Genomic DNA, 57,671 nt, shown 5'->3' on the forward strand with positions numbered 1-57,671 from the left:
TATCCGGTATTAGCATTCGTTTCCGAATGTTATCCCGGTCTTACAGGCAGGTTACCTACGTGTTACTCACCCGTCCGCCGCTAACCTTACCCCGAGGGGTAAAGTCCGCTCGACTTGCATGTATTAGGCACGCCGCCAGCGTTCGTCCTGAGCCAGGATCAAACTCTCCATAAAAGAAAGATTGTTTAGCTCATTTCTTACGTTGACATATATCGCTCATTGTTCAGTTTTCAAGGAACAAGTTTGTTTCGTTTTCTTGCTTGTCCGATCGTTTCTCGCGACCGGAATTAGAATATACCATAGCCCCTTTTGATATTGCAACTGTTTTTTCAAAAAAACTTTTCAAACCATCTCTAATGCGCAAACAGTATGATCTGCTTGCATCCTTACAGGTCAGGCTTTCTATATAGAAGAATCAAATATATGATCGAGCCGATGAAGCCTGCGGAAGCCGCGATCACCCACGCTATTCCCCCGGCGGTATTGCCTTTATTCAGCTCGATCGTTTCATCGGGCGCGTTCGTTGTTTTGTGAGACAATAAATAGGTCAATTCCTCTCCCGCGGTGTCCGCTCTTTCGGATGGCGAGCAAGTCGGATGCGTCCACTTTCCGCTTTCGTTATCCAAATACAGCAGATACAATTCCTCGTCCGGCGCATTCGTTAACAAGTCGCTCCAATTATCCATAAGAGAAATCGCTCCTGGTTGCATGCCTTTAAAACTTTGCATGACTTGAAAATCCACTCGCTGACCATTCCGTTCCGACTGGACTTGCTTCACGTAGCCGAGCACGACGGCATCATATTTCGCATATGACTCTTCTATATTCGTCGGCTGCACGCATTTTAACGCATAAACAGATGTCGGGCCTATCACCGTCAAACACCAGGTCAGAATCGCCGCCGCGATACATCGCGCCATCCATTTCATCGCATTCACCTTCCTTTGCCGTACTCCCTGGAACAATAGATCGCGGACAGCCACTTGCAAATTCCCGCTTTCTCTAAGCTTAGTTCCCATTTACACCTATGTAAAGATGTGGTACTGTTATTTCTATAGTTGTAGAAATAACCACTACGGCAAGGGTGAGCCCAATGATCGACGACCACGCCAACATCCAGCAAGCGGTCAAAATTTATAAAGCGCTCGGCGAACCAACCCGGCTAAAAATCGCGCTCCTGCTTATGGAAGAGCAGAATTTGTGCTGTTCCGCGATCAACGGCAAGCTGGAATCCGTCGCGGGTTCGACGCTGTCCCATCATTTGAAGCAGCTGACGGAGGCGGGCATCCTGACGCTCCGCAAAGACGGCACGTATATCTATTATAGCGTCAACCGCGAAATCGCAGAAAAATACGCTCCATATCTTTTGGAGTAATTTTTTCGCTCGTTATTTCTATAAATTTAGAAATATAGAATTATTGGGACATGGAGAGGAGCAGTCGTAATGTCGAATGCTTGGAAGATCTATATGTTGGCGGCGGTTAGTTTTCTCGTCGGTACCTCGGAGTACATTATTGCCGGTATCCTGGACCGGGTCGCTTCCGACATTGGCGTATCGGTCGGAGCCGCGGGTCAGTTAATTACCGTATTCTCGCTCGCTTATGCGTTCGGCACGCCGGTCTTAATGGCCGTCACGGCTAAGGTCGAACGCAGAAAACTGCTATTCTACGCGCTGGCCGTATTCGTCATCGGCAATGCGATGGCCGTCGTTCTGCCGGGATTCGGATTCCTTGTCGCTTCGCGCATCATCCTTGCCGCCAGCACCGGCGTATTCGTCGTCACGGCGCTCACCGTCGCCGCTAAACTCGCGCCGCCCGACCGTCAAGGAAGCGCGATCGCCACCCTGGTCATGGGCTTCAGCACTTCGCTCATCATCGGCGTTCCGGTGGGCAGAGTTATCGCCGCCAGCTATGACTGGCGTTTGATTTTCGGCGGCATCGGACTACTGGGCTTGCTCGCGATTCTCGCGATTGCTTATGCCATCCCCAAAACGGAGGGCGATGCGCCGATCCCCCTTCGCGATCAGCTGAAGCTGCTCAGGCAGCCCCGCATCGCGGTCGCGCTCTCGATCACGTTCTTCTGGATTGCCGGTTATGCGATCGCCTACACGTACATTTCGCCGTTCCTGCTCGACGTAACGGGCATGAGCGAAAATTGGGTTAGCGCGGGCCTGTTCGCGTTCGGCATCGCCAGCCTCATCGGCTCGAAGCTCGGCGGATGGAGCACCGACCGCCTCGGAGTCCCGCCTACGCTTATCGGGGGCATGCTGCTGCATGCGGTAATGCTAGTCGCCCTCTCGCTCGCCGCCCATTCGCCTGCGCTCGTGTTCCCACTTCTCATGCTGTGGTCGTTCTCGGCATGGTCTTCGGGTCCCACGCAGCAGTACTATCTTCTGACGCTTGCCCCCGAGGCTTCCGGCATCATGCTTAGTCTGAACACCTCGGTGCTTCAGCTCGCCATGGCAGCCGGCGCCGGCATCGGCGGGATCGTCACGCAGGATGGCTCGCTGCTGTCCGTGACGTGGATCGGGGCCGCCATGGTCACGATCGCCGCCGGGACGGCCGCCCTATCGCTCGGTCTCGCGCGCAGCCGCAAAATCGCCGCCGCAGAGCAACTTCGCAGAAATAGCGCTTGATAGAAACTCCGGCTTCGGGCAAACGAGCACCTAAGATTGACACTTACTCAAGCATGGCGTAAAAAGCCGACTCACGAGTGCCGCGAACGCGCGATACTCGTGAGTTTTTTGCGTTCATGACGCAGGAAGACGGCATGATGTTCGCTTCCGTCGACTCCGGACAGGTATACTCAAGTTATATTAGAACAGACAAAGGAGGCCCACCCATGGTTGAACGGTACGAATCGGCTCTGACGGAGATGCTCCGCAATTGGAAGACCATGTCGTCGGCCGAGGAAGAGGAAGCCGAAGAAGCGGCGGAACGATTCGAAGCGTCTTTTTACCGATTCATTGAAGCCTTCCGGGAATGGACCGAAGAACTGAATCCGCCGCCGGGGACGATCGACGAGCTACTGGAACTACCTACCGTCCAATCGCTGGCGGAGCGTCTCCCCGCCCCTCTTCTCCTAAACTTCGAGACGGAAGCCGAGCTAATCGCGGAGCGTCGAATGCGCGAGAAAGAGGAGAACTATGATTAACGCCGTTGAGCTGAGAAACGTCCTGATTCCGTATGCCGAGAAGGAGCTGGCCGATGAAGAATCGTTGGAGCGCTGGCTGCGCGCCCTGCTCGTCCAACTGGGGCAGCACCGCGATCGCCAGCCTTCGTTCGAAGATCTCGCTTCATCCATTCGCCGTTGTCTCGAAACGGAGCCTCACCCCTATGAGCCCGGATGGGAGCTCGGCAAACCGCCCGCTAAAGAAGACGCGCGCGGCGATTATGAGGATGCCGAACGAATCCTGCATTTTCAAATCTCGGATTTGCGCAAAATGGAACAGGCCGAACAGCGCCACCGCGAGCATTTTCTCGGCACCACTTCCCGCATGACGCATCTATGGAACAACCTTGATCCCGCTTCCTATATCGCAGGCGCCGCATCCGGTCTGGCCGCCGAATATGGGATCGAACCGGACTGCGGATGGGCCGGCATAGCCCGTTTTCTTGAATTGGGCCGAATTTACGAAGCATAAGTCGGCATGCGGAGCCGGAGGATAGGGAGCGATGAACGAAGGTGCCGCCTCGCGAACGGGCGCTACATATGGTTTCCCGCGAGCGCCCCGAAAAGCATCGGTCTCGCGCGTTTCCTTAGGCCAATCTCCCACACAAGGGAGCGGCATAAAGCAATTGGATATTTTTGTTGACAACGCCGAAATCGCGTTTTATATTTTATTTATTAGTCAATAAATGAATGGAAGGACAGCGTAGATGACATCCAAGGAAGAAGTTTCGCAGAACCGAAAACAGCAGATCCTGGAGGCCGCCGTTTCGCTGTTTGCCGAGTTGGGGTACTACAAGACGACCACGGCCGAAGTCGCCCGCCGCGTCGGGGTCACGCAGCCTTATGTCTTTCACTTCTTCAAAACGAAGGAAGAGCTGTATCTGGCCGTGCTGGATCAGGCCTCACGGCGGGTCCTCGAAACTTTCTCCACGGCCGAGGCCCCGCCGGAGCAGCTGGAGGAGGCTATGGGCGAAGCGTTCGCCCGTCTGCTTGAGAGCCATCGCAACGAAATTTTGCTCGTCATGACGTCCTTCGCCGCTCCGGAACCGTCGATTCGGGAATACACCCGAGGGGGCTTCGATGCGGTATACGAACGCGTTAAGGCCCGTTTCGAGGAAGCCGGCCTGCCGGATCCCAGCCGGAAGGCCAGCGAATTCATCGGGCAAGGCATGGTTATCGCGCTCGCCGAAACGCTGCAGCTTCCGAAACTTCTCATCTGGCACGAGCACAAAACGTGCGAGTAACGCCGCGCGGCATTCCCCGAAAAGGCAATGGCACGGTCCGTTGGCAAAATGCTTCGTTTCGAACTTGAAACGCAAACCAATTTGCTTGCGACCGCGAATTGCCTTCTTTTTCGGACTTCCATTTATTTATCAATAAATAATTAGAGGAGTGAGGTAAACATGTTTACGGGAGCAAGAATTCGCCTGCTGGCGGTGACGTGCGCAGCTTTGTTCATGGCCATGTTGGATAATTTGGTGCTTGGCGTCGCGCTGCCCTCCATTCAACAGTCATTCGAGGCAAGCCTCAGCGATCTGCAATGGTTCATGAACGCTTATACGCTGGCGTTCGCCGTCCTTCTCATCCCCTTCAGCATGTTCGGCGAGCGGTTCGGCCGCAAGAAAATGTTTCTCGTCGGCGTCGTGCTCTTCACGCTCGGCTCCGCCCTCTCCGGGCTTAGCGAAAACGCCATATCGCTCATCCTCTCCCGCGCGCTGCAAGGAATCGGCGGCGCCGCCATCGTGCCGCTCAGCTTGACGCTCGTGAACGCCGCATTCCCCGCGAACATGCGCGCGGCCGCGCTCGGCATCTGGTCCGGGATTTCCGGACTCGGGCTATCCGTCGGACCGCTCGTCGGGGGACTGATCGTCGAAGGCGCCCCTTGGCAGCTCATCTTCTGGATTAACGTTCCGGTCGGGGCGCTAGCCTTCGCGCTCGGCATGTTCTGGCTTCGAGAGTCGAAGGGCGAGCGCAAGCCGGTCGACGTGCCGGGTATTCTGCTTCTCGGCGTCGGACTGTTCGGCATCATATTCGGTCTCGAGAAAGGCAACGAAGAAGGTTGGGGCTCCGCGCTCGTCGTCGGCTCTATTGCGGGCGGTCTGCTGCTCCTCGTTCTGTTCTATTTCTTGCAGCGCAATAAACAGCACCCCTTCGTCCGCTTCAGCCTGTTCCGCAGCGGCAAGTACGCCGCGTATATCTTCGCCGGGTTCTGGATGAACGCGGGCATCTTCGGCGCCATCTTCCTGCTGACGCTGTTCCTTCAGCAAGGGCAGCAGTATTCCGCGCTCGAAGCCGGCGTCCGTACGATGGCATGGACCGGATGCACAATGTTAACCGCTCCGCTAGCCGGCTTCGCTGTCGGCCGATTCGGCAATCGGACGCTCCTCGCCTCTGGATTGATTCTCCAAGGACTCGCGCTTGGCGGCTTCAGCGCGCTGATTCTAAACTTCGGCGTTGATTTCCCGTTCGGCTACCAAGCGCCCTTCATGATGCTCGGCGGAATCGGCATGGGTCTTAGCTTCACGCCGCTCGCCCACGGCGTGCTCTCCTCCGTGCCGGAAACTTCTTCGGGCGAGGCTAGCGGCGTCAGCAACGCGACCCGCGAGCTGGGCGGCGTCTTCGGCATCGCGATCGGCGGCCTCATCTTCCAAAGCGGCGGCGCGATCCGCTCCGCCTCCGATTTCGGCGACCATATCGTGCCCGCCCTGCTGAGCAGCGCCGGCATGATTGCCCTTGGCTTGATCAGCGTGCTGCTGTTCGCCCGATCGCGCGCCGCAAAGGCGGCAAACACCGCTCCGGTGCAGCCGGCGGGGGAAGCTTCCTGAGCAGGGTGCAAGCGAGCTGAGGCTTAGGGGCAGTTCGGCACACCCCGCGCGGATCGCGCATCGGGACGAGGTGCCAATAAACTTAAACACGAACAGGCTGGCGGAGATTCTCCGCCAGCCTGTTTCTTCATCGCCAACCAGATTAAATCAACGGAAAATGGCAGGCTACCTGTCTGTCGCCCTCGACCGTGCGCAGCAGCGGCTCTTCCGAACGGCAACGGTCCTGCACGTAAGGGCAGCGCGTATGGAAACGGCAGCCCGATGGCGGATTCGCCGGGGACGGCACGTCGCCCTCGAGAATGATCCGCTCCTTCTTGATGCCCGGCGTCGGAATTGCGGACAGCAGCACTTTTGTGTACGGATGCAGCGGCTTGGCGAACAGATCGTCCGTCGGCGAGACCTCGACCATTTTGCCTAGGTACATGACGCCGACCCGGGTAGAGATATGGCGAACGACGTTCAAGCCGTGCGCGATAAATAGATACGTCAATCCGAGTTCCTTCTGCAGCTTCATCATTAAATTAAGCACCTGCGACTGCACGGACACGTCCAGCGCGGATACCGCCTCGTCGGCGACGATGAACTTCGGCTCGAGCGCAAGCGCCCTGGCAATGCCGATCCGCTGGCGCTGACCGCCGGAGAATTCATGCGGATACCGGTTGCGCCGGCTCGCGTCGAGACCGACCAGCTCCATTAATTGCACCACGCGCTCGTCGATCTCGGCGCCACTCATCCGACGGTGCAGTTTAAGCGGCTCGCCGATCAGGTCGCTGACGAGAAATCGCGGATTGAGCGAGCCCATCGGATCTTGAAAAATGATCTGCATCTCCTGACGTAGCCGCTGCATCTCCCTTGCGTTCGCCGAGTGGATGTTCTGCCCTTGAAAAATAACTTCGCCGTCCGTCGCGCTCTTGAGGTTCAACATGACCCGGCCGAGCGTCGACTTGCCGCACCCCGATTCGCCGACGAGCCCGAACGTCTCTCCCTCCCGGATGCCGAACGAAATATCGTCCACCGCTTTGACGTTGCCCACGACCCGGCTGAGCAAGCCGCTGCGGATCGGGAAGTATTTCTTCACGTGGCGCGCTTCCACCAAATACGTATCTGTCGCTGTCGCGCTCATCGGTCAAGCCCCCTCTTTCGGAAGTTCTTCCAGCCAGCACGCCGCGCGCTGCCCGTTCTTACCCGGCATGAGCGGCGGCTCCTCCCGGAGGCAGCGGTCCATGACATGCGGGCAGCGGGGATTGAACCTGCAGCCGGTCGGCAAGTCGTTGATGCTCGGGATGGTGCCTTTAATCGTATACAGTTCGCCGCCCCGCTCGCCGTCGAGACCCGGGATGGAACGGAGCAAGCCTACGGTGTACGGATGGCTTGGGTTGTGGAATACCTGGTCGACCGTGCCTTCCTCCACGATCGCTCCCGCGTACATGACCGCGATGCGGTCGGCGATCTCCGCCGCCACGCCCATATCGTGCGTAATGAGCAGGATCGACGTCTTCAGCTCGCGCTTGAGCTTCGCCAGCAGGTCGAGAATTTGCGCCTGCACCGTCACGTCGAGCGCGGTCGTCGGCTCGTCGGCGATGATGAGCTCCGGATCGCAGGCGAGCGCCATCGCGATGACGACGCGCTGGCACATGCCGCCGGACATTTCGTGCGGATATTGGTGCGCCCGCATCTCCGGACTCGGGATGCCGACCAGCCGCAGCATATCGACGGCCTTCGCCCACGCCTGCTTCTCGCCTAGCTTCTTATGGGTACGCAAACTCTCCGCGATCTGCTCGCCCACCTTGAACACCGGATTCAGCGCGGACATCGGGTCTTGGAAAATCATCGCCATCTTGCTGCCGCGGATGCGCATCATATCCTGTTGCTTCTTGCCGGCGATGTTCTCGCCCTTGAACAATACTTCGCCGCTCTCGATAAAACCGCCCGCGTAATCGATCAGCCGCATGATCGCAAGCGACGTGACGCTCTTCCCGCTGCCGGACTCCCCGACGATGCAGAGCGTCTGTCCCTGGGCAAGCGACAAGGACACGCGGTCGGTCGCCTTGACGAACCCGTTCTCGGTCTCAAATCCAGCCGTCAGGTTGCGTACTTCCAGTAGGTTTTGCGTCATTTGCCGAGCCTCCTCCGGGGTTTGACGGTCTTCTTGCGCGGATCGAGCGCATCCCGCAAGCCATCGCCGATAAAGTTGACGGACAAGACGACGATCAAGATACACATGCCGGGATAGACCGCCTGAAGCGGATCGACGAGCATGAATTCCTGCGCGTTCGAGAGCATGAGGCCCCAGCTCGTATCCGGCATCTGCACGCCGAGTCCGAGATAGGACAAGGCCGATTCGCTCAGGATCGCGCCGCCGACCATGAGCGTCGCGTTGACGATGATCGGCGCGGTCGCGTTGCGCAGCAGATGGCGGATAATAATGCCCCAGTTCGAGACGCCGATCGCGCGCGCCGCCTCCACGTACTGCATCTCGCGCAGCTGCAGGAACGTGCCGCGCACGAGCCTGGCGACGCCCATCCAGCCGGTAAGCGCGAGAATGAGGATCATATAATAGAATTCCGCCTTGAATATCGCCAGCACGAGAATGTTCAGAAACAGCAGCGGAATCGCGTTCATCACGTCGACGAAACGCATGAAGATTGTATCGATCCAGCCGCCGAAATAACCGGATACCGCGCCGATGAACGTACCGATAATGACCGTGCCGATCGCGACGCTGAAGCCGACGAGCAGCGAGATCCGGCCGCTGTACAGCAGGCGGGACAAAATATCGCGGCCGAGTTCGTCCGTGCCGAGCCAATACCCTTCGCTGCCGGCCGGCAAGTTAGGCAGCATCATATCGCCTCTCGCCGGGTCATGCGGCGCGATCCAAGGCGCCAGGAGCGATATGACGATAAAAAACGCCAGAACAACCAAGCCCGTCATCGCGAACGGATTACGGGAAAACTTCTTCCATCCCGTCGCCCACAATCCCGGAGGCCGTTTCGATGGAGCCGTCGCGCGGCCCGTGCCGGTAACCGGTGCAGCCGTGTCGCTCATGCGCCAGCGCCTCCTTTCCGTCCGAGCTTCACCCTCGGGTCGACGATCGCATACAGGAGATCCGCGATTAGGTTACCGATAATAACGAAGACCGCGATAATGAGCGTGATGGCCATCAGCACGGAATATTCCCGCTGCGTCGCCATCTGAAGGAACAGCCTTCCCATCCCCGGCCAGTTGAAGACGCTCTCGGTCAACGCCGCGCCGGCGACGAGGATCGGCAGATCCAGACCGAGGATCGTAATGATCGGGATGAGCGCATTGCGGAGCGCATGGCGGAATACAACTTTCCGTTCGCCGAGACCTTTGGCCCGCGCGGTGCGGATGTAATCCTGATCCAGCACCTCGAGCATGCTGGAGCGCGAATATTTGACGTAGCCGGCCAAGAAGCCGAGCGTCAACACCGTGACCGGAAGAATCAAGTGCAGCACCAGGTCGCCGAGATCGCCTTCCTTGCCCATCGAATACATATCCGACAGCGGCAGCAGGTCCCATTTCAGCGCGAACAGCTCCTGCAAAATAATCCCAAACCAGAAGGTGGGCATCGCGAATCCGATGTATGCGATAAAAGAAGCGAGTTGATCCGAAAAACCATATTCCCGCGTACTGTTGTAAATCCCCCATGGGATCGCAATGACGAGCGCCAGAAACCACGCCGAACCCATCAGAATCATCGTATTGCCCAGCGTCGGCCACACCAGGTCTCCCACCGGCAAGTTATTCTTGAACGTATAGCCGAAATCGCCCTGCGTCAAATCGCCAAGCCAGCGGAAATATTGCACCGGCAGCGGATCGTTCAGCCCCATGTTCTCCGCCTGCTGCTCCATGACTTCGGGCGATAGGTTGGGACTCAGAAATATGGTCTTCGGACCGCCGGGCGCCGCATGAATAAGAAGGAACGTCACGATCGTGATCAGCAGCAGGACAAGCACCGACTGGAGCGTACGGCGAATCAGATATTCGGTCATTATGCTTCCCCCTTCGTCAAATACAAAGGGGAAGGGCCTACTGGACACCTTCCCCCTGGTCAAATCATGCTGATGGAAATATGGCTTGCGTTATGGCGCAACCCACCATTTGTTCACGTGGAAGAAGTATCCGTAGCCAAGCGTCGACTCCGGCTTATCTTCCTCGGCGTACTTGATCTTCTTGTTCTGCGCTTCAGGCAAACCGTATTGGTACAGGAAGACGTACGGCAGGTCCGTGGAAATTTCTTTGCCGACTTCGCCGTAAATTTCCTTGCGCTTGCTCTGGTCGGCCGTCAACGTGCCGTCGATCCACAGTTGGTCGAGTTTCTCATTCTTGTACCAGCCGGTGTTCTGGCCCGTCGGCGGGAAGTACTTGGACGAGAAGATGCTCTCGTTGCTGGCCGGATCCGGATTGGAGAGCGACCACGACAGAAGAATCGCCTCGTATTTGCCCGGCGTGACGTTCTGATCGATCCACGCCGCGAAGTCGATGCCTTTCGGCTTCACTTCGATGCCAACGTCCGCCAAGTTCTGCTGAATAACGGCCGCGACTTGCTCGCGGCGGCTGTTGCCCGCGTTGTACTGCAGCTCGAAGGAGAAGCGCTGGCCGTCTTTCGCGAGGATGCCATCCTTGCCCGCAACCCAGCCGTCTTCGGCCAAGAGCGCCTTCGCCTTCTCGACGTCGTACGAATACGTTGTCGCCTTGTCGCCCGGATCCGACCACGAGCCCGGCAGGAACGGCGCGTTCAGCGGCGTGCCCGTGCCTTTGAGGATGTTGTCGACCATGCCTTGGCGATTCAGCGCGGTGGCGATCGCTTGACGGGTCTTCATGCCTTTGAACGGCGATACTTTGCCCGGGAAGTTGTCGTCCTTGAAGTTGAAGCCCAAGTATTCATATTGCGGCCCCGGCGCGAGAATGACGTTGATGTTCTCGTTCGCCTTCACGGTATCCAGCAGCGGCAGCGGAATCGCGGACGTCATATCCACGTCGCCTTTGATGAGGGCTTGAACTTCCGTATTCTGGTCGGCGTAAATTTTGTACGTGATCTTCTGGATGTGCGGCTTGGGTCCCCAGTAGTTCGGATTCGCTTCCATCGTCAGGTACTGGCCGTTCTTCCATTCCGTCCAATTCCACGGACCGCTCGTGACCGTCTTCGCCGGATCGGAGCCGAACGGATGCTTCGCCAGTTCCTTGGCAGGCACGTCCTTCAGCACGTGCGCCGGGACGATCGACGTCGTCAGCGAGTACAGGAACGGCGAGTACACCTGCTTCAGCTTGATCGTGACCGTCTGGGCGTCCACCTTCGTGACCGATTCGATCTTGTCGAAGTTGCTGATCGCCAGGGAAGCGGCTTCCGGATTGCGGATCGTATCGAACGTGTAGACGATATCGTCAGCCGTGAGCGGCTGGCCGTCGCTCCACTTCGCTTCCGGCTTCAGCTTGATCGTATAAGTGAGTCCGTCTTCGCTTACCTGCGGCAGCTCCGCGGCCAGAGACCATTCTTCGGCGACCACGTTGCCCGCGCGATCCAGATCGAGCAGTCTGGCGTTGACCAAGTAGTCGATATCGCCGGATGCCGTGTCGCCTACAAAAATCGGATTGATGGATACGATATCGGAGAAGGAGCTCACGACGAGCTCGCCGCCGTCCACGGGCGTATTCGCGTCAGGGGTTGCCGGTTCTTCGGCCGGCGCATTGTTCGCCGGCGCGTTCGCCGCCTTGTTGTTGCCAGCGTTATCGGCCGGCGCGTTATTGCCGCCGGTATTATTACCATTGCTGCAGCCGGCCAACACGGAACCCGCGAGCGCCATAATCGAGAGGCAAAGCATCAATTTATTCGGTTTTTTCATGAGTCCACTCCTTCTGTTGTTTCGCTAATTTGAATAGAATGAAAACTTTGTCGATATCCCTCCGCAACGACGGTGTTAGACGCTTACCTCATGTCTGTTTATGTAAGTATATCTAACACAAGAAGCCCCTCACACCTCCGAGATTCATAATAATTGTGAATAATACAATAAAAATTATAAGTAGTAAGTGAAAATTTTACAATATCCCCAATAAAAAATGTTATTTTTAAGCGAGAACGTTAATTATATTAACGTTCTATTTTATTTATTTTTCTGTCAAATCCGAACATTCTAAACTTCCAGCGAGAGAAGAATATAGCTTTCATCTAAAAATATGATTTCCCCCCCCACCTTTTATGCGAGTTGTCCGGAAAAATCCGAAACATTATCCCTGACTATTTGAATGCGTTTACATCCTTGAAAATAGCGGGTTTATGTGCTTTCGGGAGGCCAATCGCTATCCTTACCCAATCGTTACCCGCTTGAATCCAGGTCCATTCCCTTCGAACAGGTCCAAACAAAAAGACGCCCTCTTAAGAGAGCGTCTTCGCCGCGAGGTTGCACCTCGCCCCGACCGCGTCAGGTATTTGTCACGCTGGATGATTGCCGCCGCCGAGCGCAGCCGCAAACAACTCTGCTAATTTGTGTAAATAATTATAATCATTGTACCTGTATTCTTTCTTGCCGATCGGCGATGAAAGCTGAATAACGCCCTTCACCCGGCCGCGGCGAATTAACGGGACAAGCATGACGGAATGCCACACCGGTTCCCCGAACCTCAAGTCTTCGGAGTGATCCCAATCGATCAAATAAGCGCCGGACTTGGCCCGAACGACTTGCTCCACCAACTGGGCATTAAAGGAGGGCCGCCCCGTCCAGCCTTCCTCGTACCGCTTGCGGGCATAGACGCGCCCTTCCGCCGGGCTTTCTTCCGGACCGGCCTCTTCGGTCGTCAGGACGAATCCTTCCGCCGCCTCCAAAATTTCCATGACGCGTCCCAGCATCAGGTACAACGTTTCTTCCTCGCTCTTGCCCTCGTTCAGCAGCTGCAGCAGCTCGACGAGCACCAGGACATTGCGTTGATCCTGCACCAGGCTGCCCGCGACGATCCCCGCCAGCTTGTCGACGCGCTTGGCCGTCTGTCCCATGGCGGCGTCCCACACGCTGACCCGGTTGCGGCCAGTCTCTTTGGCATGATACAACGCCTGGTCCGCCCGTTCCTTGAGCTCCTCCCACTGCCCGCCTTGACCCGGGCATGCCGCCACGCCCAGGCTCACCGTCAGCGGCGTCGATTGCCCGAGCAGCCTGGCTTCCTCCACGCGGCTGCGAAGGCGCTCCGCCATGGCTTGCGCTTGATCATGATCGGCGTCCGGCAGCAGGAAAATAAACTCTTCCCCGCCGTAACGGCAGCAGATGTCACCCTCCCGCAGCCCTTCCCGGAATAAGCGCCCGACCTCGCGCAAAATTTCGTCCCCCCGCTTGTGTCCATAACTGTCGTTCACGCTCTTGAAGCGGTCGATATCCGAGAACATCACCGCATACTTCCCGTTTCGCCGCAAGCTGGCGGCAATGATTTCGCTATGGATCGTTTCGAAATATTTGCGGGTATACACACCCGTAAGCTTGTCGATCGCCGACATAATCTGCAATCGGTAATTGTCGATCGAGAGCAGTCCGATCTGCGCCAGCCATCCGCACCGCTCCAAGGTCGTCTCGTCAAAACGGTGCAGCGGCGTCCTTGCCTCCAGGTATAAATACCCGGCCGATTCCTCCTCGCGTCCCGTGCTCCCTCGGGACAGATCGTGACGTTCCCCCGCCGCGGCGGGACCGGCATAGATCGGCAGACACATGACGGCCCTCGCTCCGGGCGGAAGCCGTACTTCCGCGCAGCCACGCGTGTCGCCGAACCGCTCGGAGACGTAGAATCCGCCGCGGCGCGATTTGGCAAAGCCGAGCACGTAATCCTGCACGCCCGTCTCCGGCGGCGAGCCGATAACCTGATATCGCCGTTCTTCCTCGCCGGGCAGCACAAAGCAAACTCGGTCCGCCCGCGCCAGTTTGCCGGCCGTCTCGGCGAGCAGCTGCAAGTTGCGCTCATACTGTCCGCTCTGGCCGACAAGCGCGGCGCCGATCCAAGCGGCATCCCGTTCGTTTTGCGCCGCCGCATCCGCTCCGGCAACGGCATTCAGCACGTCAGCCAGTTCCCGAAAACCGCCCTCCGCACCGAGGCTCGCATCGCCCGTCCCGCCGCTCGCTTCTCCCAAGTTCGCGTCTTCCGCCGCTCGGCGGGCTAATTGCCGAATGCCCTCCGGCAGCCGGTCGCGGCCGCCCGACTGCAGATAGTACGCCTTGAACGGCTCGGGTACCCGCTCCGTCAGCGCATGCAGGGCATCCAGCGCCAACACGTAGCTGTCGCGCGCCTGTTCGATCTCGCCTAACGCCGCATAAATAACGCCGAGCGCCGTGTGGGCCTTCCATACGAGATATTCGGCATAACCCGCTTCGCTGCGCGATAACGCTTCGCGGAGCTTCGCGAGGCCGATGCCTCCGCCTTCGCTGCGGCCTTCGAGCCACAACAGCTCGACCGACAGCCGCTCCGAATCCGCCCGAGGCGCAAGCGAAGCGCTCTCCGCGAGCAAAGGCCGAGCTTCCGCGGCCGCCCCTTCGAGCAGCAGCAGCTTGGCGCACTCGTGCAGTAGCTGGCGGAAGGTGCGGACGTGCTTCGTCCGACGAAGCTCCTCCAACCCCCGCCGCAGCTCGTCACGATCTACACGCTTGGCCAGCTGGAAGCCGGCAAGCATGCGTGTGCCTTTGCAATGCGTCCGCTCCGCATCATGGTAGTCTTGACTGTGCCGGATGCCCTCCTCCGCATGCCAAAGCGCCTTCTCGAACATGCCCATGCGATAGTAGAAGAAAGCTGCGCGTTCATGATATTCCGGTATGACCCAATACGAGTCGGGACCCTGCTCCTTCAGCAAATTTTCCGCTTGCAGCAAATACTTGTACGCCTTCTGATATTCGCTCAGCTGCGTGTAGAGATGGATCCCGCTTATCGCCAGCCCCAAAATCCGCAGCGTAAAATCGTATTCGATCGCGAGCGTCTCCGCCCGCTTGAAGTAGTCGAGCGCTTCCGCGTATTGGTCGACGGTCACGCTGATCTCCAGCAGGTTGCTATAGTGGGTGACCGCGTGCGGAGAACCGGATTTCAGCGCCGCCCGCAGGGCCTGCTCGAAGTAATTGCGCCCCGCCTCCAAATTGTCGTAATGCAGCACTTGAATAACGCCCAGACTCGTCAGCGTATTCGAGACGTCTTCCATCCGTCCGGCCTGCCGGCTCAGCTCCATGCTGATCCGGAACGCATCCTCCGCCTCGAGATGCTTGGCCAAGGTAAGCGAATAAATACCCTTGGCCTTGTAGAGCTTGGCCATCTGCTCCGGATAGTTGGCCTCGTCTTCCGGGGACAACAACGCTTCCACCCGGGCCAGCTGCTCGCCGTACTGCGCGTAGTCCGCGATCCGGCTGAACGATGCGGTCGCCTCTAGCAACCCCTTCTTATAGCCCATCGCCCGCGACAGCTCGATCGCCCCGTTCAGCAGCGCCTCCGCTTGCAGCCGCTCGTTCTTGCGAATATGGAGCTCCGCGAGCTGACACTGAATGTCGACTTGCAGCTCATGGTCGGCTAATTCCGCCGCTTGAAGCAGGGCGGCCTCGAATAACGCCAGCGCCTGCTCGTGATTGCCCTGCCCCGAATAAACTTCGCCCGTGAGCACTTGCATGCGAAGCCGCTCCCGGGAATCGCCGAGTTCGTCCGACAGCCATAGCGCCGTCCGCAAATATTGCAGCGCCTGGTCCCGCATCGAGTAGTTCATGAAGTGATGAACCGCCTTATAGATCAGCGCAAGCGCATCAGCATGCTCCCCGAGCTGGAGCAAATGATGAATGCGCTCCAGCTGGAACGGGTTGCTCGCCTGATAACATTCGCGCCCCAGCTCGTCGGCCAGGCGGCGATGGAGCTCCTCGCGCCGATGCGCGCCGATCCGGTTATAGATCGCGCTCTTGACGATATTAGACTGGAAGCCGCAGCTGCCTCCGCCTAAATCCCCCTCCCGCATCTCCAGCAGTTGCTCGCTAACGAGTTCCTCCAACGCGTCGGCGGCGCCCGCGCGCATCGTCAACTGCTCTAGTACCGCGAGCGGCAATTCCCCCTGACAGACCGCCATCAGCTCGAGCGCCTTGTATGCGGCGCCGCTAAGCGAATCCAACTGTTTGGCGATCGCATCCTCGATGCTGACCGGAAGCGGCAGCACGGCGTAATCGCCGCGCGCATCGAACTCGGTCGACCATTTGCCACGCTCGTTCACGTACAGCTTCTTCTCCAGCCGGAGGGCGAGCAAAATGTGCGTGATAAACCCCGGGTTGCCCTGACTCTCTTCATGAATGCGCTTGGAAAACTGGGGCGGTATCCGGTTCAAGCCGAGCAGCGACTTGACCATCTGACCGCTCTGCGCTTCCGTGAACCGCCCGAGCGGATAAGCCTCGGTCCAGCCCAGCCCCTGCCATCGCTTCAAGAAGATCTTGGCCGCCTCTTCCATCTCGTGTTCGTTGTAGGCAAGCACCAAGCACAGCGGCAGATCCGCCAACTCTCTAAACACGTAATCCAGCCACTCCAAGGCGCCAGCGTCCAGCCGATGCGCATCGTCGATGAGGAAGAGCGCCGGCTTGCCGCCAAGCACGTCCCGAACGAATTGGGCGAGCCGGATTCGCAGCCGCAATCGTTCCTTGTCTTCCGAAAGCGCCGCGGTGGGCTGAACGCCGCGCAGCCGCGGTTCGTCCGCCGCCAGCTTGACGAGCTCGGGCCCGTATTGTCCTAATTGTTCGGCGGAGGCACGCGCGATTAGCTTCTTGACGATCGGGATGATGGCCGCGAAGGGAACCGGACTTTGAGAGACGGATTTGCCCGCGTAGACGCCGATCCGCCCGAAGATGGCCCGTACGGCCAGCTCGTCCAGCATCCGGCTCTTCCCGATGCCCGATTCGCCCGTCACCAACGCGATCCGAGTCAACGATTCCGCGCGCCACGCGCGATCGAACTGGCGATGCAGCCGTTGCTCCGTATCGGACCGGCCGATAATCGGGAAGTCGGCCACCATCCGTTCGGTAAACTCCGTTCGTACCAGCGGATAGGCCGTGCCCATGACGCCGTTCACGGCCTGGACGATCTCATAGAGGTGTTCATAACGTTCTTCCGGATCTTCCTGCGTCAGCTTCTCCACGATTCGCAGCAAACCGCTCAGCCGCTTATCCGCTCCGGGGCCGCCTTCTGCGCAGGCACGCTGCGCCTTCTCGAGCGGGCGCGCGATCTTCGCGCCCTCTTCGTCGCCGCCGAGCAGTTTGAAGAGCAGCACCCCCAGCGCGAATTGGTCGCTTCTGGCGGTCTCCTCCCGATTCGCGTACCATTCCGGCGACTTGTACGGGGTACCCACGCCCCATTTGGGATGCAGCATTCGTTCATGCTCCGCCGATATGACGAGACGCCGAAATTTGATGCCCGCCTCCCCCCTCTCCCCCTGCACGAGGATATGCTCGCCGTTCACGTGCCGGTGAACCAAGCCCCGGTCATGCAAGTACGTGACGGCATGGCAAACTTGGACGAACCAGTCGACGATGCGGTTCCGGTCGCACTGTCGCGCCGCCTCGAGCAGCGGCACCCCGCTCGCGCATTCGTAGGCGCAGTAAAGCGCCGGCTCCGCCGATTGCCGGCCGTCTATGGTCTCGACCAGTCCAAACTGGTACACTTCGGGGATCGCGGGGTACGACAACGAGCGAAGCGTCACCATCTCCTCGTATAGCATCGCGCCCGTCACTTCCGCGGAATCGGACTGCGGCATGACGCGCAAATAGACGACTCGCCCGGCTTGCTGCAAATCCCGCGCGGTATACAGCGTACCGGATGGATCTCCCTGCACGGGCTGTACAATCTCGTATTGGTCGTTAATTCGATGCATCCGGACTCACCCCGTTCGTCGTGCTGCCTTCTTCCTTCGTCGCAAGGCGAAACGGCTGTCGCCGTCATTGGCGGCGCAGCAAGTTTCATTCCAGAGAAATACAAGTTGATTTATATGCGCGAAACATATACAGTCTTGTATTTCAATGAAAAACGCCCCGCTCGATCAGCGGGGGTGCGAAAGGTCAACAGTAAGTTAATTCCATTATATCACTTCACGCGATGAACCAAAAATGAAACCGCCTCGCGTTCTCATCCAATTAAAGGAATTTAAGTCATGAGCAAACAAAACAAAAAGAGCTCAACCAATTTATTCGCCCAGGTTGAGCCCCCACTTGGAAGCGTCTATTCTATTATGTACGTGCAGCTTATGGGGTAGTCCTAAACGGTGGTCGATTTTTTCCCGGGGCTCGTGTTGACGAGAACCGGAAGACTTTTTACGGCGCTAATCATGGCCGATTGGCACTGCGGACAGCATGGCTGTTCCGCGAACGCGAAGTCGTCTCGCATCCAACCGTTGCAATCGTCATTCGAACACGTCCACACCGCCGTATCCTGCACCGGCACTTCTTCAACAGGTCTTTTCCGCGAATAATACATCGTCGAACCCCTCCTTGGACAAATCTGGGCAAGGCCAGCCGACTGGCTAATCCTCTCGAAACAGGGCCAATCTTCCTTCAAAAGCCGAAAAAGAAACTGCCCTCAACTTATGTTAAGGGCAGTGTTCGGTTGTTGTGCGTGCAAGAATCGGATTCTTACAGTTTTACAACGTTTTCAGCTTGTGGACCACGGTTGCCTTGTACTACGTTGAACTCAACGCGTTGGCCTTCGTCGAGGGTTTTGAAGCCATCGCCTTGGATCGCGCTGAAGTGAACGAATACATCGTTGCCGCCTTCAACTTCGATGAAGCCGAAACCTTTCTCTGCATTAAACCATTTTACTGTACCTTGTTGGGACATTGTTCATTACCTCCGCTTGTTAAATGTATACATGACCTTCTATTTTTTGGAGAAAAATAAAATTCACATATTGGACAAGGTTATTATGACACAAAATAATAACCCTCTACAATATGCGAATCAGGTCAAAATTTCGATTACGTTCATCGTACCACATTCATAGCCATTTAGCAATTCTTTTGGCCTTGCCGGCGATAAGAATTTCGCTTCCGACTCGTGTCCGAACGTGCCGCGATTACAACCATTCCCTGATCGTTATTTGTTGCTCCCGGCTGAGATCGACGATCTCGCCTTGCCGGTTCACAAGTGGTTTTAAAGGAGCGCTTGAACTGACATAAATAATTTTACCCGGAACCCCGTCATTTAATACAACCGATTTTCCGATATGCAGCTCCATGATTTGTTTGATGAACACATGGAGGATATGCGAATGGAACGCCCCCAGCTTGCCCTCCCACATGAGCGAGAGCACGTCGTAGAACGGCATCGCGCTTTTGTACACCCGATTGGAGGTCATTGCATGAAAGACATCGGCCACCGCGACGATTTTGCTGAAAAAGTGAATTTGGTCCGCCTGCAGCCCTTTCGGATAGCCCGTCCCGTCCTCCCGCTCGTGATGCTGCAGCGCCACCAGCGCGGTCCGCTCGTCCAGTCCGCTGGCGAGCAGCAGTTCATAACCTTGGCGGGTATGACGCTTCATGAGGTCGAACTCCGCTTCCGTCAGGCGCCCGGGTTTGAGCAGCACCTCGCTCGGGATCCCGGACTTGCCGATATCGTGCACGGAAGCGGCCATCGTGAGCCGGATCAGATCTTGTCCGCGGACGCCAAGCCACCTGCCGATAATAGAGGATATGATTCCGACGGCGAAAGTATGCTTGTACGTATACTCGTCCTTGCCCTGCAGCAGATGCAGCAGGTCGATCAGCTGCGCGTGGCGAGAGGCCATCTCCAGCACCTTCGGCAGAATCCGATCGTGCACGTAATCGACGGGCAGCTTCCTTCCGGAAACGGCGGATTGGAACACATGACGGATATCGGAGACGGCTTCCTTAATAGAAACCTCCTGCTCCGCGCTGAACGCCGTGACGTCTTTGCTGCGCAATACTACCTGGTTCACCTGCAGCAAACGAACGTGGCCGCGCTCCAGCCGAGTGCCGGCGGAGAGGAGATGCGTCCCGTTCGCCGCGAACACGTCGGCGCGCAGCCGATAGCCGATGAATGGCTCAAGATACCGGTCATCCATGACGCACTCCCCCTCCCCCGTCTCGATTACGAATGCGGCGTTTGCCCAATGCGTTGCTGATCGCCGCCAGACTTATCTTATCCTGCCCCGGTCGGTAGATCGCTAAGCGCGAGCGGCTTGCTTGCCCGATCATATCGCAATCGCAGCGGATGCAACGAGATTATTATGAGCGAAGCAGAGCCTGATTTTCCCGGAAATCGATGCATCGCCTCCCATGACTTGCCTCTCTCGCTTCGCCCGTGCACGATGCACAGCGGAGATGCTTCTATTTGGTGGAAGCGGCGCAATGCGAGGGAGCGCCATTGATATGCCGGCGAGCGGCCGTGTATAGTATTCCATTATAAGAATGGGAAACTCCGGCCCAGACCCGCAGGCGGCCGGTACGCTTATCCCGAAAGGGGACGGCTTGATGGAACAGAAGCAAGAGCGCGACTATGTCCGGCTGTCCTGGGCGATGTTCAAGACGGGCGTGCTCGGATATGGCGGCGGACCGTCCGTCATCCCGCTGATCCGGTACGAAGTCGTAACCCGCTACCGCTGGTTGGGAGACGAAGAATTCGCGGAAATCCTGGCGCTGGCGAACGCGCTTCCGGGACCGATCGCGACGAAGATGGCCGCGTATCTCGGTTATCGCCGCAAAGGAACCTTGGGCGCCGTCATCTCGGTCCTCGCGCACGTCATGCCTTCGGCGATCGCCATGATCGCGCTGCTGTCGGCCGTGGAGATGCTGAGCGGCTCCGCCGTCGTGCAAGGGATGATCGCGGCGGTCATCCCCGTTATCTCCGTCATGCTCGGCGTCATGGCCTATGAATTCGCGGAGCGAGCCGTCAAAGGGCTCGGCAAGCCGCTCGGCATCGCCTTCTTCCTGATCGCCTTCCTCCTGCTGCAGGTGATCGACGTGCAGGATGCGATCGTCATCGCAATCTTCCTCGCTTACGGCGCCGTTCACTTCAAGGGCATTGCCTGGTGGAAGAAGCGCCGTGCTGGGCGGGAGACGGCGCGCGGAACGGACGGTGGCGCTTCATGACGGAATGGCTCCAACTCCTCATCGGCTTCTTCGTCGCCAACGTCCTCGGCTACGGGGGCGGACCGGCTTCGATCCCGCTGATGTACCATGAGATCGTCGACCGGTACCACTGGACGACGGATAAGGAATTCTCGAATATCCTGGCGCTCGGCAATGCGCTGCCCGGCCCGATCGCGACCAAAATCGCGGCGTTCGTCGGTTATGACCAAATCGGGGTCGTCGGCATGGCGCTCGCGCTCGCGGCCACGATCGTCCCTTCGGCCGTTGCGCTCATTATCCTGCTGAACCTGCTTCAGAAGCACCGCCAATCGCCGGTGGTCAAAGGCATGACGCTGCTCGTCCAGCCGGTCGTCGCGATCATGATGGTGCTGCTGACTTGGCAGATGGGCCGCACATCCGTCGAATCGGCCGGCCTATGGCAGTCGCTCGGCATCGCGGCGGTCGCGTATTGGGCGATGGAACGGAAGAAGATCCACCCGGCGATCGTCATCTGCATCGCGTTCGTCTATGGGGCGTTCGTGTTGTCCGGCGTGCTGTTCTAGAGGCGGCGGATAAAGCAAGGCATCGCCAACTCGAAGCGTTAGGCTGCACGGATCGCACGACTTGCTTGCGTCCCGTTCAACGCCCGAAAAGCCGCTTCTCGGCATCGAGAAGCGGCTTTTCGTCGTTACGGCCTCCCGCTTACGGGCAGCTCACGTCCACGCCCAGAAAAATCCTTCACGGTCCCAGGCGATCTTGCCCCGGTGCAGCTTGCGGAACGCCATCTTCACTTCCTTCGCGAGCGAGGCGTTGCCGCTCTCGTTCACGAAGACGAACTGCGCCCCGAATTTCTCCTCCACCTGCGCGATGGCGTCGCTCTGGGCCAGCGTCCCATGGAAGCGAATCGTCTCCACCATCCAGGCCGCCACGTCCTGCGCGGTCGATGTCTCCGGCATCTCGAATCCCCCTCAATAGCACATGTCCTGGTGCGTATCGTTAGTATAGGCTACATTAGCGCCGAGGGAAACCGTCTGCCTTTGGTCGCGGCGGCACCCCGATCCGGTCGAGGTCGCGCGGCCCTCCTATGGCGCAACCAAATTCAAATCGCCGTTGCCCTGCGCCTGGGGCGGCGCGCCGATGCTAACCGTACGGCCGATCAGCAGCTGAAAGAGCGCCGGCTCGCCGATCTCCGCGCCGTTCTGCGCCTCGTATTGTTGTATGAGCAACGCCGCCGCGGCCGAGACGTGCGGCGTCGCCATGCTCGTGCCGGACATGTAGGCGTACTGCGCTCTCGGATACGCGGAGAGAATCATCACGCCCGGCGCGATCAGGTCGATCTGGCCGTTCGTGTTCGAGAAGGCGGCCACGACGCCCGAACTCATATCATAGGCGCCTACCTCGACGACTTCCGGATATGCGCCCGGGTACGCAATTTCGGACGTCGAGGGATTCCCGTCGCCGTCGTTGCCCGACGCGCAGACGACCAGCACGCCGCAATTATCCACCGCGTTGACGATCGCCGTCTGCAGCGCTGGATCGTTGTACGGCCCCGCAAGCGACATCGAGATAACGCGCACCCGTTCCCCGTTCGGACCGCGCCAGCCAACGGCGCTGTTGATCGCATTGACCAGATGAGCCGACTCTCCGTCTCCCGCGGCGTTCAGCACTTTGATCACGAGCAACTTCGCCTGCGGCGCGGCGCCGGCGACGCCGCTGCCGTTCAAGTGCGCCGCGATCGTGCCGCACACGTGCGTGCCGTGCCCGTTCAGATCCGTCAGGTCGTTCGGACCGCCCTCCAGCGTATAGTTCCATCCCGCGATCACTTGTCCGGCCAGATCGGGGTGCGTAATATCGCAGCCCGTATCGAGCACGGCGATCACGACGCCCGCGCCTTGGTACCCTTGCGTCCAAATTTCCGGGGCGTGGATATGGAAGACTCCCGGCGGAATCTCGCTCGCCGCGACCGCTTCCGTCGACACGATCGAGGTCAGTTCGTATGGGATCAAGCTCATTCTCATCGTTATCGCCTCCTCGTAAATTCGCATATCGCAATATATGGGAATTACTAGAAAGCGTTTGGACCCTTGAGTTCTATCCGCTGGAAACACGGCCCGTTTCCATCCTCCGAATCGAAGACGATCGCGGACTTATTGGCCGACCGGATAATCTTCCGCCTACAATGGCAGATTAAGACGAAAGACCTGCCAAGAGGTGACAATATGAAGAAAACGGCTTCCGCCTTGTGCATCGCGGCTGTTCTCTGCGGCGCCGGCGCTTCGGCCGCTTCCGCCTCCTCGCCGACCGTCAGCCTGCGCAACGTATTCCGGACGATGGACGCGAGCGTCGATTGGAACGCGTCCACCAAACAGATCGAAGTGAACCGGGAGGGCGTCCAGCTCGTATTCCGCTCCGGCTCGAACATCGCCTACAAGAACGGCGTCCCCGTCACCATGGATACGCCGATTCGAACAGACCCGAAGACGAATCTAGCCATGATCTCGGTCTACGCCGTCTATCCGCTGGCGAAAGACTATCATTCCGAACGCCATTACATCGTGCAAGCCGGCGATACGCTGTCGGGCATCGCCAAAAAATACGGGGTCACCGTCGCCAAGTTAAAAGCGTGGAGCGGTCTCTCCGGCGATCTGATCGTGCCGGGCGAGCATATTTTCACGATGGATCCGAACTACGTCGTCGAGGCGGGCGACACGCTGTACGGCATCGCCGCCAAGTACGAAACGACCGTCGCCGCGATCAAGCAAGCGAACAATCTGACGAGCAATTTGATCGCCCTCGGCCAGCTGCTCTACATTCCGCCCGAGAAGTCCGTGCCGAAGCCGGCGGCGTTCGCCGACGGGCAATTCCCGCTCTTGAACGACACGTATACGCCGTTCGGCAATACCTACGGCGACGCGCGGAGCTTCTCGCTGAACCAGACCGCCCGCGTGCACGAGGGCAACGATATCGAGGCGCCGGAATCGACCCCGGTCTTCTCGGCCTACGACGGCAAGGTCGTGCGCAAAGGGTGGAGCACGCTCGGCGGATGGCGGCTGTCGATCGAGACGCCCGACAAAAAGCACGTGTTCTACTATGCGCATCTTTCGGCCTACGCCGCCGGCATTACGAACGGCAGCATCGTCAAGAAATCGCAGCTCATCGGCTATGTCGGTTCGACCGGCTACGGCCCTGCCGGCACGCGCGGCAAATTCATCCCCCATCTCCACTTCGGCTTCTACAATTCCGCGACGGCCAACTGGAAGGCGATGAATCCGTACGCGTATCTGAAGTGGTGGGAGAAGCAGTAACCTCGGATAAGTCCCAGGAGAGCGGAGGATTCGCACCTCTAATGAGGCAAAAGACCCCCTCTCCATAGGGACTTCTCCCCCTTAAAATCGAATTATCCCCCCGCCTGGAATTTGCTAGATTTTTATCCCTTCCGTTAGAGATTTTTCCCCCTTATCAGGCATCTGGGAGTTCCATACAATTGGGGTGTACAGCAAGCTTCACCAGCAATAGTAGTCGATACACTATTATCTAAGGGGGATTTGCAACGTGTCTAAAAGATCTAAAATGTTACTCGCCGTCTCCATGGCTAGCATGATGCTTCTGTCTGCTTGCGGCGGCGGCAACAACGGCAACTCCGGCAATGCTGAAAGCGGTGCCAACGCGCCTGCGAACAACGCGGCCGCGAACAACACAGAAAAAGAAGCGGAGCCGCCTGCAGAAGCCGAGCCCGTCTCGCTCCGCGTCTTCTCGACGTTCGGCGGCACGGACGCCGCTCGCGAATCGTTCCAAGCTCTTATCGACGAATTCACGGCGAAATACCCGAACGTAACGATCAACAACGACACGATGTCCGCGAACGACGACAGCTTCCGGACGAAAGTCAACACGGACATGAACAGCGGCAACGAGCCGGACCTGCTGTTCTACTTCGTCGGCAAAGACGCCGAAGGCTTCGTGAACGCCGGCAAAGTCGTGCCGCTCGACGAACTGCTCGAAGCGGACGCGACTTGGAAGAACGGCTACCTGCCGACGGCGCTTGAAGCGGTCCGCCAACCGGACGGCAAAATCTACGCCGCTCCGCTGACCGGCTTCTACGAAGGTCTGTTCGTCAACAAGAAGATTTTCGCCGACAACGGCCTGGAGCTTCCGACCGACTGGGCGAAGATGACGGCGGCGGTGAAGGCGCTCTCGGCGAAGGGCATCATCCCGCTCTCCGGTCCCTTCGACCAATCCCACTACCTAATCGAGCACGCCATCCTCTCCGGCGCTGGCGCAGAAGGCCAGAAGTCCGGTCTTGCGAACGGCGTTAACCCGGATTGGGAAACCGGCCTTGCGGCGCTGAAAGAACTGTACGATCTGGGCGCGTTCCCGAAAGACGCGGCTACGATCGACCTGGGCATGGCGGCCAACTACTATTCCCAAGGTCTCGCGGCAATGATCATCGAAGGCTCGTGGGCGCTCGGCGGCTTCGAAGAAAGCGTGCGCAACGAGACGACGGTTCTTCCGTTCCCGACGGTTCCAGGCGGCAAAGGCACGGGCAAAGACATCGTCGGCGGTTTCGGCACGGGCTTCTACCTGTCGAAGAAAACGTTCGACGACGCGAAGAAGAAAGATATGGCGATCGCGCTGATGAAACACCTGACGTCCCCGGACGCGATCAAGAAAGTGTCCGAGGCGAACGGCGGTACGCCGGCAGCCGACGTACAACCGGAAGGTCTTGGCCAAGCGACGCTCGACGGCTTTAAAATGGCGGCCGAAGCGACGTCCATCAACGCGCCGGTCGACAGCCAAATCGATCCGGAGACGTTCACGACGATCCGCGCCGGCATCCAGCCGATCGTGAAAGGCGAGAAAACGCCGAAAGCGGCGCTGGAAGAAGCGCAAAAGATCGAAGCGTCCAAGCAGTAATCGAATCGCATCAGGCAGCACGCAGCACCAATAGGTAAGCATTCCGCCGCCCCTCTGGCTCCATGGGCGGCGGAGTTGTTTCTAAGCCACGAATGCCAAACTAATACCGAAGGTGATGGAATGAAGGGCGATCGCAAGTATATCTTTATGTTTTTGTTGCCGGCGGCACTGTTGATGTCCGCTTTCGTGTACTACCCGTTCTTAAAAAGCCTCTACCTCAGCTTCTTCCGGACCAACGGCTTCTTCGACAAGAAGTTCGTCGGATTCGAGAACTACACGCGGTTGTTCACCGACAGCCAGCTCGGCGCCGCGACGCTTCATACGCTCGAAATCATGCTTTACGTCATCATTTTCCAAGTCGGCATCGCGCTCGTCCTGGCCGTCATGGTCGACAACATCAGCAAGGGCAAAGGATTCTTCCGCACCGTCTTCTTCTTCCCGATCGTCATCTCCGGCGCGGCGATCTCCCTGCTGTTCGTCCTGATCTACAACTACCAGTTCGGCCTGCTGAACGGCTTCCTCGCGAAGCTTGGCATCGAGAAAATTCTATGGATGAGCGAGACCGGTTCGCTCAAGGCCATTGCCGTCCCGACCGTCTGGCACTACGTGGGCTTCTACTTCGTCCTGTTCCTGACGGCCATGTCCAAAATTCCGTCCGACTTCTACGAAGCGGCCAAGCTCGAAGGCATTACCGGCTTCAAGAAAACGATTCATATTACGATTCCGCTTATCTTGAGCGACATTAAAGTCGTCCTTATCCTAGCCATTACAGGTACGCTTAAAGTATTCGATTTCATCTGGATTTTGGCCCGCGGCCAGAACGGCACCGAAGTACTCGGCACCTATATGTACAAGAAAGCGATGGTCGACTTGAACTTCGGATATGGCTCCACGATCGCGGTCTACATCGTCGTGTTCGGCGTTGTTCTTTCCTTGGTCACCAACCGGTTGCTGAAGAAAGAAGATATCACATACTAAGCTCTTATAGGGGTGTAAGGTCATGCAGCAAACTCATGCAGGGACGCCTGAACACGTCCAACCGACTGCCAGAAGAACCGTCTCCTTCGGCTCGATATTCACCTATCTGTGCCTGGCTCTCTGGTCATTGACGACGATATATCCGCTTTTCTGGATCGTGAACAACTCGTTTAAAATATCCAGGGACGTTATGAATAACTCGTTCGCGATCGCGCTCAAGCCGGTGTTGACCAATTACACCAACGCGTTCGATCGCATCGATATCGGGAAGAGCTACGTGAACAGCTTGATCATGTCCATCAGCACCGTGACCCTCGTGCTCGTGCTGGGCGGTCTCGCCGCTTACATCATGGCGCGGTTCCACTTCCGCGGCAAGACGATCGTGCAATCCATACTCGTGGCCACGCTGCTCATACCGGCCTTCGCGACGGTCGTGCCGGTCTACGAGCTGCTGATCAAGTGGAAGCTGGTCAACACGTATTGGGGACTCATTCTCCCGCAAACGGCCGGCAACCTGACCTTCGCGATTCTCGTTATCGCGGCCTACATGGCAACGATACCGAAGGACCTCGAAGAAGCGGCCTTCATCGACGGCTGCAACCGGTTCTCGATGTTCACGAAAGTATTTCTGCCCATCTCCAGACCCGTCTTCGCGTCGGCAAGCATCTTCGTCTTCCTCTGGTCGTACAACGATCTGTTCTCCGCCTTGATCTTCGTCAACAAAGAGAACGTGCGGCCGATCGTCGCCCTGCTCAACGAAATCAGCTCGCAGTACGGCACCGACTTCGGTCTGATGGCCTCCGCCGTCTCGCTGACGGTCATTCCGGTCCTGATCGTGTATCTGTTCATCCAACGCTTCATCGAGAAAGGCATGACGGAAGGCGCAATTAAAGGCTAATACGACATCGTGTTCATCCACCGCTCAGACAGCGAAGCAGTCTGCGGCAAGCATCGCAATTGTGCACGAGGGCAGCCCCACAGGTCGATAGACCGGCGGGGCTGCCCTTTTTTAATAGGGTAATGGTCGGCGGAAGCGTGTCACGTTGGCCATTCACCAAAAGAACGTCCGGGGCATTAATTATCATTAAAAGCCTAAGTTGGACGGCGCTTGGCTCCGTCCCTAAGGAGACGGATTGCATGAGCAAACGAAAGGCGACGACGCGCCAGGTCGCCACGGCCGCCGCTACCGCCGCGCCGGCGGTAGCGGCAGCAGCGCCTGCGGGCGAGCCCAGCGCGTCGGCCAAACTCGCCTTGGTCGCGGGAGCCCTCTCGACGTTCGCGGACGCGCTCGGCACGCTGTCGGCCGCGCTTGCCATCGAGGAAGGGGCGGCCTCCGAGGCGGAACAGCGGCTGGCCGCGCGCGAGCAGGAGGAGAAGCTCGCCCGCATGCAGCGGCAGATCGACGAATTGACGCGAACGGTGGAACGATTGGCGAAGAAGAAATGAACGACCCGATAACGCTCGCGGCGCGGGTTAGTTAGGCGCATCGCACAAGACAAGGCCGCCGGTTGACCGGCGGCCTTGTCTTGCCATATAGGGAAGCGCGTCCCTTGACCCGGCGGCCGCAGCTTCGTCTAACGCAAATCGCGAATGCCCGTATGCGCCGTCACGACGATCTGCTCGAACCGCTTATCGTCCGCATACCCGCTTATCGCCTTCTCTGCAATCGGTCGCTTGGAGCGAAAAGCGCATCAGGGGACCATCCATATTCGGCACGTTCGGGGTTGGTGGCCGATTACGAATGAAGGGGAAAGTTCGAGCGCGCCCGCGCTGAAATTAAAGATCGGCTGATTGGACGGCACGAACGCGTAATCCTCGTCGAAAGCGTGATTGTCGAGCGTAAGACCGGGTCGCCCCGCCCCATATCAAGCGTATAGACCGGAGACGTCTAGAGTCCCGTTCGGCGCTTCCAACCCGAGCAGTTCGGCATACCACCTTACGGAACGATTCAAATCGGCGACATGCACGAATATCGTATCGATGCGGTTGTCGATCGGCTTCCTCATTGATTCGCACCTCCACATTGTACGGACCTTCTTAGCCCCGCCGTTTCTTTTATCGCTCGAAATAGGCTCTCACCGCCTTCTTCGGCGCCACCCAGCCCCAAGCGGCTTCGATCAATTCCCGAACCTGTCCGGCCTCCGCCGTCTCCACCCGGACATGCATGTAGCTCAGATGCGCGAATCCCTCCGGCACGCCATACGTCTCCGGCTTGGCGCTCGCAAGCAGCGCCCGTTCCTCCTTCGTCGTCTTGACGGTTAACGTGCGCCCGTCCGCTTGAATAATGGCGAAAATCTTCCCGTTCACGCGGAACGACGGCTTGCCCCCGTGATCCGTTTCCTCCGTCCCCGGCAAGGCCAGCGCGATCGCTCGCGCTTCGGCGATGTTCATCACGCTTCCCCCTCGATCGCTCACAATATTATACTAGTATTCGTCCAATAACTTCCAAATCCTCTCGCACAAAAAGCCAGCTTCTCGCGTACGGGAAGTTGGCTTTTTTCGGGTTTGCTCGCTTATAGGACTCGCTGTCTTGTCCGGTTCGCCGGTTACGGCTTGAGCACGATTTTGATCGCATTGTCCACCTTATTGTTGAAAATGCGGTAGGCGTGCGCGGCGTCGTCTAACGGCAGCCGCTGGGTGATGATGTCCGTCGGGTCGAACTTCTCCTCCTTGATCATCCGGTACAGCTCGGGCATGTAATGAATGATCGGCGCTTGCCCCATCCTGAGCGTAATGTTCCGGCTGAACAGGTCCCCGAACGGAAACGCGTTGTAATTCGTCCCGTACACGCCCGTCACTTGAATGGTGCCCGCCTTGCGCACCAGCTTGGCCGCCATGCGAAACGCGCCGAGTCCGCCGCCTTGCAGCTTGAGCATCGTCTCGATCTTCTCCAGCACCGTCTTCTCAGCATCCAGCCCGACCGCGTCGATGACGACGTCCGCCCCGCCCCGGGTCTCCTCCTGCAGATGGCCGAGCAAATCGTCGTGCGTCTTGAAGTTATACGTCTCGACCCGATTCGTGCGGCGCGCGTGCTCCAGCCGGTAATCGACGTGGTCGATGGCGATGACCCGTTTCGCGCCCTTCATCCAGGCGAATTTCTGGGCGAGCAGGCCGACCGGCCCGCATCCGAGGATAATGACGGTATCGCCGGGCTTCACGCCGGCAGACTCGACGCTCCAATACGCCGTCGGGACGATGTCCGAGAGGAACAGCAGCTTCTCGTCCTCCATCTCGGCGTCCTCCGGCACCTTGAACGGCACGAAATTCCCGTACGGCACCCGCATGTATTCGGCCTGTCCGCCCGCGTAACCGCCGTACGTCTCCGAGTATCCGAAGTAGCCGCCCGTCTGGCCGTGCAGGAATTCGTTCGAATTGTCGCATTGACTCTCCAGCTGATGCCGGCAGAACCAGCAGGCTCCGCAAGAGACGTTGAACGGAATGATGACCCGGTCGCCTTTCTTGACGCGCGTCACGTCCGGACCGACCGCCTCGACGATGCCCATTGGCTCATGGCCGATGACGAAATCGTCCGGCACATTCGGGATTTCTCCGTTGTAAATATGCAAATCCGACCCGCAGATCGTCGTCGTCGTAATTCGCACGAGAACATCGTCCGCCTTCTGCAGCGTCGGGTCCTCCACTTCTTTTACTTTCACGTGCTTCATGCCTTGATACGTTAAGGCTTTCATCGGTTAATCCCCCTCTGGCGCGAACTCTTCCAGAGTTTCCCCTGTTCAGGGAGGGATATACGGCGCCTTGGCGCTTCAGCGCTTCCAGACGTCTTCGAATTCCCCGTGTCGGCGGAATAGCGCGTGCGCGAACGAACAAGCCGGCACGATCCGCTTGCCGGACGCCCGCGCATGATCGACGACCTGCCGAACGAGCTCGTCGCCAAGCTTCTGGCCGCGCATCGACGGATCCACGTAGGTGTGATCGATAATCAGCGTGTCCTGCCCGTCTTCGGCGAACGTAATTTCGCCCACCGCCGTTCCGTTCTCCCGGATGATGAAGCCGTTGCCTTCCTTTACCGTCTCCCGCATGAACATCCTCCTTAGGTTGTGCGATCCAGCTCGCTAGATTAGTATGCGTCCCGGCCGGCGGCGCAATGCCGGCTAGGTTAGGACGTCTGCACCGCCGGAAGGTCGATCGTAGCCGTCGTCCCCGCGCCAACCCGGCTGTCTATAATGAGGCTGCCGCCGTAGCTGTCGAGAATTTGCTTGCAGACGACGAGGCCCAGCCCCGTCCCGGTGCTCTTCATCGTGAAGAACGGCACGAACAACTTGCGCAGCGTCTCCGCCGACATGCCCTTGCCGGTGTCCGCGATCCGAATGCGGATGCGATCGCCCTCTTCCGCCGCCTTGATCGAGATTTCTCCGCCGCCCTCCAACGCTTCCAGCGCGTTCTTGCTCAGGTTGAGCAGCACCTGCTTGAAGTGATCCCGGGAGATCGAGACGCGCAGCGGATAGGCCGGCAGGGCAGCCGTCACGCGGGCATGCTGCAGCTGCGCCTCCGACTCGAACAGGGGCAAGACCTCCTTCATCACGTCCTGCACGACGATCGTCTCTTTCCGAAGGCCCGCGGGCTTGCCGATCAGCAGCAGCTCGCTGACGATGTCGTTGATCCGGTTCACTTCCGTCTGAATGAGCGCGAAATAATACTGATCCCGTTCGTCGGTATACTTCTGACTCAGCAGCGAGATGAAGCCTTTGATGCCGGTCAGCGGATTGCGGATTTCGTGCGCCGTCCCCGCGGCGATCGTGCCGATGAGCTTCAGCTTGTCTGCTTCGATTCGCGCGAGCTCGCGGTCCACCCTCCTCTTGGCGAGAACCGCCTTGACCAAGAAAAAGACGCAGTTAAGAATAACCAACACGGCGGCCGCGTAAATCAGGTACGGCTTCCAAACGGCGTTCGCGTAATCCAGCGCCAGCGTCGCTTCGACCTGCCACGGCACGGCTTCGAGAAGAATCGAGGAGGACACCGTGTGGCCGTCCGCGGCCAAGTCCTCCGTCTGCAGCAGCACATGGCCGGACCGGTCATACATCCGCACGTTCTCGTCCCGCACCAGATGCTGAAGACCCTTCTGCATCTCGCCGATTTGAAGACTGCCGATAATGACGTGCCGAATATTCCCCGAATGGGAGGGGATCGGGGTTGCGATCGAGACGTAATATTGCCCCGTCCCTTGGCCGAAATGCGGCTCCGATACCTGCCGCTTGCGCGTCAGCAGCGCCAGCCTGAACTCCGCGCGTCCCGACACATTGCCTTTGATCTCGGACGGATTCGACGAACTGACGATGTCGCCGTTCGCGTCGGCGATATAGAAGCCGGAGAACCGCTGGTCCACCTGGTGAGTGGCGGCCAGCATCCGCTCCATCAGCTCGCTGTTCTCCGGTTCCCCGCTCAAGTAAATCGACAAGCTCTCCATGCGGCCGATCGTCTCGCTGAAGAAACTCTCCACATAGAGCGCGTGCACGCCGGAAAGCTGCCGGGCCGTATCGCCCAGTTCATCGTAGGCGCTGTTCGTCTTCACTTGCAGAAACGTCAAGCTGAACAGGCCCATCGGCACGAGCACGATCAAGAAATATAGAAGTCCGGTATGACGGGGTGATAGTTGCTTGGCGGCTATAGTCAATTTTGACAATTGCTCCTTATGCTAGGGTAAAAGGCATAGCGCCCCACTTGTATCATAGCAGTTGACCCGGACCGCTACAACAGCGCGCTTGCCTCCTCCCGGATCAAGCCGCTAAGACGAAGATCCGCTCGCCCACGAGCCGGAAGGCCAGCGAACCGCCATCGCCCGGCAAAGCGCCATACGCCCGCACCGTCCGGTCTTCTCCCGGCACAAGCCGCAGCGTCTCCCCGCCTACTCGCACGACCGCTTCTTTGCGGAGCCCGTCCCATGCGACCGTGCCTTTATCCCGCAGCCAGTCGCGCAGCGGCCGCCAACCGCCGCTGCGCTCGCCGGCCAGCTGCTCCGCGCGCGCCAGCGCGGCCGCCGTCCATGTCCGCTGCCACTTGTCCGGTCCAAGCCGGAACGTCGCGAGCTTCGCCTCGCCGTCCAGAACGGCGAACCGGTACCCCTTCGCCTTGTAGTAAGCGATAATGGCGGGCAGCGCCTTCACGCTCTCGCCGTGGCCCGCGCCGTCGTGCATCAGCACCGTGACTTCGCGCGCCAGCGTGGAGGCCTTGACCGTCTTGACGATCTCGGACGCGGGCACGTTCTTGCGCCGCGAATCGCCCGAATCGACGTTCCAATCGGCAATCCGGTAGCCCGCCTGCTCCAGCAGCTCGAAATAATGCGCGTCGAAATTGCCGTACGTGCCGCCCGGCGCCCGCAGCAGCGATACCGGCTTGCCGGCGATCCGTTCGAGAATCGCGTCCGTCTGCCGCGCTTGCCGCCAGAACCCTTCGAAATCGCGATACAATTCCTCATAACGATGATTATAGGTATGATTGCCCAATGCGTGCCCTTCCCGGACGACTCGCTTCACGGTCGACTCGCGCCGCTCCGCCTCCTGCCCGAGTACGAAGAACGTCGCTTTCACCCGCTCCTTCGCCAGGATGTCCAGCACCTGCGGCGTCCACTTGCTAGGACCGTCGTCGAAAGTCAAATAAACGACCGGCCGCGATGTATCCGCCTTGCCGGATGCCAGCGCGGCTGCCGATGCGCGCGCCGCGGGCTCCCCCGTCTGCGGCCGCGTTACGCTGGCTGCCCGTTCGCTCGTCCCGCTGCTCCATGCCGTCCCGCTATTGGTAACCGACAGCAGCGCGCCGATCGCAACCAACAGCGCCACCCCCGCAGTCATCATCATTCGTCCCCGTAGCTTCATCGTCTACCATCCTCTCAACTCTAGCTTCTATGAGCTTGATAGAGTATATGGCGGACGAGGGGAAAGTAGGACTGATTCCGCTACGTCTTCACCGAATCATCACGAGCGCTTTACACGGATGATCATCCCGGCTATAATGTAATTACGTAATTACGTCTTTAGATAATTGTTAGAATTGAATCACCAACTTCTTCGTAAAGGGGTATTGACGATGAACGCGCCACGCGATTACGGGTCGGAATTGGATCAGCTTCACCGGCAAGTCGCCGAGCTTGCCCAAGCATTGCGGCGGATGGTTCCGCCTACTATGGAGGAAATGCAAGGCCAACCCGCCGGTACGATGCCGATCGGCCTCGAATTCGGCACGAATGGCGCAGGGGGCATCGCCTATGCGGGACGCTATGAGGGGCTGGAGCCGCCGCTGCGCTGGGAGACGCAGGAGCAGAGCGCCGAGCAGTTGCTCGGCATCGACGGCGAGAAAGCGGCCAAGGTACTGGGAGCGATCGGGCATAAGCAGCGGCTGGACATTCTGCTATCGGCGCTTCGAGGTCCCATTGCGGGAGGCGAGCTGCTCGAGAGGCTGGGCATGGGGACGACGGGTCAGCTCTATCACCATATCAAACCGCTCGTCGGCGCCAATCTGCTCCAGCAGGAGGAACGAGGCGGCCGTTATTCGGTGCCGTCCAACCGCGTTCTCCCGCTGCTGCTGCTGCTTGCCGCGGCGAACGAGCTGCTCGATTCGAGCGATTATTTGACCGTCTTCGAGACCAGAAGCAGCATCGGCGATTATCTCGGCAGCCCGGATGACAAATACGATCCGTTCCAGCTGCTGCGCGCCGTCGCGGACAACGCCATCTTGGAGCACCAAGCGGGCTATTGCACGCGGATCGGTATTTTCGTGCAGAAGGACGGCAGCCTGACGGTCTCCGACGACGGGCGCGGCATCCCGGTGCGGCCGCTGCCGAACACGGACCGCACAGCCGTGCAGGCGGTACTCACCGATATCGGACGCGCGGACGGCGCCGCGGTCATCGCTCCGGGCGGAGGCAAAGGCATCAACATCGCCGTCGTCAACGCCCTCTCCCGCAGTCTTTCGGTCGAGGTCAAGCGCGAAGGCCGCGTATTCTGTCAAGATTACCGGGAAGGCATCCCGCAGACCGGCGTGCGGACGGTCGGCGTCACGCAAGAGACCGGCACGAGCGTCACGTTTCAGCCGGATCCGGAGCTGTTCCGCTCCGGCATCGATACGGCCGTTCTGCAGACCTATGCCGATGCGGCGTCAGCACTCTATCCGGGACTTTCGGTCACGGTGGATATCGTTTGATTTTGTACACCTGTGGATAGGCGGAGTTGTGGATACATTGGCGTAGATCGTGGCAAGTAACGCAGGGACGGGCATTTTGACCTGTGGAGAATGTGTATAACATTGTGGATAACTGTGGATAAGCCGGGGATATCCTTCACGCGGGCGGTGGCGCCCGCGTTATTTTTTCGACGATGCCGACGGCGGCTTCGGCTCGAAATTCATGCAGGCTTTCCCGGAGGACGACAGCACGGTCTGGCTCGGCAGCGCGCGCGTCTTGAAGCCGAATGCGCGGCAGCCCCGCGGGAAGGCCGGATCCCAGGTCACGTAATAATGGCGGCACTTCATACAATCGATTCTCGGTGGCGTCGCGTTCATATCGATCCCTCTTCGTTTCAGATAGTCTTATTGTATATCGGCGGCGATTCCCGTACCAAACAGACCCATTCGCCAAAAAAATTCAGCCATCGCGTCACAAACGCGCCTCTCTCTTCCGTCTTGTGGGTAGAGCCGCAGTTATGCGGACCCGCCAAGGGCGATCACAAGGAGGAATTACGATGACGAAACGACATGCGCTGCACACGGCCAGCTATAGCCAGATGAAGGACTTCCACGAACGGATTGAAGCCGAGACCAGCCTGGACAAAACGCTGATCGAGCTGATCAAAATCCGCGCTTCCCAGCTCAACGGCTGCGCTTTCTGCCTGGATATGCACGCGAAGGACGCGCGCGCCCTCGGCGAGACCGAACAGCGATTGTATACGTTGTCCGCATGGCGCGAGACGCCGTTCTTCACGCAGCGCGAACAGGCTGCGCTCGCATTGACGGAAGCCGTGACGCGCATCGGAGATCACCACATCCCTGAAGAGGTGTACGCGGAGGCGGCGCGCCACTTCGAGCCGGCGCAGCTGAGCGAAGTGCTCATGGCGATCATCGCGATCAACGCCTGGAACCGGATCGCGATTACGACGGGCATGACGCCGCGCTAAGGCAGGCAAGGGCTCCGCGATGGCCGCGTCGTCCGTTATAAACATGTGGATAGGGCTGATTGGTTTGCGTACACGGTCGTCAGAGCGGGAATGCAGCATTCAGCCAGCAGCAAAAGACTCCGTCCTCGCTTTCATGGCGAGAACGGAGTCTTTCGTATTTCATATCCCGCGCGCATTCATGCCAGCCTCAGTTGGAAGAACCGTCGTCGTACCGGCATCATGATGCTTCCGGCCTTTCAGCCCGCCCATAATCCAGACGCAATGAACGGCGAGAATCGCCAGCACGAGGCTATCGAGCACGATCGATTCTCCTTCCTTGCCAAGGAATTGAATCAGGTTGTGGACGAAATGGAACAGAATAAGCGGCCATATGAGCCGATCTTTCACCATCAGCAGCGCCAGCGCCAGACCAACGAGCAGCGAGTAGGCCAGCTGAAGGATCGTCTGCCCGATGCTTTGACCGGAGAGCAAATTAAGCATGTGCGTGATCGAGAACAGCACGCTGGAGGCGACGACCGCGGTCACCGCGCCTTTGGGCAGCAGGATATTCAGAATCAGCCCCCGGTAGACCGTCTCCTCGACGAAAGCGACGAGCAGCGTGAAGAAGAGGAAGAACGCGACCTTCGCGACGGTCAGCGACTCGAAGCCCTGGAAGCACAGCACGGCGCATACGAGCGCAAGCGGCGCATAATATCGCCATCCGCTCGAGGTCATGCCGCGAAGAGAGCGAAATCCGTACCGCCCCCATTGGCGGCGTAAGCTCATATAAGCCATCAGCGCAAGCGCGATCGGGATAAAAGCGATCAGCACCGGCGACGTGTACGAAAGTTCCTTGATCGTCGCATAGGCGCCCGCGGCCGTCATCGCGATCAGAAGCAACAATTCAATCAGGATAACGGATAAGACCGGCCGGGAGGCAGATAACGAACGTTTACGCGTTGGTTGATTTGTCATGGCGATTCATCCCCTCTTTAATTGAACGGATCCACTGCTGTTCCATTTCGAAATAATCGATTCCGTACGAAAGCACCGACACCCGGTAATAGTAGTCCCGAGGATTCGGCAACGCCGCCAGCTCCTTCGACACGATGCCTTCCACGGCCGCCAGGCGTCCCCGCTCCACCGCCAGCTTCTGCTGGTACTCGGCGAGATTCGATTGGCGCGTCTCCTCGTCCAGATAATCGTAGAAGAAAATCTTGATCAAAAGTTCGCTGCGGGACATCTGAAGCGGCTCGGCGAGCCATGCCTTAAAGGCGGCTTCCCCCTCCGGAAGCATCGCATACAACTTCTTGTTCTTGCTGCTTGCCAGCTCTTCGACCGATAACCACCCTCGCTCCGCCATGCGCTTAAGCGCAGGATAGAGACTGCCGTAGCTGGCGCGGTAAAAGAGCCCTACCGAGCTGTCCATCGTCTTCTTGATGTCGTAACCGCTCAGTTTCCCTTCCATTAACAGCCCGAGAATCGCGTATTCCAGCAAATTGCCCACCCCTTATATATATCGATTCGATATATCAGTTCGATGCATTTAATATGAATCAGGTCCCATCTTTTGTCAACCCATATTTTGTAACTTCATTCAACAGCAAACAGACAGCGGTTCGTCGGCCCGCTGCCTGTTGGCGTGAAAACTATTCTATTGCCGCACGATCTGTCCCCTGGGGATAATCGGGACATACACGTCGACCACCGTACCTTCGCCGACCTTGCTCCGGATCTCCAGACGTCCTTCGTGGGCGGCGATAATCTTGCGCACGATCATAAGCCCCAGGCCATTGCCCTCGGGCTTCGTCGTATGAAACGGCTTGCCGATGTCTCGCAGCACGTCTTCGCCCATGCCGTATCCGTTATCCGCGAAGCGGATGCGCTGATAGCCTTCCGCCACGTCCAGCCCGATGGCGATTTGTCCGCCGAACGGCAGCGCGTCCATCGCGTTGCGCAAAATGTTGAGGAACACCTGCTTGATCTGGTTGCGGTCGCACAGGATCGACGCGGACTCGGCCGCCTCCAAGCTGACGGCGATGCCGTTCATGCTCGCCTGGATATCGAATATTCGCAAAATCTCGCTCAGGATCAAGTCGCACTCTTCTTCCTTGAACATGACCGCCTGCGGCTTGCCGAGGATCATGAACTCGCTGACGATCAGATTCATCCGCTCGAGCTCCGACATGATGAGGTCGTAGTGCGGCTGCTTCTCGGCACGGTTCCCGTACTGCAGAAGTCCCTTCACCGTGGTCAGCGGATTGCGCACCTCATGGGCGATGCCGACGGCCAGCTGTCCCGCAAAGACGAGCTTCTCCGTGTTGCGCAGCACTTCCTCCGTCTTCTTCAGCTCGGTAATATCCCGCAGGCTGCCCACGACCCGGTCTAGTCGGCATCCGCCCTCGTAGATCGGCACGACGTCCAGCATGTACGCGCGCGCCTCCTCCGGCGTCTGCAGCGTCATCTCCTTGCCGACGCACGACTCTCCGCTGCGGATGACGTCCGAGAAATAACCGCCCAGCTCCGGCACCTCGAGCACGCTCGCGCCCAGCGGCGCCTTCACGCCGGCCTCGTCGAGCAAGGCCGCCATATGCGAGTTGCGGTCGACGATCCGGCCTTCGGGATCGGTAATCAGCAGCCCGTAATACTGCGTATCGAGCAGCACCTGATTCAAAATCCGCAGCTGCATGTTCTGCCGGCGCAACCGAAGCTCGCGTTCGATCGAATCCGCGACCGTGGAGAGCATGGCGAGCATATGCCGGTGGGATTCCTCCAAGCTCGTCATGACCGTCAGCACGGCCAGCAGCCGCCCGTCTTCCTCCTCGAGTACGGGCACCGAATAACAAGCCATCGCATGCAGCACCTCGTGAAAATGTTCCTTGCCCTTCATCTCCACGGGCCGCCGGGTCTCGGCGCAAGCGAGCGCCGTGCTCGGACCGTTGTCCTCCGTAAACCGGCATCCTTCCCCGACGCCGAGCGTGCGCAGCATGCTCAAGATCGTCGGGTCGCCCATGACGCGCAGCGTATAGCCATTCTCGTCCTGCATCGCCACCATCATCGGATGGCCCGCGACCGAGGCCAGAAATTTATGAATGAATTCGGCGACCACGTCGATCACCTCTTGATACTCCGCAATCTTCGCCGTGAGTTCCTCTCCTTGCAGGCGTTCCGAGAATTCCGGAACCCGGCTCGGGTCGCTGCCGCCGCGCAGCTGCCGGTCAAACATGCGTTGAATGACGATTTCAGGCGTCATGGCAAATCGCAAACCTCCAATCGATCGGGAAAACGCGTTTCCCTCCCTATTGAAGTTCGCCTTCGTAGTCCTAATCTCCTGCCCTGCCAGGCCACGAGGGGGGATGCCAATAATAAGCAAGCCCGGACGAAGGGTCCGGGCTGCGAACGAAGCGATTGAAGAATCCGCGTCTAGACTACCAGCCGAATTCGAGCGTTCTCCCCGACTCGGCCCATGTCTTCAGATTGCTGAGCATCATCCACCAGTGCGATTGCGCGTTCGCCAGCGAAGGATGCTCCTCCGGCGACCATTGATCGTTCACGAGCGTCAGTTTCGTACAGCCGCCTACCGTCTCCAGCGTGAAGGTCACGCGGGACTGCAGCTCCTCATGGTTCGGGTAATAGGACGGGCCCGGATGCTCGAGGTAGCTCAATTCCTCGTTCGGCTTGAACGACAGCAGTTTGCCGTATACATGTACCGTCCGATCCCCGTCGTTGCCGGGGCCGATGTATTGGAACGAAGCGCCTTCCTCGAAAGCCGACTCCAGCACGCAGCCGAAAAAGATGCTTTTCGTGCCCTCGGGCGACACGAGCGCATCCCACACTTTCTCCTTCGGCGCGCCGATATAAAATTCGTACTTCAATACGTTCATCCTGCATCCTCCCAGTCTTGGCGAAATAGGGCTTGCCCGCCCATGCGGGTCTTGCTACGATGAGCATAACCGCATGCGGATGACAAGTATTGTAAAAACGCGACACGAAGGAGGTGCCTGCATGTCACAAGCTTGGCCCGAACGCCCCACGCTGGGCGTCATTCACCACAAGCAAAGCCGGCAGAAATTCTCGCTGACCCGCCACGCGCCCGCGGAAGATATCGGATTCTTCGTGAAGCACTACTGGATTATTCGCTGGGATCTCCGCGATTTGCCGCCTCATGAGCAGAGCGTCATCCCGAACCCGTGCGTGAACTTAGCGCTCGAGCAAGGGCAATCGGGTATTTTCGCCCCAACTACGTCCAAATCCTCCCATGTTATTCAAGGACAGGGCAGCGTGTTCGGCATCAAATTCAAGCCCGGCGGGTTCTATCCGTTCCTCGGGCTGCCGATCTCCCGGATGCGCGGGGAACCGCTGGGCGTCGAGCAGGCGCTTGGCGTGGACGCGGCTGCGCTCGAAGCCGACATCCTGCCGCTATCGGACGATGCGGAGATGGTGCGCCGCGTCGAACGACTGCTGCGGCCGAGACTTCCCGCGCGCGACGAAACGGTGCTTTTTATGAATAAGATTATCGACGACATCGCCGCCGATCGCGAGCTGACGCGCGTGGAGCAGGTCAGCGAACGGGCCGGCGTGAACGTCCGCAAATTGCAGCGACTGTTCGACCAATACGTCGGCGTCGGGCCGAAATGGGTCATTCAACTGCACCGGCTGCAGAACGCGGCGGAAATTTTGGACCATGAGCCGAATCAGGACTGGGCGCTGCTCGCGCAGGAGCTCGGGTATTACGACCAATCGCATTTCATCCGCGATTTTAAATCCATCCTCGGCGTGACGCCGGAGGAATATGTCAAGGGGAGAGGCTGAAGCCTTTCCTTTTTTTGATTGAATACGACTCAAATTTGAGTATACCACTTGATGGGACTATTCAAATTCGAGTAGTTCAAGTAGTTCAGAAGGAACGACACGGCGAATCGCGGTTCAATCCGGAGAATGTTCGGATTTTTCGCAATCAAGAAAGGTGGCTTCTCTTTGAATACGACTCACAAGCAAGACACGGGTCTGGCCGTCGCCGGCCTAATGCTCGGCCTCTTCATGGCCGCGCTCGACCAAACGATCATCTCGACGGCTATGACTCAGATTATCGCCAAACTCGGCGGATTCGATAAGTTCGTCTGGGTGTACTCCGCCTACATGATCGCGATGGTCGTCTGTTCGCCGATCTTCGGCAAGCTCTCCGACATGTACGGCCGCAAGCGCTTCTTCCTCGCCGGCCTGCTCGTCTTCACCCTCGGCTCCATTCTATGCGGCACGGCGCAGAACATGGAGCAGCTGATCATCTATCGCGGCATCCAGGGCATCGGCGGCGGCGCCGTGACGCCGATCGTCTTCGCGATTATTTTCGACATGTTCCCGCCCGAACGACGGGGCAAAATGATGGGCTTGTTCGGCGCCGTGTTCGGCATCTCCAACGTGTTCGGCCCGATCATGGGCGGCGCGATCACCGACCAGTTCAGCTGGCGCTGGGTATTCTACATCAACGTGCCGATCGCGCTGCTTTCGTTCATCTTCATTCTTCGCGCGTACCACGAGTCGGGCAACCATAAGAAGCAAATCATCGACTGGACGGGCGCGGTCGCGCTGGCCGCCGCCGTGCTCTGTCTCATGTTCGGCCTGGAGCTGGGCGGCAGCGAAGGCTGGGCGTGGGACTCGTGGAATACGATCGGCTTGTTCGTCGCATCCCTCGTCCTGACGGCGGTGTTCCTGCGCGTCGAACAGACGGCCAAAGATCCGATCATCGCCTTCAGATTGTTCCGGGACCGCGTCTTCACGAGCAGCATGATCATCTCGCTCGTGTACGGCGCTGCCATGATCGGCGTGGCGACGTACATTCCGGTGTTCATCCAAGGCGTCTTCCACAAGACCGCGACCGAGACGAGTACCGTGCTGACCCCGATGCTGCTCGGGGTCGTGCTCAGCAGCCAGATCGGCGGGCGCATCGCGGGCAAATTCCGCTACCGCTCCATCATGCTCGTCTCGGCGGCCGTACTGTTCACCGGCCTCATGCTGCTCGGCTACGCGATGGACGCTTCGACGAGCCGCGGCCTCATCACGCTGTACATGGTCGTCGTCGGTCTCGGCATCGGCGTCTCGTTCTCGCTGCTCTCGATCTCGACGATCAGCTCCGTGCCGCCGCAGTACAAAGGCTCCGCCTCCTCGCTCATCACGTTCTTCCGGACGATCGGCTCGGCGCTCGGCGTTACGGTCTTCGGCGCGATGCAGAAGCACGTCTTCCAGGGCGGCCTCGCCGAGATCGGCGGCCTCGATTCGCAGGCGGCCGAAGGCATCAAGGGCGGGCAGGCGCTGCTCGATCCGGCGATGCAGGCGCGCATGGGCCTCTCCGGCGACGTCGTGGAGGCGCTGCTCGGCAAACTCGCGGATTCGATTCTGTATTTGTTCCAGTGGTCGGTCCTGCTGCCGATCGTGGCGGTCGTCTTCGCCATCCTAATGGGCCGGGCCGGCATTGAAGCCGCGAAGCCGAATGGCGCGGAAGGACGCGCGGAAGCGGCGACGACTGCCGGCGAAGGACGGTAAGCGCGATGTCCATGAAGCTGCTGATCCTCGGCTTGCTGATGGAAGGCGATCTGCATCCGTACGAGATTCGCAAAATCATCAAATCCCGCAGCTGGGACGAACACTTCAAACTGCGGGACGGCTCGCTATATTACGCGGTCGACGCGCGCCGGGGGGCTGATCGAGCCGGCCGAGATCGTCCCCGTCCCTGGCGAAGGACGGCCGGACAAGGTCATCTACCGCATCACCAAGAACGGTCAAGACGCCTTCTTCGACCTGCTCTACGCGCAGTTCGAGCAGGAATCCGGGGTACCGCATCCGTTCTTCTTCGCGCTGCCTTTCGTCCGCTACGCGGATCCCATCCGCGTCGAAGCGCTCATTCGCAAGCAGGTGGACGTAAGCGGGCGGCGGATCGCCCGTCTGGGGTCCGTGCTTGAATTGAAGGAACCGTACTTGCCCGGCGGCCAGGCGTTGATGATCCGTGGCATGCTCCAATTCATCGAAGCGGAGCGCCGTTGGCTCGGCGATCTGCTGGACGCCGCGCGCTCCGGCGAGCTGTTCGCCGGGCCGAAGTGGTCGCACGAGGAGATCGAGGCGTACTTGAGCCGTCACGCGCCGGAGAAGTAACATGCGCGGCGCGCGCTTGGGCAGCGCCGAACAAGAACACCGGGCAACACCGCAATTCAGAAGAAACGCCCCGCGGCGGCGTATGCTACGATAACGTCAGAGTGGAAATTACGCGAGAGGATGAATCACGCATGGCAAAATTGACCCCTTATATTTTCTCCGAGGACGCCAGGTCGCAGGCCGGCTTCTACACCGAGGCGCTGGGTGGCGAAATTCTCTCCCTTATGACGTTCGCGCAGCTGCCCGATGCGGACGAAGCCACGAAGGACAAGGTGCTGCATCTGGCTTTCGTAGCCGGCGGCGTGACTTTCTTTATGTCGGATTCGCCGTTCAACGCGGTCACGCGCGGCAGCGGCATGCATTTGAGCCTGGAGTTCGCCACCGACGCCGAAGCGCATGACGCCTTCGACAAGCTGTCCGCCGGCGGCCGCGTCGTCGACCCGCTGAAGCAGCAGTTCTGGGGTTCGCTGTTCGGCGTGCTGGAGGACAAATTCGGCGTACTGTGGCAGGTGACGACGCCTACGCCGGCGGCGCAGGGCTAATACGGTTCGCGCGTTGCTCCGAGCGGAGTGCGGGCGGGCGCCGGCCGCCGCCCCATTCCCTTTAACATGAAGCCCTGGCTTTCGCCCGAAAAGCCAGGGCTTTTTTCCGTTTAGGCCGTCGGACTTAGGCGCTTGGATAAAAGGCACAATCTGGGCGCAAAGTAAGTAAAAACAAAAGGAATGGTACGATGAATTTCGAAGAGGGATTGAAGAAGGTGGACGAAGCCAATAGACAGATCGTGGAAGCGAACGGCATGGTCACGGACGTCATCGCGACCACTTTCATTTATTCCTGGAAATGGTGGTTCGGCGTAGCCCTTATCGTCGTGCCCTGGGCGACATGGTTCATCATTCGGGAGCGGAAGAGCACCGGCCGCCTGCTTTGCGCCGGTTTGTTCATTATGATTTTTTCGGCCGTCCTGGATACGCTGGGCATCGAGAACGGCTTATGGACGTATCCCGTGAAAGTGATCCCCTCCCCGACGATCAGCTTCTCGTTTAGGCTTTCCGTCTTGCCTGTCTTAGCAATGGTGTTCATTCAATATAAACCTCGCATCCATCCGTTCCTCAAAGCCGTCGTTTACGGTGGGGGCGCCGCGTATATCGGGCTGCCCCTGCTCGCGACAATCGATATGTACAAAAAGATAAACTGGCAATACAGCTACTCATTCGGAATCCTTACGGTGATGTATCTGACCGCTTATTCGCTTTACAATTTAAATAGCTACGACAAGGTCCAACCTGAGGCAAAGGAGAGGACCTCGCGCGTTAATGTCGAGTATTTCCGCCGCAAACAAGGGGCACGATGAGCGTGCATCCGAGGAATCGGCATGATATTCTCGCAGGCGAACGCCTTACTTCCGACATGCCAAAAAGCCCCCAACTACGCCGGTATGGCGAATGGTTGAGGGGCTATTCGTTTCCCCGCGTCTCCCGGGCGAACGGCAGCGCTTGCGAAAGCAGTCGGCTTCCCGGCGAATCGAACGACGCCGGCCCGCGTCCGTTTCCGCGCCATGCGGATCGCCGCGCTACGGCCGCGTGGCTCCTACGCTGTCCGAGCTGTACGGATCGGCATAATCCGCCGCGTTCTTGTTATCCCAGACGTCGGCATAGGCGGGGTCTTGCTTGAACTGCTCCAGCGCGTACGAGCAGGACGGAATGATCCGTCTGCCCCGCTCCCTCGCCTCGTCCGCCACCAGGTCGAGCAGCTGTTTCGCAAGCCCCTGCCCGCGATACTCCGCCTGCACGTACGTGCGGTCGATGACCCACGTATCCACGTCGATCATCCGAAAGTGAATTTCGCCGATCGTCCCGCCGACGCCGGTCAAAATATAACTATTCCCTTGTTTCTCCGCGATGATTTCCTCTTGCGGCTTGTCCAGCCTATCGTTATTTTCCCGCATGGCATTGCACCTCCATGAAGCGCGTATTCGTCGCTTGAACGTACTCTTCATTACCCCGTTGGCGGGGGATTAATCGCGTAGAGCCTCCCCCAACCCCCTCCGCCGAAGGGGGCTCCAAGGGCTCCGCCCTCTCGACTCTCCTCCCTCCCCCGCACCCCTCCGCCGAAGGGGCTCCAAGGGCTCCGCCCTCTGGACACCCGTTTTCGTGCATGTACGATTAGTTGAGTGATTCGCGGTTGCTTTCGTGCGAGGCACGCTCTTGTCCTTACGGACAAAGCTAATGCTTGACGGAGTACATTTGGAGATGATGCGTTCATTCTGTGATCAGCCTTTTTTCGTGCGGGGTACGCACTTGTCCTTGCGGACAAAGCTAACGATTGACTTGTTCCCTATGGCTCCCAAACTGCTATAATAGAACCAATGTTCGTAAAATCGCGATGCGAAAACAGGAGATTCTCTCAATTATGAATCCAACTTATACGATAGACGACGCGCAGTGGCAGGCGCTGATCCGGCAGGTGGCCGATCATTTCGACGACCTGACGATCAAGCGCGGGTTTCAAGATTATAAGCAAGAACGGGTCCATGAGCTGACGCTGCCGCGCGCGGGTATAGTAGAAGCGCTCGTGGAAGGCCACGAGTTCACGCGGTGCCGCGTGCAGATCAAGCTGAATCGCGTCACGGAGAGCGAATGCGCTTGTCCGGCCGGCGGCGGCTGCAAACACGTCGTGGCCGTGCTGCTCGCGTATGCCAACTTGCAAGGCCGGCTCGTCCACCAGCTGGTCAACGCCAAGTCGGCGGCCGCGATGGAAGCCGCCCGGGTGAAGGCCGAAGCGGCCGCCGCGGGCAAAGCTTCCCGTTCGGCGCAGCTTCGGGAGAGGTCGGCTGGCTTGGCGGAGCAGCCGATCGCGGCGTGGCGCGAACTGTTCGCCGCCTGCATCGCTCCGCTGGCCGAACAAGTGCGCAACGCGCAGTATGCGAGCGGCGCGCTTGCCGCGATCTACGAGACGCTGCCGCCGCTCTCGCCCGTCATGGAGCGGCTCGCCGGCCTCCATGCGGAGCTGTTCGTGCTGGAGCAGGTGACGAAGCCTGCCCAGCCGACCGGCGGCGCTTGGTCCGGCGGAGGGCTGTTCCTCGGCTTTCATACGCATGCCGCCGCGGCCGAGCTGCAGGAAGCCGCGCTGAAGCGGCTGGCCGAAGGTCTTCCGTCGCCTTCGCCTGCGGAACGCGACTATCTGGGCGACACGCTGGTCTATTTGCGGGAAGGCATGTTGACCGAGCCGCAGGCCTACCCGTATATAACCGAACTGTACGTCGCCTATTGGCGGAATTGGATGCGGCCGCATTTCGAGGAGCCCAAGACGTTGACCGGCGAGCTGGCGGCGCTGGATGCCGCCGAAGCGCGGCTCGGCGCCGCGGTTACGCGCATCCATGCTTTGCAGGCGCGCGGCTGGATGCGGTTCTGGCTCGGCGAAGATGCCGAAGCGATCGACCTATTGCGGACGGCAGCCGCCAAGACGCGGGTGAAGCCGGACAGCTTGTTCGTCTTCTTGGACGAGCTGAGCGGGCAAGGTCAACCGGATCGTCGGTTGGATTGGCTGTGCGCCATCGGTCCGCTGCTAATCGGCAACCGGCAGGACGGTCTCGAACGTTACGGACGCTATTGGGACGACATGCTTCAGCAGGCTCCGGAGGCCGAGTCCCGCATGTGGGAGACGTTCGAGGACATGCTGCCGTTCGCGGGCCCGCTTTACGAGAATAAGCTGATCGAACGCGGACGCTGGCGGCAGTGGATGGACGCGCAGCTGAGCGCCGGCGTGGAGCCGTTAGACCTGCGGATCAGCGAGCTGGCCCCGATCGAGAAGAACGAGCCGCAGCTGCTGCTCCCCTTTTATCATCAGGCCGTGGAACGTCACGTGCTGGAGAAGAACCGCCACGGCTACAAGGCGGCGGTGAAGCTGTTGAAGCGGCTGGCCAAGTTATACAAGAAGCTGAAGCAGGACGAGCGCTGGGAAGGGTACATCGAGGCGTTCGCCGAGCGCAACGGCCGCCTGCGCGCGCTGCAAGAGGAACTACGGAAAGGAAAGCTGATCCCATGAGTCGACATAAGGATAGCGTCACGGTGAACGCCAGCCTCACCGCTTACGGCGACGCGCTGCTATATGGCACGTTGTCCAGCTACAGCGCCGCGCCGGGCTTGCTGCTCAAACACCGGCTGTTCGCCTGGCATGAACCCTCCTTCTATGGAACGGAGCTGGAAATCCGGCAAGCGCAGGGCGTCGAACTCGTCGTGCTGCCCGCCGAGCAGGTCGTGCCGTATTTCGCGGAAAGACGGCTGCTTGCGCACGTCGACTGGACGTGGGAGGCCGAAGCGGAGCGGCTGATGAAGCTCGCCCCCGCGCTTGGACGCATCATGGAAGAACGCGCCTACGTCCCCGATCTGGACGTCTTCCGGACGGGCAAGCTCCAGTGGACGTGGGAGAATGCCTCGCTCGACGAAGAAGCGGCGCGCTTGCTGGCGGAAGTCGGCGACCCGACATGGACGGATGCCATGAAAGCCTCGTTCTCCGCCGCGGTCTATAGCCGTTACTACGCCACCGAGGAAGCCGCGGCCGACTTACGGCGCGAGTATCCGCTGCTCTTCACGGGCGATCGCGGCGCTCTCGCCGGTCTCGAGGCGGAAGATTGGCTCGTCGCGATCGGTTGGAAGGCCGACAACGCGCCGTTCCGGCCGCTGCTGCAGCTGCTGGAACCGGACGAGGAAGAGATGGACTGGCGCCTCCGGCTCATCGCGCAGGACAAGCAGGACCCGGCGGCGATCTATCCGGTCCGGCTCAGCCAGCGCGGCCATGCGGCCGGCGATTGGCCTGCGGCTTGGGACGCGCGCGTGCAGGAGCGCGCCGAGGGCTGGCTGACGCATCTGCTCGCCAGCCTCTCGCCGCAGCTGCTGGCCGGCGGTCCGACCGACGTGCTCGGGCAGTCGTTGACGGACCAATCGGCGTGGCGGTTCCTGACCGAGGACAGCCGCCGCCTGCTCGAAGCCGGCTGGCAGGTGCTGCTGCCGGCCTGGTGGGAAGCCGCGCGCAAGCGCAAGCCGAAGCTGCGCGCCAAGGTGACCGAGGAATCCGGCGCCGGAGGCGCGGGCGGCAAGAGCGGATCGCTGTTCGGCTTGAATTCGCTCGTCGATTTCAACTGGCGGATCGCGATCGGCGATACCGACTTGTCCGAAGCGGAATTCCACGAGCTGGTCGCCCGCGGCGAACGCATCGTGAAATTCCGCGGCCAGTGGATTACGCTCGATCCGCAACTGCTGGAGCATATCCGCAGCGCAATGGCACGCGTGAACCGCTCCAAAGGGCTGACGTTCCAAGAGGTGCTCCAGATGCAGCTGACCGGCGGCTGGCGCCGCGCCGCCAAAGGCGCGGAGGAAGAAGCGTCCGATGACGCCGAGGATAAGCTTCAGCTGGAGGTGGAGCTCAACAGCCATCTCACCAGGCTCATGACCCAGCTCACGAGCCAATCCGACTGGCCGCCGCTACCGATTCCGTCCGGCCTGCAGGCGAACCTGCGCGCTTACCAGCAGGAAGGCTTCGCATGGCTCGCGTTCCTGCGCGGCTTCGGGCTCGGCGCCTGTCTCGCCGACGACATGGGCCTTGGCAAGACGGTGCAGCTGATCACCTACCTGCTTCATATTAAGGAGTCGGCCGAACCCGGCGAAGAGGGTCACATGCCTTCCCTTGTTATTTGTCCGACATCGGTCCTCGGCAACTGGCAGAAGGAAGTCAGCCGCTTCGCCCCCGCCCTGCGCGCCAAGCTGCATTACGGCAGCAAGCGATCGAGCGGCGAAGCGTTCGAGGCGAGCCTGCGGGACACGGACGTGCTGCTGACCTCCTTCGCGACGGCCGCGCTCGACCAGGAGCTGCTCCAGTCGTATACGTGGACGACGATCGTGCTCGACGAAGCGCAGAACATCAAGAACGCCGGCACACGCCAATCGGCGGCGGTCCGAAGCTTCCGCGCGAAGCACCGCGTCGCGATGACGGGCACCCCGATCGAGAACCGGCTGTCCGAGCTGTGGTCCATCTACGATTTCATGAATCCCGGCTTCCTCGGCAGTCCGAAAGCGTTCCAGGAGCAGTACGCGCAGGCGATCGAGAAAGAACGCGACGAGCAGCGCACGGCCGACCTGCAGAAGCTCGTGAAGCCGTTCATGCTCCGGCGCAAGAAGAAGGACCCGAATATTATGCTCGATCTGCCGGACAAGAACGAGATGAAGACGTATATCAACCTGACCCCCGAACAAAGCGCGCTCTACGACCAAGCCGTTACCGATCTGCTGGAGCGCGTGCGGCAGCTCGAGGGCATGGAGCGCAAAGGCGCGATCCTCGCGGCGCTCACCCAGCTCAAGCAGCTGTGCGACCATCCGGTCCTGATGACGAAAGAAGAACTGCCCGAGAGCCTTGCCGGCGCCGAATCTGAAACGCGCGAGACGCTCATCGGACGTTCCTCCAAGCTGGAGCGGCTGGTCGCGATGGTCAAGGAGCTGCGGGCCGAGGGCGAGCGGTGTCTGATTTTCACCCAGTACATCGGCATGGGCAATATGCTTCAGCGCGTGCTGCACGAGGAGCTCGGCGAGCCGATCCTCTACCTCCACGGCGGCACGTCGAAGGCGGCGCGCGACAGCATGGTCGAACAGTTCCAGTCCCGCACGCTGCCGGCGAACGAGCAGCCGAACATCTTTATTCTGTCGATCAAGGCAGGCGGCGTCGGGCTTAACCTGACGGCGGCGAACCACGTCTTCCACTTCGACCGGTGGTGGAATCCGGCCGTCGAGAACCAGGCGACCGACCGCGCCTACAGGATGGGGCAGACGAAGGACGTCCAGGTGCACAAGTTCATCGCGCTCGGCACGCTGGAGGAGCGGATCGACGAGATGCTCGAGAGCAAGCAGCAGCTGAGCGACAACGTTATCACGAGCTCCGAGGGCTGGATTACGGAGCTGTCGACGGACGCGCTGAAGGATCTGTTCACGCTGCGGCGGAATTGGGGCGGTTGAGCCCTGAGCGGGCCAATGGAAGGAGAAGCGCCGCTCCGCCGCTGCGAGCGAATCCCATGCTGCGTTTGGCGCGGCGCGGCTTCGCATGGCGCAACTTCATGCGGCACGGCTCACGCGGCGTGACTTAGCACGGTTTGGATCGGCACAGTTAGTATGACGTAGCGTGGCTTCGCGCAGCGCGGATCGGCACGGTGCGGCTCGGTATGGCGTGACTTCGCACGGCATGGTATGACACGGTGTGGTATGGCGTGGTGTTCCTTCGCGCGCGGCTTCGTACGGAATGACAAGAACCTCAAATCCCCGTTCGGGATCTGAGGTTCTTTGTTGTACCCACCGCGCCTGTACGATTGCCTTCTTACTGCTAGTAGCAGCGGATTGCGTTCCGCCCGCTCCCGCCTGGCCCCTTACCCTTTGACCGAGCCCGCGACCATGCCCTTCATGATCTGCTCCTGCATGAGCAGATAGATGACGATGGTCGGGATGACGGCGATCGCCATCGCGCCCATGGTCAGCGCGTAGTCGGTACCGAAGCCGTCGGAGAATAGCGAAAGGCTGAGCGGCAGCGTCTTGAGCGACTGGGTGTTGATGAAGACGAGCGCGAACGAGAAGTCGTTCCAGAATCGCAGGAATCCGAGAATCGCGATCGTCGCGACGATCGGCTTGCAAAGCGGCAGGATCAGGCTGCCGAAAATCCGCCACCAGCCGCTGCCGTCGATCATCGCCGCTTCCTCGATCTCCCGCGGGATCGATGCCATGTACGCCATCGCCAGGAAGATCGCGATCGGCAGCTCGAACGCCGTGTATGGCAGAATGAGCGCCCCGTACGTGTCGAGCAGGTGCAGCTTCCTCATCATGATGAACAGCGGCACGAGCGTGCTGTGGATCGGAATGAGCAGGCCGGCGAGAAACAGCGCGACGATCGCTTTTTTGAAGCGAAAGTCGAACCGCGAGAGCGCGTACGCCGCCAGCACGCCGAGCACGATCGTCAGCAGCACGGCCGCGACCGTGACGAACGCCGAATTGAACATCGCCCGGCCCATATTGCCGAGCTCCCACGCCCGAACGATGTTCTCTTTCATCCACGCATGCGGGAGTCCATAAGGCCGGTTGAAAAAGTCCTGATTCGTCTTGAACGCGCTGATGAACAGCCAGTACAGCGGATACAACGTCAGCACGGCATAAACGATCAGCAGCAGCTTGACCAAGCCGCCGCCGGCGCGCAGCGCCAGCTTGACGGCCGGCAGCTTCGCCGATCCCGTCGTTGTCGCATTGGTCTCCACGCCTACCCCTCCTTCTTCCGGCCGGTCAGCGCGTACTGGAGCCCGATGAGCAGGGCGCTGATGACGATGATCATGGTCGAGACCGCGGAGCCGTAGCCGTAGCGGTACACGTCGAACGTGTTGTTGTACATGTAGGTGGCGAGCAGCTCCGTCGACTGCGCCGGACCGCCGCCGGTCATGACGATGACATGGTCGAACGCCTTGAGGCTGCCGGAGATGCACAGCACGAGCGAGACGACGACCGTCCCCCAGATCATCGGCAGCGTGACCGAGATCAGCTTCCGCCAGCCGACGGCGCCGTCGATTTTGGCGGCATCGTCGATTTCGGACGAAATATTTTGCAGGGCGGCGATGAAAATGATCAGGTACGGCCCGACGTTGCTCCAGTTGATCGGGATCGACACGGCCAGCATGTTCACCTTCGGATCGGACAGCCACGCCCGCGTCCACGACTCGAGCCCGAGCCATTCCAGCACGGCGTTCGCCAAGCCGAACTGCGGATGGTAAATGTACCCCCAGATAAGACCGACGACGACGGTGGACAGCACCATCGGCATGAACACCGCCGAGCGAATGAACCGCGAGAACAGCGTGTTCCGCAGGAGCAGCAGCGCCAGCAGCAGCGCGATCGGGATTTGGCCGGCGATGGAGGACGCGACGAGAATCAGGTTGTTCTTGAGCGCCCGCCAAAAAATTTCATCCTGCAAAATCTCCTCGTAGTTGCCGAGTCCGATGAATTTGGCGCTGCCGAGGCCTTTCCAGTCGAACAGCCCGTAGTACGCCGACCAGAAGATCGGGACGATGACGAACACCAGGAAGAGAAGCAGCGCCGGGAGCAGCGCAAGCGCGATGAACCCCCGGCTTCGTACTGCGGGTGCCATGTTACCGCCTCCTTACGGGGTGACCGAACGAGCCTGCGCGTCCTGCACCTTCTGCGCGACGTCCTCCGGCTTGCCGTCCATCATCAGCTCCTGCAGGCCGTTGTTGAGCGCTTCCGCGCCTTCGGCGGAGAGGATAGCGTCGTACACCGGCGTGATGCCCGTTTTCTTCACAAGATTGAACGCCTTGTAATATAGCGACGTGACCTTCGACTGGTCGATCTCGGTATCGTACATGACCATGGAGTTGCTCTCGGCGATCGCCTTCTGCGCCTCCGGCCCGCTCAGCGTGTAGATCAGCTTCAGCGCCGCTTCCTTCGCCGCGCCCGTCGTCCGGCTGCTCAGCGCAAGACCGCCGCCCGCGCCGCCGGTAATCGAGTTCGCGTCGCCCTTGCCGCCCGGAATCGCCGGCAGCACCGTGACGTCGATCGGCTTCATCTGCTCCTCGCTCGCCGCGGCCGCGAGGTTCGTCAGCGTCCACGCGCCGCTCACCATCATCGCCGCGTTACCCTGGATGAAATACTGCTCCGCTTGCGTATTGTCGATGCTGTTGGCGCCCTCTTGGAACGCCTTGTTGTCGACGAGCTGCTTGAAGTAACCGAGCGCCTCGACGAACTGCGGATCCGTGAACTTGGCGTCCTTCTGCGCCGCGGCGTTCTTGAACCATTCCGTGCCGGTCACCCGGTCCGCCAGCGAGCCGATGATCGTCGACTGCGCCACCCATGGCGCTTTGTTGCCGAGGGCGATCGGCGTGATGCCGTGATCGTTGAACGTCTTGATCGCGGCGAGCATTTCATCCCACGTCGTCGGCACCTTTACGCTATATTTCTCGAACAAGGAGGTGTTGTAATAAAGAATCGAGGTCGCGGACATACCGAGCGGCGCGGTGTAAATCTGGTTCGGCTCGAACGTGTACGGGTCGAACGCGCCCGGCAGGAACTTGCCCTTCCACTCCGGGTTGGCATCGGTCAGCTCGGTAATCGGCTGAAGCAACCCTGCCTTGTACAGCTCGGTCGAGTGGCTGCCGGCGTAGACGAAGGAGAGATCGGGCATTTCGTTCGCCGCGGCGACCGTCGCTAGGCGCTGACGGTAACCGTCGGGCGGAATCGCCTGCGCATCGAGCTCCACGTCCGGGTTGTCCTGCTTGAACTGATCAATGAAGCTGCGGACCGTCTTGGCGCGAAGGTCGTCCCCGGCGAAGTTGTGCCACAGCGTCAGCTTGACCTTCTCCTGCTTGGCGCCATTGCCGTTGTTCCCGGATGCTTCCGGCGCGGGCGCGTTGCCATTGGCGCCGCCACCCTCGTTATTCCCGCCGCAGGCGGCCAACATCATCGACGCGAGCGCGAGCGTGACGCCCACGCGGCTTGCTTGCGATTTCTTCATCGTCAATCCCCCTTGTGTCTTTGGATGCTTTCAGTATAGAAGAGGATGGCTGCGGCCAGTAGGGGAGAGAATTCAGATGAGGGAGGGACGATTTTCAGCAATTGCTCCGGTATTCGGAAGGAGTCTGCCCCGTGAATTTCTTGAACAGCCGGTTAAAATACTTCGTGTCCTCGTAACCGATCCGGCTCGCGACCTCGCTCACCTTCGCCGGCGTCTCGGCCAGCAGCATCATCGCGCGGCGCAGCTTCGCCTGCGTGACGAATTCGAGGTAGTTCGTCCCCGTCTCGCGCTTGAACATCTCGCTAAAATAATTCGGATTCATGTGCACATGCCTGGCCACCTGATGAAGCGATAGGCTCTGGTCAAGATGGTCGTGGATGTAAACGATGGCCTGGCGCACTGGATTCGTACCCGCGACCATGTCGCGATATTGCGCCATGAGGCGCTCCAGCTGCCGTAACAGCGTCGACTCGGGCTGGGATGCAAGCAGGCCCGGGTCCACGGCCGAGCCGGCCGGCTGCGGACGCTCTTGCCCGATGGAAGCCGACGCGCGCTCCAGCCAGCGGCTGGCCCCCACGAGCAGCGAGTGCAGGTAAGCCTGAGCGGTGGCGGGCGTCGCCTGCGGGTCCTGCCGGATGGCATGCATTCGCTCCGAGACGTAAGCCCGCAGCGCCTCGGCATCCCCCGCGCGGAGCACCGCCGATAACGCGGCTTCCTCCTCGTCCTTGCAGACGCCGCGCATGCCGGCGCGTCCGGCGACGTCGCCGTAGCGCACGATCGCGGCTTCCGGCATGAGCCACCGGTAGCGCGCGGCTTCCGCGGCGGTATCGAACGCTTCCTTCAGCGCGGATGGCCGAGCGGCCGGCAGTCCGCAGGCGACGAACGCGCAAGCGCCGCTCAGCCCGCAGACGCGCTGGATCGCCAATTCGGCCGCAAGCATCGCGTCTCTGCGCGAAGCAAGCTTCACGACGAGCAGCAAGCCATCGCGCCAAGGGAGCCAAACGCATGGCAGCTCCCGTTCCAGACGCTCGCCCAGACGTCCGATCGCGAGCGCCTCCTCCGCCTCTCCGCCGCCGATCAGTTGGAGCAGCCACACTTGCAGCCGCTCGCCCCCCTCCTCCAGCCTCAGCTTCGGAAAGGCGCGCCATAAGTCTCCGTCATCGGCCGAGTCGCCGGAAGCTCGCTCCCCGCCGCCCTCGAGCAGCTTCGCAAGCCGGCTGCGCCGAACCGTCTCCTCCTGCGCTTGGCTCAACCGTTCGGCATCCCGCCGCTTCGCCAGACGCTCGCCCGCCTTGCGCGCGGCGGCCAAGATTTCGTCCGGCCGGCTCGTCTTCAGCAAATAATCGCTGACGCCCTCCCGCATCGCTTGCTGCGCATACGCGAATTCATCGAAGCCGGATATGACGATGATCTCCGTCTCGGGATAGGCGGCTTTCACTTCGCGCGCCATCTCGATCCCGCTCTTGCCGGTCATCCGAATATCGGTCAAGATGATGTCCGGCCGCTCGATCGGGATGCGCAGCAGGGCCTCCTCCGCGGAGGCGGCCGGCGCCAGCGGGGCGAAGCCGTTCTCTTCCCAACGAATGACCGTGCTTAGTCCGCTGCGGATAATGACCTCGTCGTCGACGATTAATACTTTCACGCGCGTTGCCCCCTTATTGCGAAAATTCGGTCCCATCGTGCTGCTCCGCCGCGGCTTCGGATAGGCGCGGAAGCGTGAATTGCACGCGCGTCCCGCCCCCTTTGCGGCTGTCGATCGATAGCCCCGCTTCTTTGCCATAATGAAGCAGCAGCCGGTTGTGCACGTTGCGCAAGCCGTAGCTGCCCTGCTTGGAGGATCGCTCCTGCCGCTCCAGCGGGATGCCGGCCAGCTGGGCGCGCAGCTCGCCCATGCGCTCCTCGTCCATGCCGGCGCCGTCGTCCTCGACCCGGAAACAGAACCCGCGCGCTTCCTCGGAGACCGTTATCCGAATGAGGCCGGGGCCTTCCTTCGGCAGCAGCCCGTGCAGCATCGCGTTCTCGACGAGCGGCTGCAGCAGCAGCTTCAGCATCGTCTGCTCGCCGATCCCTTCGGCCAGCCGCAGCTGAAATTCGAATTTCTCCGGATAGCGGATCGATTGAATGCGCACGTAATTTTGCACATGCATCAGCTCCTGCTGGATGGCGCAGTACTCTTGTCCTTTGTTCAGGCTAAACCGCAGGAAATCGCTAAGCGATCCGACCATGTCGGCGATTTTGCCATCCTGGTTCATGAGCGCCAGCCAGTGGATCGACGAGAGCGTGTTATACAGAAAATGAGGATTGATCTGCACCTGCAGCGCATGCATATCCGCCTCTTTCTTGAGCGATTCGTTGCGCTTGACCTCTTCGGTCAGCTTGATGATGCGCGAGCTGAGCTTGTTGTAGCTGATAACCAACTGGCCGACCTCGTCGACCGAGGTGACCGGGAGCGCGGGCAGCGGCTCGTCGGGACTCGCGCTCTTCAAGAAGCGGGTCAGCACGGACAGCGGCTTCGTAATCCGCTGGATGAGGAACACGACGAAGATGATGACGAACATCATGGCGACCGTCACCGCGACGGCCGTCAGCGTCAGGAAATATTCGTTCTGTTTGCGGTACTCCTTCGCCGGGATAATGCCGACCAGCTTCCAATTGACGCCGGCGATCCGCTTGTAGAGCACGGTCTTCTTCTCGGCGCCCTCGCCGTAGTCGAGATAGCCGCCGCTCCCGTCCATGGCCGGAAGTCCGGGATAATATTCGGCGATCGGGACGCTCGTCTCCCATTCGTCCGGGCCGGCGATCAGCTTGTTCTGCTCGTCGAGCAGCAGCACGAATCCGCTGTTCTCCATGAGCGCGGAGCGGACCTGATTCGCGATGACCGTCTGATCGAGGTTAATCTGCTGCTTGCCGATCGGCTTGTACTTATCCGTGCTGCGGATCGGACGCGCGAGCGTGATCACTTTGCGCACGCCGTCGGTCGTCCATTGGCGATGAACGTTGGACCACCATTTGGGATGCTGCTTGTAATAGTCGGGTAGGATCGTCGTGATGTCGGTGAACTCGGAGCGCACGACCGGCCGCTGCGAGATCGGGCGCTTGGCGTCGAGCGGCTCGATGATGATGTTGGCGACGTACGGCTTCGAGAACGCCAGATTGGTGAGGAAGCTGATGATCGAGGTTTGCAGCACATAGTTGCCGTCCGGCGATTTCAAGTATTGCTGAACCCCGCTGTGTCCAATGAGGAAAAGCGACATGTTCTCCGCGTCCTTGACCATCGTGTCCAAATACGCCTCCAACTGGCGGAGCGTGTTCATGCCCGCGCTCTTGGCCTTCTCCTCGGTCAGCCCCTCCGCGATATGGTAGGAGAACCAGCCGAGGGAAAGCAGCGGCACGAGCGTAGCCATAATAATGAGGAGCGACAGCTTATGTTTGAGCGAGCGGCCGAGCCAATTTTCCATGCTATCACCTCGGTCTGCGGTTATCGCGTCATTATCGCGTTACATATCAAGCGATCTGGATCGAGATCTTGTTATGTTTTTTAACATAACACACTTCAAGTAGGGGGTACACATTATCGTTCGGGAAGCGCTTACAAAAATTCACCGTTCATCTTATCATATTTTTGTCGAAGAGGATACACACGCGCGTAACGACGGGTCGGCTTGCCGCCCCGGAGAGCCGTTTCGTGCCCGCCAGTCGCACGGGCTTTGCCCTGCCGTACCAGACACTTCTTCGAAGCGCTTGTTACGATTCTGCGCAACGACTGTAAGGGCCGCTTCGAACAAGGTTTGCCACGGCGCAGGCCTTGCGCTTAGCGCGTACAACCCGGGAGCATCGCCAGTCGCGCGGCCTTATTTCCCCTTGTCCATTCGCCGCGCCCCGGCAGCCCATTACCACTTCATCGATTTAACCAGCGCC

The 57,671-nt window shown here is 59.6% G+C and carries 53 protein-coding genes and 1 rRNA gene (1 of these 54 running past the window's edge); 23 read left to right on the forward strand and 31 right to left on the reverse strand.

The features are described 5' to 3' along the window. Positions 1-174: ribosomal RNA gene (locus tag BCM02_RS33445) — 16S ribosomal RNA — on the reverse strand; the annotation flags it as partial. A gap of 212 nt (positions 175-386) precedes the next feature. Then, complete coding sequence (locus BCM02_RS33450; protein ID WP_148933465.1) at positions 387-929, reverse strand: hypothetical protein; 543 nt, start codon at positions 927-929, stop codon at positions 387-389. A gap of 164 nt (positions 930-1,093) precedes the next feature. Between BCM02_RS33450 and BCM02_RS33455 the strand changes: the two genes are divergently transcribed. From BCM02_RS33455 to BCM02_RS33485, 7 genes are all read left to right on the forward strand, one after another. Beyond that, the gene (locus BCM02_RS33455; protein WP_148933466.1) at positions 1,094-1,375 is read left to right on the forward strand and encodes an ArsR/SmtB family transcription factor; all 282 of its coding nucleotides are present in this window, start codon (positions 1,094-1,096) and stop codon (positions 1,373-1,375) included. 69 nt (positions 1,376-1,444) lie between these two features. After that, a complete protein-coding gene (locus BCM02_RS33460) occupies positions 1,445-2,635 on the forward strand; it encodes an MFS transporter (protein WP_148933467.1) in 1,191 nt (396 codons plus the stop codon). Positions 2,636-2,841: 206 nt separating this feature from the next. Next, positions 2,842-3,153: a hypothetical protein gene (locus BCM02_RS33465; protein WP_148933468.1), complete on the forward strand. Its 312-nt coding sequence runs from the start codon at positions 2,842-2,844 to the stop codon at positions 3,151-3,153. Next, on the forward strand, positions 3,146-3,643 hold the full coding sequence (locus tag BCM02_RS33470; protein WP_148933469.1) for a hypothetical protein: 498 nt from the start codon (positions 3,146-3,148) through the stop codon (positions 3,641-3,643). The genes BCM02_RS33465 and BCM02_RS33470 overlap by 8 nt, the downstream gene beginning before the upstream one ends. Positions 3,644-3,674: 31 nt before the next feature. Further along, the gene (locus tag BCM02_RS33475) at positions 3,675-3,857 is read left to right on the forward strand and encodes a hypothetical protein (RefSeq protein WP_148933470.1); all 183 of its coding nucleotides are present in this window, start codon (positions 3,675-3,677) and stop codon (positions 3,855-3,857) included. Positions 3,858-3,878: 21 nt separating this feature from the next. Then, positions 3,879-4,415, forward strand: a complete 537-nt coding sequence (locus BCM02_RS33480; protein ID WP_148933471.1) for a TetR/AcrR family transcriptional regulator — start codon at positions 3,879-3,881, stop codon at positions 4,413-4,415. 159 nt (positions 4,416-4,574) lie between these two features. Next, positions 4,575-5,996, forward strand: a complete 1,422-nt coding sequence (locus BCM02_RS33485) for an MFS transporter (protein WP_148933472.1) — start codon at positions 4,575-4,577, stop codon at positions 5,994-5,996. Between the two features lie 142 nt (positions 5,997-6,138). On the opposite strand, the gene BCM02_RS33490 is transcribed toward BCM02_RS33485, so the two are convergent. The 9 genes from BCM02_RS33490 to BCM02_RS33530 all read right to left on the reverse strand — a co-directional run bounded on the left by BCM02_RS33490 (position 6,139) and on the right by BCM02_RS33530 (position 20,066). Next, positions 6,139-7,119, reverse strand: coding sequence for an ABC transporter ATP-binding protein (locus BCM02_RS33490; protein WP_148933473.1), 981 nt, complete (start codon positions 7,117-7,119; stop codon positions 6,139-6,141). Positions 7,120-7,122: 3 nt separating this feature from the next. Next, entirely contained in the window at positions 7,123-8,112 is a 990-nt protein-coding gene (locus tag BCM02_RS33495) for an ABC transporter ATP-binding protein (protein ID WP_148933474.1), read from the reverse strand. Beyond that, the gene (locus BCM02_RS33500) at positions 8,109-9,041 is read right to left on the reverse strand and encodes an ABC transporter permease (RefSeq protein WP_148933475.1); all 933 of its coding nucleotides are present in this window, start codon (positions 9,039-9,041) and stop codon (positions 8,109-8,111) included. The genes BCM02_RS33495 and BCM02_RS33500 overlap by 4 nt, the downstream gene beginning before the upstream one ends. Next, positions 9,038-10,009 carry an ABC transporter permease gene (locus BCM02_RS33505; RefSeq protein WP_148933476.1) on the reverse strand — a complete coding sequence of 324 codons (972 nt, stop codon included), beginning with the start codon at positions 10,007-10,009 and terminating at the stop codon, positions 9,038-9,040. Before BCM02_RS33505 ends, BCM02_RS33500 begins: the two co-directional genes overlap by 4 nt. Positions 10,010-10,099: 90 nt before the next feature. Continuing rightward, positions 10,100-11,860, reverse strand: a complete 1,761-nt coding sequence (locus tag BCM02_RS33510; protein WP_148933477.1) for a peptide-binding protein — start codon at positions 11,858-11,860, stop codon at positions 10,100-10,102. A 590-nt stretch (positions 11,861-12,450) separates the two neighbouring features. Next, positions 12,451-17,865, reverse strand: coding sequence for a diguanylate cyclase (locus BCM02_RS33515; protein WP_148933478.1), 5,415 nt, complete (start codon positions 17,863-17,865; stop codon positions 12,451-12,453). Between the two features lie 380 nt (positions 17,866-18,245). Further along, the gene (locus BCM02_RS33520; RefSeq protein ID WP_148933479.1) at positions 18,246-18,464 is read right to left on the reverse strand and encodes a cold-shock protein; all 219 of its coding nucleotides are present in this window, start codon (positions 18,462-18,464) and stop codon (positions 18,246-18,248) included. Between the two features lie 155 nt (positions 18,465-18,619). Beyond that, positions 18,620-18,823 (reverse strand): cold-shock protein, encoded by a 204-nt coding sequence (locus BCM02_RS33525; protein ID WP_148933480.1) that lies wholly within the window; start codon positions 18,821-18,823, stop codon positions 18,620-18,622. Between the two features lie 235 nt (positions 18,824-19,058). After that, positions 19,059-20,066 carry an HD-GYP domain-containing protein gene (locus tag BCM02_RS33530; protein ID WP_148933481.1) on the reverse strand — a complete coding sequence of 336 codons (1,008 nt, stop codon included), beginning with the start codon at positions 20,064-20,066 and terminating at the stop codon, positions 19,059-19,061. A gap of 409 nt (positions 20,067-20,475) precedes the next feature. Between BCM02_RS33530 and chrB the strand changes: the two genes are divergently transcribed. Together chrB and chrA are read left to right on the forward strand one after the other, a co-directional pair. Then, entirely contained in the window at positions 20,476-21,093 is a 618-nt protein-coding gene (chrB, locus tag BCM02_RS33535; RefSeq protein ID WP_148933482.1) for a chromate efflux transporter ChrB, read from the forward strand. Beyond that, positions 21,090-21,635: a chromate efflux transporter ChrA gene (gene chrA, locus BCM02_RS33540; protein ID WP_148933483.1), complete on the forward strand. Its 546-nt coding sequence runs from the start codon at positions 21,090-21,092 to the stop codon at positions 21,633-21,635. The genes chrB and chrA overlap by 4 nt, the downstream gene beginning before the upstream one ends. A 150-nt stretch (positions 21,636-21,785) precedes the next feature. Here chrA and BCM02_RS33545 read toward each other — a convergent pair whose 3' ends face one another. Both BCM02_RS33545 and BCM02_RS33550 read right to left on the reverse strand, forming a co-directional pair. After that, positions 21,786-22,028 carry a DUF6953 family protein gene (locus BCM02_RS33545; protein ID WP_148933484.1) on the reverse strand — a complete coding sequence of 81 codons (243 nt, stop codon included), beginning with the start codon at positions 22,026-22,028 and terminating at the stop codon, positions 21,786-21,788. 126 nt (positions 22,029-22,154) lie between these two features. Further along, on the reverse strand, positions 22,155-23,090 hold the full coding sequence (locus tag BCM02_RS33550) for a S8 family peptidase (protein ID WP_148933485.1): 936 nt from the start codon (positions 23,088-23,090) through the stop codon (positions 22,155-22,157). A gap of 201 nt (positions 23,091-23,291) precedes the next feature. Between BCM02_RS33550 and BCM02_RS33555 the strand changes: the two genes are divergently transcribed. From BCM02_RS33555 to BCM02_RS33575, 5 genes are all read left to right on the forward strand, one after another. Next, a complete protein-coding gene (locus tag BCM02_RS33555; RefSeq protein WP_148933486.1) occupies positions 23,292-24,377 on the forward strand; it encodes a LysM peptidoglycan-binding domain-containing protein in 1,086 nt (361 codons plus the stop codon). 247 nt (positions 24,378-24,624) lie between these two features. After that, complete coding sequence (locus BCM02_RS33560) at positions 24,625-25,986, forward strand: ABC transporter substrate-binding protein (RefSeq protein WP_148933487.1); 1,362 nt, start codon at positions 24,625-24,627, stop codon at positions 25,984-25,986. 174 nt (positions 25,987-26,160) lie between these two features. Then, entirely contained in the window at positions 26,161-26,964 is an 804-nt protein-coding gene (locus BCM02_RS33565) for a carbohydrate ABC transporter permease (RefSeq protein WP_246183674.1), read from the forward strand. Between the two features lie 22 nt (positions 26,965-26,986). After that, a complete protein-coding gene (locus BCM02_RS33570) occupies positions 26,987-27,862 on the forward strand; it encodes a carbohydrate ABC transporter permease (protein WP_148933489.1) in 876 nt (291 codons plus the stop codon). A 239-nt stretch (positions 27,863-28,101) separates the two neighbouring features. Further along, a complete protein-coding gene (locus tag BCM02_RS33575; RefSeq protein WP_148933490.1) occupies positions 28,102-28,410 on the forward strand; it encodes a hypothetical protein in 309 nt (102 codons plus the stop codon). 419 nt (positions 28,411-28,829) lie between these two features. Here the strand turns inward: BCM02_RS33575 and BCM02_RS35595 are convergent, their stop codons facing one another. The 6 genes from BCM02_RS35595 to BCM02_RS33600 all read right to left on the reverse strand — a co-directional run bounded on the left by BCM02_RS35595 (position 28,830) and on the right by BCM02_RS33600 (position 33,794). Continuing rightward, positions 28,830-28,970 (reverse strand): VOC family protein, encoded by a 141-nt coding sequence (locus BCM02_RS35595; protein ID WP_187434555.1) that lies wholly within the window; start codon positions 28,968-28,970, stop codon positions 28,830-28,832. Between the two features lie 49 nt (positions 28,971-29,019). Then, positions 29,020-29,355: an MmcQ/YjbR family DNA-binding protein gene (locus BCM02_RS33580; RefSeq protein ID WP_246183675.1), complete on the reverse strand. Its 336-nt coding sequence runs from the start codon at positions 29,353-29,355 to the stop codon at positions 29,020-29,022. A 155-nt stretch (positions 29,356-29,510) separates the two neighbouring features. Then, a complete protein-coding gene (locus BCM02_RS33585) occupies positions 29,511-30,653 on the reverse strand; it encodes a zinc-dependent alcohol dehydrogenase (protein ID WP_148933492.1) in 1,143 nt (380 codons plus the stop codon). A gap of 75 nt (positions 30,654-30,728) precedes the next feature. Continuing rightward, positions 30,729-31,004 (reverse strand): GNAT family N-acetyltransferase, encoded by a 276-nt coding sequence (locus BCM02_RS33590; protein ID WP_148933493.1) that lies wholly within the window; start codon positions 31,002-31,004, stop codon positions 30,729-30,731. 77 nt (positions 31,005-31,081) lie between these two features. After that, a complete protein-coding gene (locus tag BCM02_RS33595) occupies positions 31,082-32,596 on the reverse strand; it encodes an ATP-binding protein (protein ID WP_148933494.1) in 1,515 nt (504 codons plus the stop codon). Positions 32,597-32,699: 103 nt separating this feature from the next. Further along, on the reverse strand, positions 32,700-33,794 hold the full coding sequence (locus BCM02_RS33600) for a polysaccharide deacetylase family protein (protein ID WP_148933495.1): 1,095 nt from the start codon (positions 33,792-33,794) through the stop codon (positions 32,700-32,702). 211 nt (positions 33,795-34,005) lie between these two features. Here BCM02_RS33600 and BCM02_RS33605 point away from each other — a divergent pair, with 211 nt between their 5' ends. After that, positions 34,006-35,118 carry an ATP-binding protein gene (locus tag BCM02_RS33605; protein WP_148933496.1) on the forward strand — a complete coding sequence of 371 codons (1,113 nt, stop codon included), beginning with the start codon at positions 34,006-34,008 and terminating at the stop codon, positions 35,116-35,118. Between the two features lie 159 nt (positions 35,119-35,277). Here the strand turns inward: BCM02_RS33605 and BCM02_RS33610 are convergent, their stop codons facing one another. Beyond that, positions 35,278-35,475, reverse strand: a complete 198-nt coding sequence (locus tag BCM02_RS33610; RefSeq protein ID WP_148933497.1) for a uracil-DNA glycosylase — start codon at positions 35,473-35,475, stop codon at positions 35,278-35,280. 179 nt (positions 35,476-35,654) lie between these two features. On the opposite strand from BCM02_RS33610, the gene BCM02_RS33615 reads away from it, so the two are divergent. Then, positions 35,655-36,086: a carboxymuconolactone decarboxylase family protein gene (locus tag BCM02_RS33615; protein WP_148933498.1), complete on the forward strand. Its 432-nt coding sequence runs from the start codon at positions 35,655-35,657 to the stop codon at positions 36,084-36,086. Between the two features lie 159 nt (positions 36,087-36,245). Here BCM02_RS33615 and BCM02_RS33620 read toward each other — a convergent pair whose 3' ends face one another. The 4 genes from BCM02_RS33620 to BCM02_RS33635 all read right to left on the reverse strand — a co-directional run bounded on the left by BCM02_RS33620 (position 36,246) and on the right by BCM02_RS33635 (position 39,949). Next, positions 36,246-37,040 carry a CPBP family intramembrane glutamic endopeptidase gene (locus BCM02_RS33620; protein ID WP_148933499.1) on the reverse strand — a complete coding sequence of 265 codons (795 nt, stop codon included), beginning with the start codon at positions 37,038-37,040 and terminating at the stop codon, positions 36,246-36,248. After that, entirely contained in the window at positions 37,018-37,572 is a 555-nt protein-coding gene (locus BCM02_RS33625) for a PadR family transcriptional regulator (RefSeq protein WP_246183676.1), read from the reverse strand. Before BCM02_RS33625 ends, BCM02_RS33620 begins: the two co-directional genes overlap by 23 nt. A 147-nt stretch (positions 37,573-37,719) precedes the next feature. Continuing rightward, positions 37,720-39,318 (reverse strand): ATP-binding protein, encoded by a 1,599-nt coding sequence (locus BCM02_RS33630; RefSeq protein WP_148933501.1) that lies wholly within the window; start codon positions 39,316-39,318, stop codon positions 37,720-37,722. A 175-nt stretch (positions 39,319-39,493) separates the two neighbouring features. Next, positions 39,494-39,949, reverse strand: a complete 456-nt coding sequence (locus BCM02_RS33635) for an SRPBCC domain-containing protein (protein WP_148933502.1) — start codon at positions 39,947-39,949, stop codon at positions 39,494-39,496. 121 nt (positions 39,950-40,070) lie between these two features. Between BCM02_RS33635 and BCM02_RS33640 the strand changes: the two genes are divergently transcribed. The 5 genes from BCM02_RS33640 to BCM02_RS33660 all read left to right on the forward strand — a co-directional run bounded on the left by BCM02_RS33640 (position 40,071) and on the right by BCM02_RS33660 (position 44,562). Further along, complete coding sequence (locus BCM02_RS33640; RefSeq protein WP_148933503.1) at positions 40,071-40,877, forward strand: helix-turn-helix domain-containing protein; 807 nt, start codon at positions 40,071-40,073, stop codon at positions 40,875-40,877. 165 nt (positions 40,878-41,042) lie between these two features. Then, on the forward strand, positions 41,043-42,605 hold the full coding sequence (locus BCM02_RS33645) for an MDR family MFS transporter (protein ID WP_246183677.1): 1,563 nt from the start codon (positions 41,043-41,045) through the stop codon (positions 42,603-42,605). A 417-nt stretch (positions 42,606-43,022) separates the two neighbouring features. Next, positions 43,023-43,211: a hypothetical protein gene (locus tag BCM02_RS36230; RefSeq protein ID WP_246183678.1), complete on the forward strand. Its 189-nt coding sequence runs from the start codon at positions 43,023-43,025 to the stop codon at positions 43,209-43,211. Between the two features lie 131 nt (positions 43,212-43,342). Next, entirely contained in the window at positions 43,343-43,753 is a 411-nt protein-coding gene (locus tag BCM02_RS33655; RefSeq protein WP_148933505.1) for a VOC family protein, read from the forward strand. A 188-nt stretch (positions 43,754-43,941) separates the two neighbouring features. Beyond that, positions 43,942-44,562, forward strand: coding sequence for a CBO0543 family protein (locus BCM02_RS33660; RefSeq protein WP_148933506.1), 621 nt, complete (start codon positions 43,942-43,944; stop codon positions 44,560-44,562). Between the two features lie 219 nt (positions 44,563-44,781). Here BCM02_RS33660 and BCM02_RS33665 read toward each other — a convergent pair whose 3' ends face one another. Next, positions 44,782-45,156 (reverse strand): GNAT family N-acetyltransferase, encoded by a 375-nt coding sequence (locus tag BCM02_RS33665; RefSeq protein WP_187434556.1) that lies wholly within the window; start codon positions 45,154-45,156, stop codon positions 44,782-44,784. A gap of 464 nt (positions 45,157-45,620) precedes the next feature. On the opposite strand from BCM02_RS33665, the gene BCM02_RS33670 reads away from it, so the two are divergent. Beyond that, positions 45,621-47,255: an SWIM zinc finger family protein gene (locus BCM02_RS33670; RefSeq protein WP_187434557.1), complete on the forward strand. Its 1,635-nt coding sequence runs from the start codon at positions 45,621-45,623 to the stop codon at positions 47,253-47,255. Then, a complete protein-coding gene (locus BCM02_RS33675) occupies positions 47,252-50,212 on the forward strand; it encodes a DEAD/DEAH box helicase (protein ID WP_148933509.1) in 2,961 nt (986 codons plus the stop codon). Before BCM02_RS33670 ends, BCM02_RS33675 begins: the two co-directional genes overlap by 4 nt. 404 nt (positions 50,213-50,616) lie before the next feature. Here the strand turns inward: BCM02_RS33675 and BCM02_RS33680 are convergent, their stop codons facing one another. From BCM02_RS33680 to BCM02_RS33705, 6 genes are all read right to left on the reverse strand, one after another. Then, positions 50,617-51,492: a carbohydrate ABC transporter permease gene (locus BCM02_RS33680; protein ID WP_425466217.1), complete on the reverse strand. Its 876-nt coding sequence runs from the start codon at positions 51,490-51,492 to the stop codon at positions 50,617-50,619. Positions 51,493-51,494: 2 nt separating this feature from the next. Beyond that, positions 51,495-52,373 carry a carbohydrate ABC transporter permease gene (locus BCM02_RS33685; RefSeq protein WP_148933510.1) on the reverse strand — a complete coding sequence of 293 codons (879 nt, stop codon included), beginning with the start codon at positions 52,371-52,373 and terminating at the stop codon, positions 51,495-51,497. A gap of 12 nt (positions 52,374-52,385) precedes the next feature. Next, a complete protein-coding gene (locus BCM02_RS33690; protein ID WP_148933511.1) occupies positions 52,386-53,753 on the reverse strand; it encodes an extracellular solute-binding protein in 1,368 nt (455 codons plus the stop codon). A gap of 94 nt (positions 53,754-53,847) precedes the next feature. Then, positions 53,848-55,395 (reverse strand): response regulator, encoded by a 1,548-nt coding sequence (locus BCM02_RS33695; protein ID WP_148933512.1) that lies wholly within the window; start codon positions 55,393-55,395, stop codon positions 53,848-53,850. A 13-nt stretch (positions 55,396-55,408) separates the two neighbouring features. After that, positions 55,409-57,211, reverse strand: coding sequence for a cache domain-containing sensor histidine kinase (locus tag BCM02_RS33700; protein WP_148933513.1), 1,803 nt, complete (start codon positions 57,209-57,211; stop codon positions 55,409-55,411). Positions 57,212-57,643: 432 nt separating this feature from the next. Continuing rightward, positions 57,644-57,671, reverse strand: partial view of a peptide-methionine (S)-S-oxide reductase MsrA gene (locus BCM02_RS33705; RefSeq protein WP_246183679.1) — the final stretch only. Its footprint extends 626 nt past the window's final position; the window shows 28 of its 654 coding nt (coding positions 627-654); its start codon lies beyond the right edge, outside the window — the gene reads right to left on this strand; the stop codon is at positions 57,644-57,646.

It is taken from the genome of Paenibacillus methanolicus (assembly GCF_008124765.1).
Classification (GTDB): Bacteria; Bacillota; Bacilli; order Paenibacillales; family Paenibacillaceae; genus Paenibacillus_Z; species Paenibacillus_Z methanolicus.

Excerpts from the sequence above, each read along its gene's own strand:
- BCM02_RS33520 (WP_148933479.1), bottom strand. The coding sequence starts at position 18,464 with ATGTATTATTCGCGGAAAAGACCTGTTGAAGAAGTGCCGGTGCAGGAT.
- BCM02_RS33615 (WP_148933498.1), top strand. The coding sequence starts at position 35,655 with ATGACGAAACGACATGCGCTGCACACGGCCAGCTATAGCCAGATGAAG.
- chrB (WP_148933482.1), top strand. The coding sequence starts at position 20,476 with ATGGAACAGAAGCAAGAGCGCGACTATGTCCGGCTGTCCTGGGCGATG.
- BCM02_RS33685 (WP_148933510.1), bottom strand. The coding sequence starts at position 52,373 with ATGGCACCCGCAGTACGAAGCCGGGGGTTCATCGCGCTTGCGCTGCTC.
- BCM02_RS33700 (WP_148933513.1), bottom strand. The coding sequence starts at position 57,211 with ATGGAAAATTGGCTCGGCCGCTCGCTCAAACATAAGCTGTCGCTCCTC.
- BCM02_RS33510 (WP_148933477.1), bottom strand. The coding sequence starts at position 11,860 with ATGAAAAAACCGAATAAATTGATGCTTTGCCTCTCGATTATGGCGCTC.
- BCM02_RS33490 (WP_148933473.1), bottom strand. The coding sequence starts at position 7,119 with ATGAGCGCGACAGCGACAGATACGTATTTGGTGGAAGCGCGCCACGTG.
- BCM02_RS33515 (WP_148933478.1), bottom strand. The coding sequence starts at position 17,865 with ATGCATCGAATTAACGACCAATACGAGATTGTACAGCCCGTGCAGGGA.
- BCM02_RS33635 (WP_148933502.1), bottom strand. The coding sequence starts at position 39,949 with ATGAACGTATTGAAGTACGAATTTTATATCGGCGCGCCGAAGGAGAAA.
- BCM02_RS33500 (WP_148933475.1), bottom strand. The coding sequence starts at position 9,041 with ATGAGCGACACGGCTGCACCGGTTACCGGCACGGGCCGCGCGACGGCT.
- chrA (WP_148933483.1), top strand. The coding sequence starts at position 21,090 with ATGACGGAATGGCTCCAACTCCTCATCGGCTTCTTCGTCGCCAACGTC.
- BCM02_RS33585 (WP_148933492.1), bottom strand. The coding sequence starts at position 30,653 with ATGAAAGCCTTAACGTATCAAGGCATGAAGCACGTGAAAGTAAAAGAA.
- BCM02_RS33640 (WP_148933503.1), top strand. The coding sequence starts at position 40,071 with ATGTCACAAGCTTGGCCCGAACGCCCCACGCTGGGCGTCATTCACCAC.
- BCM02_RS33495 (WP_148933474.1), bottom strand. The coding sequence starts at position 8,112 with ATGACGCAAAACCTACTGGAAGTACGCAACCTGACGGCTGGATTTGAG.
- BCM02_RS33610 (WP_148933497.1), bottom strand. The coding sequence starts at position 35,475 with ATGAACGCGACGCCACCGAGAATCGATTGTATGAAGTGCCGCCATTAT.
- BCM02_RS33530 (WP_148933481.1), bottom strand. The coding sequence starts at position 20,066 with ATGGATGACCGGTATCTTGAGCCATTCATCGGCTATCGGCTGCGCGCC.
- BCM02_RS33525 (WP_148933480.1), bottom strand. The coding sequence starts at position 18,823 with ATGTCCCAACAAGGTACAGTAAAATGGTTTAATGCAGAGAAAGGTTTC.
- BCM02_RS33675 (WP_148933509.1), top strand. The coding sequence starts at position 47,252 with ATGAGTCGACATAAGGATAGCGTCACGGTGAACGCCAGCCTCACCGCT.
- BCM02_RS33670 (WP_187434557.1), top strand. The coding sequence starts at position 45,621 with ATGAATCCAACTTATACGATAGACGACGCGCAGTGGCAGGCGCTGATC.
- BCM02_RS33655 (WP_148933505.1), top strand. The coding sequence starts at position 43,343 with ATGGCAAAATTGACCCCTTATATTTTCTCCGAGGACGCCAGGTCGCAG.
- BCM02_RS33550 (WP_148933485.1), bottom strand. The coding sequence starts at position 23,090 with ATGAGAATGAGCTTGATCCCATACGAACTGACCTCGATCGTGTCGACG.
- BCM02_RS33600 (WP_148933495.1), bottom strand. The coding sequence starts at position 33,794 with ATGAAGCTACGGGGACGAATGATGATGACTGCGGGGGTGGCGCTGTTG.
- BCM02_RS33545 (WP_148933484.1), bottom strand. The coding sequence starts at position 22,028 with ATGCCGGAGACATCGACCGCGCAGGACGTGGCGGCCTGGATGGTGGAG.
- BCM02_RS33580 (WP_246183675.1), bottom strand. The coding sequence starts at position 29,355 with ATGAACATCGCCGAAGCGCGAGCGATCGCGCTGGCCTTGCCGGGGACG.
- BCM02_RS33475 (WP_148933470.1), top strand. The coding sequence starts at position 3,675 with ATGAACGAAGGTGCCGCCTCGCGAACGGGCGCTACATATGGTTTCCCG.
- BCM02_RS33465 (WP_148933468.1), top strand. The coding sequence starts at position 2,842 with ATGGTTGAACGGTACGAATCGGCTCTGACGGAGATGCTCCGCAATTGG.
- BCM02_RS33575 (WP_148933490.1), top strand. The coding sequence starts at position 28,102 with ATGAGCAAACGAAAGGCGACGACGCGCCAGGTCGCCACGGCCGCCGCT.
- BCM02_RS35595 (WP_187434555.1), bottom strand. The coding sequence starts at position 28,970 with ATGAGGAAGCCGATCGACAACCGCATCGATACGATATTCGTGCATGTC.
- BCM02_RS33460 (WP_148933467.1), top strand. The coding sequence starts at position 1,445 with ATGTCGAATGCTTGGAAGATCTATATGTTGGCGGCGGTTAGTTTTCTC.
- BCM02_RS33690 (WP_148933511.1), bottom strand. The coding sequence starts at position 53,753 with ATGAAGAAATCGCAAGCAAGCCGCGTGGGCGTCACGCTCGCGCTCGCG.
- BCM02_RS33555 (WP_148933486.1), top strand. The coding sequence starts at position 23,292 with ATGAAGAAAACGGCTTCCGCCTTGTGCATCGCGGCTGTTCTCTGCGGC.
- BCM02_RS33630 (WP_148933501.1), bottom strand. The coding sequence starts at position 39,318 with ATGACGCCTGAAATCGTCATTCAACGCATGTTTGACCGGCAGCTGCGC.
- BCM02_RS33605 (WP_148933496.1), top strand. The coding sequence starts at position 34,006 with ATGAACGCGCCACGCGATTACGGGTCGGAATTGGATCAGCTTCACCGG.
- BCM02_RS33505 (WP_148933476.1), bottom strand. The coding sequence starts at position 10,009 with ATGACCGAATATCTGATTCGCCGTACGCTCCAGTCGGTGCTTGTCCTG.
- BCM02_RS33565 (WP_246183674.1), top strand. The coding sequence starts at position 26,161 with ATGTCCGCTTTCGTGTACTACCCGTTCTTAAAAAGCCTCTACCTCAGC.
- BCM02_RS33620 (WP_148933499.1), bottom strand. The coding sequence starts at position 37,040 with ATGACAAATCAACCAACGCGTAAACGTTCGTTATCTGCCTCCCGGCCG.
- BCM02_RS33480 (WP_148933471.1), top strand. The coding sequence starts at position 3,879 with ATGACATCCAAGGAAGAAGTTTCGCAGAACCGAAAACAGCAGATCCTG.
- BCM02_RS33455 (WP_148933466.1), top strand. The coding sequence starts at position 1,094 with ATGATCGACGACCACGCCAACATCCAGCAAGCGGTCAAAATTTATAAA.
- BCM02_RS33665 (WP_187434556.1), bottom strand. The coding sequence starts at position 45,156 with ATGCGGGAAAATAACGATAGGCTGGACAAGCCGCAAGAGGAAATCATC.
- BCM02_RS33590 (WP_148933493.1), bottom strand. The coding sequence starts at position 31,004 with ATGCGGGAGACGGTAAAGGAAGGCAACGGCTTCATCATCCGGGAGAAC.
- BCM02_RS33450 (WP_148933465.1), bottom strand. The coding sequence starts at position 929 with ATGAAATGGATGGCGCGATGTATCGCGGCGGCGATTCTGACCTGGTGT.
- BCM02_RS33470 (WP_148933469.1), top strand. The coding sequence starts at position 3,146 with ATGATTAACGCCGTTGAGCTGAGAAACGTCCTGATTCCGTATGCCGAG.
- BCM02_RS33660 (WP_148933506.1), top strand. The coding sequence starts at position 43,942 with ATGAATTTCGAAGAGGGATTGAAGAAGGTGGACGAAGCCAATAGACAG.
- BCM02_RS33485 (WP_148933472.1), top strand. The coding sequence starts at position 4,575 with ATGTTTACGGGAGCAAGAATTCGCCTGCTGGCGGTGACGTGCGCAGCT.
- BCM02_RS33570 (WP_148933489.1), top strand. The coding sequence starts at position 26,987 with ATGCAGCAAACTCATGCAGGGACGCCTGAACACGTCCAACCGACTGCC.